68 protein-coding genes and 1 pseudogene (2 of these 69 cut by a window edge) are annotated in these 53,622 nt (G+C 39.6%); 14 read left to right on the top strand and 55 right to left on the bottom strand.

Annotated elements, in window-relative coordinates; genetic code table 11:
* Positions 1–931 carry the 3' portion of a helix-turn-helix transcriptional regulator gene (locus ACXAE4_RS11500; RefSeq protein ID WP_099331139.1) on the top strand. The gene continues 5 nt to the left of window position 1, outside the view, so 931 of the gene's 936 nt are visible here — the last part of the coding sequence; its start codon lies beyond the left edge, outside the window; its stop codon occupies positions 929–931.
* A 256-nt stretch (positions 932–1,187) separates the two neighbouring features.
* Here ACXAE4_RS11500 and ACXAE4_RS11495 read toward each other — a convergent pair whose 3' ends face one another.
* The gene (locus ACXAE4_RS11495; RefSeq protein ID WP_289578045.1) at positions 1,188–4,337 is read right to left on the bottom strand and encodes a bifunctional cytochrome P450/NADPH--P450 reductase; all 3,150 of its coding nucleotides are present in this window, start codon (positions 4,335–4,337) and stop codon (positions 1,188–1,190) included.
* A gap of 26 nt (positions 4,338–4,363) precedes the next feature.
* Positions 4,364–4,942 carry a TetR/AcrR family transcriptional regulator gene (locus ACXAE4_RS11490; RefSeq protein WP_028414486.1) on the bottom strand — a complete coding sequence of 193 codons (579 nt, stop codon included), beginning with the start codon at positions 4,940–4,942 and terminating at the stop codon, positions 4,364–4,366.
* A 303-nt stretch (positions 4,943–5,245) separates the two neighbouring features.
* Here ACXAE4_RS11490 and ACXAE4_RS11485 point away from each other — a divergent pair, with 303 nt between their 5' ends.
* A complete protein-coding gene (locus ACXAE4_RS11485) occupies positions 5,246–5,614 on the top strand; it encodes a nuclear transport factor 2 family protein (RefSeq protein ID WP_165636482.1) in 369 nt (122 codons plus the stop codon).
* Positions 5,615–5,683: 69 nt separating this feature from the next.
* Here the strand turns inward: ACXAE4_RS11485 and cotJC are convergent, their stop codons facing one another.
* The 3 genes from cotJC to ACXAE4_RS11470 are packed head-to-tail and all read right to left on the bottom strand — an operon-like array spanning position 5,684 to position 6,780.
* Positions 5,684–6,253, bottom strand: a complete 570-nt coding sequence (gene cotJC / locus ACXAE4_RS11480) for a spore coat protein CotJC (protein WP_025751043.1) — start codon at positions 6,251–6,253, stop codon at positions 5,684–5,686.
* Between the two features lie 21 nt (positions 6,254–6,274).
* The gene (locus ACXAE4_RS11475) at positions 6,275–6,535 is read right to left on the bottom strand and encodes a spore coat protein CotJB (RefSeq protein ID WP_025751042.1); all 261 of its coding nucleotides are present in this window, start codon (positions 6,533–6,535) and stop codon (positions 6,275–6,277) included.
* Positions 6,532–6,780, bottom strand: a complete 249-nt coding sequence (locus ACXAE4_RS11470; protein WP_033580510.1) for a spore coat associated protein CotJA — start codon at positions 6,778–6,780, stop codon at positions 6,532–6,534. Before ACXAE4_RS11470 ends, ACXAE4_RS11475 begins: the two co-directional genes overlap by 4 nt.
* A 203-nt stretch (positions 6,781–6,983) precedes the next feature.
* On the opposite strand from ACXAE4_RS11470, the gene ACXAE4_RS11465 reads away from it, so the two are divergent.
* Positions 6,984–7,346 carry a hypothetical protein gene (locus ACXAE4_RS11465; RefSeq protein ID WP_033580509.1) on the top strand — a complete coding sequence of 121 codons (363 nt, stop codon included), beginning with the start codon at positions 6,984–6,986 and terminating at the stop codon, positions 7,344–7,346.
* Between the two features lie 379 nt (positions 7,347–7,725).
* Here ACXAE4_RS11465 and ACXAE4_RS11460 read toward each other — a convergent pair whose 3' ends face one another.
* Together ACXAE4_RS11460 and ACXAE4_RS11455 are read right to left on the bottom strand one after the other, a co-directional pair.
* Complete coding sequence (locus ACXAE4_RS11460) at positions 7,726–8,355, bottom strand: LysE family translocator (protein ID WP_289578049.1); 630 nt, start codon at positions 8,353–8,355, stop codon at positions 7,726–7,728.
* Between the two features lie 27 nt (positions 8,356–8,382).
* Complete coding sequence (locus tag ACXAE4_RS11455) at positions 8,383–9,216, bottom strand: AraC family ligand binding domain-containing protein (protein WP_165636480.1); 834 nt, start codon at positions 9,214–9,216, stop codon at positions 8,383–8,385.
* Between the two features lie 202 nt (positions 9,217–9,418).
* Here ACXAE4_RS11455 and ACXAE4_RS11450 point away from each other — a divergent pair, with 202 nt between their 5' ends.
* The 6 genes from ACXAE4_RS11450 to ACXAE4_RS11425 all read left to right on the top strand — a co-directional run bounded on the left by ACXAE4_RS11450 (position 9,419) and on the right by ACXAE4_RS11425 (position 13,971).
* A complete protein-coding gene (locus ACXAE4_RS11450; RefSeq protein WP_047750474.1) occupies positions 9,419–10,240 on the top strand; it encodes a sensor histidine kinase in 822 nt (273 codons plus the stop codon).
* Positions 10,241–10,882, top strand: coding sequence for a response regulator (locus tag ACXAE4_RS11445; protein WP_033580507.1), 642 nt, complete (start codon positions 10,241–10,243; stop codon positions 10,880–10,882).
* 134 nt (positions 10,883–11,016) lie between these two features.
* On the top strand, positions 11,017–12,396 hold the full coding sequence (locus ACXAE4_RS11440) for a PepSY-associated TM helix domain-containing protein (RefSeq protein ID WP_099331141.1): 1,380 nt from the start codon (positions 11,017–11,019) through the stop codon (positions 12,394–12,396).
* A gap of 29 nt (positions 12,397–12,425) precedes the next feature.
* Positions 12,426–12,890 carry a FixH family protein gene (locus ACXAE4_RS11435; RefSeq protein WP_099000378.1) on the top strand — a complete coding sequence of 155 codons (465 nt, stop codon included), beginning with the start codon at positions 12,426–12,428 and terminating at the stop codon, positions 12,888–12,890.
* A 150-nt stretch (positions 12,891–13,040) separates the two neighbouring features.
* Complete coding sequence (locus ACXAE4_RS11430; protein WP_047750471.1) at positions 13,041–13,463, top strand: NucA/NucB deoxyribonuclease domain-containing protein; 423 nt, start codon at positions 13,041–13,043, stop codon at positions 13,461–13,463.
* A 163-nt stretch (positions 13,464–13,626) separates the two neighbouring features.
* On the top strand, positions 13,627–13,971 hold the full coding sequence (locus ACXAE4_RS11425) for a DUF1516 family protein (RefSeq protein ID WP_028414497.1): 345 nt from the start codon (positions 13,627–13,629) through the stop codon (positions 13,969–13,971).
* Between the two features lie 39 nt (positions 13,972–14,010).
* Here the strand turns inward: ACXAE4_RS11425 and ACXAE4_RS11420 are convergent, their stop codons facing one another.
* The 20 genes from ACXAE4_RS11420 to ACXAE4_RS11325 all read right to left on the bottom strand — a co-directional run bounded on the left by ACXAE4_RS11420 (position 14,011) and on the right by ACXAE4_RS11325 (position 32,784).
* Positions 14,011–14,604, bottom strand: coding sequence for a hypothetical protein (locus ACXAE4_RS11420; RefSeq protein WP_289578055.1), 594 nt, complete (start codon positions 14,602–14,604; stop codon positions 14,011–14,013).
* Positions 14,605–14,756: 152 nt separating this feature from the next.
* On the bottom strand, positions 14,757–15,413 hold the full coding sequence (locus tag ACXAE4_RS11415) for a TetR/AcrR family transcriptional regulator (RefSeq protein ID WP_289578056.1): 657 nt from the start codon (positions 15,411–15,413) through the stop codon (positions 14,757–14,759).
* A 23-nt stretch (positions 15,414–15,436) separates the two neighbouring features.
* Positions 15,437–16,714 (bottom strand): glycosyltransferase, encoded by a 1,278-nt coding sequence (locus tag ACXAE4_RS11410; RefSeq protein ID WP_289578057.1) that lies wholly within the window; start codon positions 16,712–16,714, stop codon positions 15,437–15,439.
* 332 nt (positions 16,715–17,046) lie between these two features.
* Positions 17,047–17,532, bottom strand: a complete 486-nt coding sequence (locus tag ACXAE4_RS11405; RefSeq protein WP_034265399.1) for a hypothetical protein — start codon at positions 17,530–17,532, stop codon at positions 17,047–17,049.
* Positions 17,533–17,610: 78 nt separating this feature from the next.
* Entirely contained in the window at positions 17,611–18,279 is a 669-nt protein-coding gene (gene fsa / locus ACXAE4_RS11400) for a fructose-6-phosphate aldolase (protein WP_013083988.1), read from the bottom strand.
* A 49-nt stretch (positions 18,280–18,328) separates the two neighbouring features.
* Positions 18,329–19,222 carry a phosphogluconate dehydrogenase (NAD(+)-dependent, decarboxylating) gene (gene gnd, locus ACXAE4_RS11395; protein WP_014459235.1) on the bottom strand — a complete coding sequence of 298 codons (894 nt, stop codon included), beginning with the start codon at positions 19,220–19,222 and terminating at the stop codon, positions 18,329–18,331.
* A gap of 30 nt (positions 19,223–19,252) precedes the next feature.
* Positions 19,253–21,247: a transketolase gene (gene tkt / locus ACXAE4_RS11390; RefSeq protein WP_289578058.1), complete on the bottom strand. Its 1,995-nt coding sequence runs from the start codon at positions 21,245–21,247 to the stop codon at positions 19,253–19,255.
* A 28-nt stretch (positions 21,248–21,275) separates the two neighbouring features.
* Positions 21,276–22,778 carry a glucose-6-phosphate dehydrogenase gene (gene zwf / locus ACXAE4_RS11385; protein WP_028414505.1) on the bottom strand — a complete coding sequence of 501 codons (1,503 nt, stop codon included), beginning with the start codon at positions 22,776–22,778 and terminating at the stop codon, positions 21,276–21,278.
* Between the two features lie 445 nt (positions 22,779–23,223).
* Positions 23,224–23,595 (bottom strand): hypothetical protein, encoded by a 372-nt coding sequence (locus ACXAE4_RS11380; RefSeq protein WP_034328210.1) that lies wholly within the window; start codon positions 23,593–23,595, stop codon positions 23,224–23,226.
* Between the two features lie 266 nt (positions 23,596–23,861).
* Entirely contained in the window at positions 23,862–24,716 is an 855-nt protein-coding gene (locus tag ACXAE4_RS11375) for a GAF domain-containing protein (protein WP_028414507.1), read from the bottom strand.
* A 306-nt stretch (positions 24,717–25,022) separates the two neighbouring features.
* A complete protein-coding gene (locus ACXAE4_RS11370; protein ID WP_165636476.1) occupies positions 25,023–25,589 on the bottom strand; it encodes a GNAT family N-acetyltransferase in 567 nt (188 codons plus the stop codon).
* Positions 25,590–25,822: 233 nt separating this feature from the next.
* Positions 25,823–26,212 (bottom strand): VOC family protein, encoded by a 390-nt coding sequence (locus tag ACXAE4_RS11365; RefSeq protein WP_028414509.1) that lies wholly within the window; start codon positions 26,210–26,212, stop codon positions 25,823–25,825.
* 5 nt (positions 26,213–26,217) lie between these two features.
* Complete coding sequence (locus ACXAE4_RS11360; RefSeq protein WP_289578059.1) at positions 26,218–26,778, bottom strand: shikimate kinase; 561 nt, start codon at positions 26,776–26,778, stop codon at positions 26,218–26,220.
* A gap of 11 nt (positions 26,779–26,789) precedes the next feature.
* Positions 26,790–27,242, bottom strand: coding sequence for a hypothetical protein (locus ACXAE4_RS11355; RefSeq protein ID WP_289578060.1), 453 nt, complete (start codon positions 27,240–27,242; stop codon positions 26,790–26,792).
* A 231-nt stretch (positions 27,243–27,473) separates the two neighbouring features.
* Positions 27,474–28,169, bottom strand: a complete 696-nt coding sequence (locus ACXAE4_RS11350; protein WP_289578062.1) for an ABC transporter ATP-binding protein — start codon at positions 28,167–28,169, stop codon at positions 27,474–27,476.
* Positions 28,169–29,254, bottom strand: coding sequence for an ABC transporter permease (locus ACXAE4_RS11345; protein WP_289578064.1), 1,086 nt, complete (start codon positions 29,252–29,254; stop codon positions 28,169–28,171). Before ACXAE4_RS11345 ends, ACXAE4_RS11350 begins: the two co-directional genes overlap by 1 nt.
* 72 nt (positions 29,255–29,326) lie before the next feature.
* Positions 29,327–30,709, bottom strand: a complete 1,383-nt coding sequence (locus tag ACXAE4_RS11340; protein ID WP_475236040.1) for a sensor histidine kinase — start codon at positions 30,707–30,709, stop codon at positions 29,327–29,329.
* The gene (locus tag ACXAE4_RS11335) at positions 30,706–31,380 is read right to left on the bottom strand and encodes a response regulator transcription factor (RefSeq protein WP_028414515.1); all 675 of its coding nucleotides are present in this window, start codon (positions 31,378–31,380) and stop codon (positions 30,706–30,708) included. The genes ACXAE4_RS11340 and ACXAE4_RS11335 overlap by 4 nt, the downstream gene beginning before the upstream one ends.
* 163 nt (positions 31,381–31,543) lie before the next feature.
* Entirely contained in the window at positions 31,544–32,425 is an 882-nt protein-coding gene (locus ACXAE4_RS11330; RefSeq protein WP_033580489.1) for a PhzF family phenazine biosynthesis protein, read from the bottom strand.
* A gap of 14 nt (positions 32,426–32,439) precedes the next feature.
* The gene (locus ACXAE4_RS11325; RefSeq protein WP_028414517.1) at positions 32,440–32,784 is read right to left on the bottom strand and encodes a YunG family protein; all 345 of its coding nucleotides are present in this window, start codon (positions 32,782–32,784) and stop codon (positions 32,440–32,442) included.
* A 190-nt stretch (positions 32,785–32,974) separates the two neighbouring features.
* Here ACXAE4_RS11325 and ACXAE4_RS11320 point away from each other — a divergent pair, with 190 nt between their 5' ends.
* A complete protein-coding gene (locus tag ACXAE4_RS11320) occupies positions 32,975–33,748 on the top strand; it encodes a DUF2628 domain-containing protein (RefSeq protein WP_289578065.1) in 774 nt (257 codons plus the stop codon).
* 58 nt (positions 33,749–33,806) lie between these two features.
* Here the strand turns inward: ACXAE4_RS11320 and ACXAE4_RS11315 are convergent, their stop codons facing one another.
* From ACXAE4_RS11315 to ACXAE4_RS11305, 3 genes are all read right to left on the bottom strand, one after another.
* On the bottom strand, positions 33,807–34,943 hold the full coding sequence (locus ACXAE4_RS11315; RefSeq protein WP_048019595.1) for a GAF domain-containing sensor histidine kinase: 1,137 nt from the start codon (positions 34,941–34,943) through the stop codon (positions 33,807–33,809).
* Positions 34,944–35,023: 80 nt separating this feature from the next.
* Positions 35,024–35,596, bottom strand: a complete 573-nt coding sequence (locus ACXAE4_RS11310) for a GNAT family N-acetyltransferase (RefSeq protein WP_028414520.1) — start codon at positions 35,594–35,596, stop codon at positions 35,024–35,026.
* A 347-nt stretch (positions 35,597–35,943) separates the two neighbouring features.
* Positions 35,944–36,219, bottom strand: a complete 276-nt coding sequence (locus ACXAE4_RS11305; protein WP_475236037.1) for a hypothetical protein — start codon at positions 36,217–36,219, stop codon at positions 35,944–35,946.
* A gap of 516 nt (positions 36,220–36,735) precedes the next feature.
* Here ACXAE4_RS11305 and yjcZ point away from each other — a divergent pair.
* Positions 36,736–36,885, top strand: a complete 150-nt coding sequence (yjcZ, locus tag ACXAE4_RS11300; protein WP_014459214.1) for a sporulation protein YjcZ — start codon at positions 36,736–36,738, stop codon at positions 36,883–36,885.
* Positions 36,886–37,183: 298 nt separating this feature from the next.
* Here the strand turns inward: yjcZ and ACXAE4_RS11295 are convergent, their stop codons facing one another.
* The 3 genes from ACXAE4_RS11295 to ACXAE4_RS11285 all read right to left on the bottom strand — a co-directional run bounded on the left by ACXAE4_RS11295 (position 37,184) and on the right by ACXAE4_RS11285 (position 39,334).
* The gene (locus ACXAE4_RS11295; protein ID WP_155009978.1) at positions 37,184–37,630 is read right to left on the bottom strand and encodes a GNAT family N-acetyltransferase; all 447 of its coding nucleotides are present in this window, start codon (positions 37,628–37,630) and stop codon (positions 37,184–37,186) included.
* Positions 37,631–37,650: 20 nt separating this feature from the next.
* Positions 37,651–38,034 (bottom strand): MerR family transcriptional regulator, encoded by a 384-nt coding sequence (locus tag ACXAE4_RS11290; protein ID WP_025751010.1) that lies wholly within the window; start codon positions 38,032–38,034, stop codon positions 37,651–37,653.
* A gap of 364 nt (positions 38,035–38,398) precedes the next feature.
* Positions 38,399–39,334, bottom strand: a complete 936-nt coding sequence (locus ACXAE4_RS11285) for an aldo/keto reductase (protein ID WP_155009977.1) — start codon at positions 39,332–39,334, stop codon at positions 38,399–38,401.
* Positions 39,335–39,603: 269 nt separating this feature from the next.
* Here ACXAE4_RS11285 and ACXAE4_RS11280 point away from each other — a divergent pair, with 269 nt between their 5' ends.
* Complete coding sequence (locus ACXAE4_RS11280) at positions 39,604–39,819, top strand: hypothetical protein (RefSeq protein ID WP_028414524.1); 216 nt, start codon at positions 39,604–39,606, stop codon at positions 39,817–39,819.
* A gap of 34 nt (positions 39,820–39,853) precedes the next feature.
* On the opposite strand, the pseudogene ACXAE4_RS11275 reads toward ACXAE4_RS11280, so the two are convergent.
* A pseudogene (locus ACXAE4_RS11275) lies at positions 39,854–40,773 on the bottom strand (DMT family transporter).
* 108 nt (positions 40,774–40,881) lie between these two features.
* Here ACXAE4_RS11275 and ACXAE4_RS11270 point away from each other — a divergent pair.
* Positions 40,882–41,781: an AraC family transcriptional regulator gene (locus ACXAE4_RS11270; RefSeq protein ID WP_028414526.1), complete on the top strand. Its 900-nt coding sequence runs from the start codon at positions 40,882–40,884 to the stop codon at positions 41,779–41,781.
* Between the two features lie 30 nt (positions 41,782–41,811).
* On the opposite strand, the gene gvpU is transcribed toward ACXAE4_RS11270, so the two are convergent.
* The 20 genes from gvpU to ACXAE4_RS11170 form a co-directional block, all read right to left on the bottom strand.
* A complete protein-coding gene (gene gvpU, locus ACXAE4_RS11265) occupies positions 41,812–42,228 on the bottom strand; it encodes a gas vesicle accessory protein GvpU (RefSeq protein WP_013057987.1) in 417 nt (138 codons plus the stop codon).
* Between the two features lie 23 nt (positions 42,229–42,251).
* Entirely contained in the window at positions 42,252–43,133 is an 882-nt protein-coding gene (gvpT, locus tag ACXAE4_RS11260; protein ID WP_033580321.1) for a YtxH domain-containing protein, read from the bottom strand.
* A 36-nt stretch (positions 43,134–43,169) separates the two neighbouring features.
* Positions 43,170–43,472 carry a gas vesicle protein gene (locus ACXAE4_RS11255; protein ID WP_028414528.1) on the bottom strand — a complete coding sequence of 101 codons (303 nt, stop codon included), beginning with the start codon at positions 43,470–43,472 and terminating at the stop codon, positions 43,170–43,172.
* A gap of 21 nt (positions 43,473–43,493) precedes the next feature.
* Entirely contained in the window at positions 43,494–43,778 is a 285-nt protein-coding gene (locus ACXAE4_RS11250) for a gas vesicle protein K (RefSeq protein ID WP_028414529.1), read from the bottom strand.
* On the bottom strand, positions 43,732–44,019 hold the full coding sequence (locus ACXAE4_RS11245; protein ID WP_033580320.1) for a gas vesicle protein: 288 nt from the start codon (positions 44,017–44,019) through the stop codon (positions 43,732–43,734). Before ACXAE4_RS11245 ends, ACXAE4_RS11250 begins: the two co-directional genes overlap by 47 nt.
* A 17-nt stretch (positions 44,020–44,036) precedes the next feature.
* Positions 44,037–44,846 carry a GvpL/GvpF family gas vesicle protein gene (locus ACXAE4_RS11240; protein WP_028414531.1) on the bottom strand — a complete coding sequence of 270 codons (810 nt, stop codon included), beginning with the start codon at positions 44,844–44,846 and terminating at the stop codon, positions 44,037–44,039.
* Complete coding sequence (locus ACXAE4_RS11235) at positions 44,847–45,113, bottom strand: gas vesicle protein GvpG (RefSeq protein ID WP_013084016.1); 267 nt, start codon at positions 45,111–45,113, stop codon at positions 44,847–44,849. It abuts the gene before it with no gap.
* Between the two features lies 1 nt (position 45,114).
* Positions 45,115–45,882 carry a GvpL/GvpF family gas vesicle protein gene (locus tag ACXAE4_RS11230; protein ID WP_028414532.1) on the bottom strand — a complete coding sequence of 256 codons (768 nt, stop codon included), beginning with the start codon at positions 45,880–45,882 and terminating at the stop codon, positions 45,115–45,117.
* 14 nt (positions 45,883–45,896) lie between these two features.
* Entirely contained in the window at positions 45,897–46,823 is a 927-nt protein-coding gene (gvpN, locus tag ACXAE4_RS11225) for a gas vesicle protein GvpN (RefSeq protein WP_099000389.1), read from the bottom strand.
* A gap of 28 nt (positions 46,824–46,851) precedes the next feature.
* A complete protein-coding gene (gene gvpO, locus ACXAE4_RS11220) occupies positions 46,852–47,118 on the bottom strand; it encodes a gas vesicle protein GvpO (RefSeq protein ID WP_028414534.1) in 267 nt (88 codons plus the stop codon).
* A gap of 74 nt (positions 47,119–47,192) precedes the next feature.
* On the bottom strand, positions 47,193–47,459 hold the full coding sequence (gene gvpA, locus ACXAE4_RS11215; RefSeq protein ID WP_013057997.1) for a gas vesicle structural protein GvpA: 267 nt from the start codon (positions 47,457–47,459) through the stop codon (positions 47,193–47,195).
* Positions 47,460–47,478: 19 nt separating this feature from the next.
* Entirely contained in the window at positions 47,479–47,952 is a 474-nt protein-coding gene (gvpQ, locus tag ACXAE4_RS11210; protein WP_033580316.1) for a gas vesicle protein GvpQ, read from the bottom strand.
* Positions 47,953–47,977: 25 nt separating this feature from the next.
* The gene (gene gvpT / locus ACXAE4_RS11205; RefSeq protein ID WP_048019585.1) at positions 47,978–48,463 is read right to left on the bottom strand and encodes a GvpT/GvpP family gas vesicle accessory protein; all 486 of its coding nucleotides are present in this window, start codon (positions 48,461–48,463) and stop codon (positions 47,978–47,980) included.
* Between the two features lie 60 nt (positions 48,464–48,523).
* Entirely contained in the window at positions 48,524–48,784 is a 261-nt protein-coding gene (gene gvpA, locus ACXAE4_RS11200) for a gas vesicle structural protein GvpA (protein WP_013058000.1), read from the bottom strand.
* Positions 48,785–49,234: 450 nt separating this feature from the next.
* Positions 49,235–49,720 (bottom strand): general stress protein, encoded by a 486-nt coding sequence (locus ACXAE4_RS11195; protein ID WP_047750451.1) that lies wholly within the window; start codon positions 49,718–49,720, stop codon positions 49,235–49,237.
* A 191-nt stretch (positions 49,721–49,911) separates the two neighbouring features.
* Positions 49,912–50,391: a DUF2798 domain-containing protein gene (locus ACXAE4_RS11190; RefSeq protein ID WP_155009976.1), complete on the bottom strand. Its 480-nt coding sequence runs from the start codon at positions 50,389–50,391 to the stop codon at positions 49,912–49,914.
* Positions 50,392–50,644: 253 nt separating this feature from the next.
* Complete coding sequence (gltP, locus tag ACXAE4_RS11185) at positions 50,645–51,889, bottom strand: glutamate-aspartate/proton symporter GltP (RefSeq protein WP_155009975.1); 1,245 nt, start codon at positions 51,887–51,889, stop codon at positions 50,645–50,647.
* A gap of 202 nt (positions 51,890–52,091) precedes the next feature.
* Entirely contained in the window at positions 52,092–52,430 is a 339-nt protein-coding gene (locus ACXAE4_RS11180; protein ID WP_289578070.1) for a zinc ribbon domain-containing protein YjdM, read from the bottom strand.
* Positions 52,431–52,520: 90 nt separating this feature from the next.
* On the bottom strand, positions 52,521–52,721 hold the full coding sequence (locus ACXAE4_RS11175; protein WP_289578072.1) for a hypothetical protein: 201 nt from the start codon (positions 52,719–52,721) through the stop codon (positions 52,521–52,523).
* Positions 52,722–52,753: 32 nt separating this feature from the next.
* Complete coding sequence (locus ACXAE4_RS11170; protein WP_221816829.1) at positions 52,754–52,936, bottom strand: hypothetical protein; 183 nt, start codon at positions 52,934–52,936, stop codon at positions 52,754–52,756.
* 225 nt (positions 52,937–53,161) lie between these two features.
* On the opposite strand from ACXAE4_RS11170, the gene ACXAE4_RS11165 reads away from it, so the two are divergent.
* Positions 53,162–53,500 carry a hypothetical protein gene (locus ACXAE4_RS11165; RefSeq protein WP_033580307.1) on the top strand — a complete coding sequence of 113 codons (339 nt, stop codon included), beginning with the start codon at positions 53,162–53,164 and terminating at the stop codon, positions 53,498–53,500.
* Between the two features lie 29 nt (positions 53,501–53,529).
* Here ACXAE4_RS11165 and ACXAE4_RS11160 read toward each other — a convergent pair whose 3' ends face one another.
* A protein-coding gene (locus ACXAE4_RS11160) for a CBO0543 family protein (protein ID WP_274862605.1) crosses the window boundary here: on the bottom strand, positions 53,530–53,622 show its 3' end. Its footprint extends 519 nt past the window's final position; 93 of the gene's 612 nt are visible here — the last part of the coding sequence; the start codon falls outside the window, past its right edge; the stop codon is at positions 53,530–53,532.

Genomic DNA, 53,622 nt, shown 5'->3' with positions numbered 1-53,622 from the left:
TAAATCTAGACGACTTGTAGATATGCTCATGTTTATTAACACAAAAAGAACGTTTACGGCAAAAGAACTAGCAGAGGAATTTGGGCTTTCCGTGCGGACCGTTCAGCGCTATTTACTGGACTTAAGCGAATTAGGACTGCCTCTTTACAGTGAAAAAGGACGGAGCGGTGGTTACAGAGTGTTAAAAAACCGTATTCTCCCTCCTATTTTGTTTACAGAAGAAGAAGCCATTTCGATCTTTTTTGCCTATCAAGCTCTGCAGTATTATCATAACCTTCCATTTGATGCAGAAATTCATGCAGCTCTTCAAAAATTTTATGTATATTTGTCTGAAGAAACGAAGAAAAAAGTAGATAAAATGAGTGCTCATATTGCATTTTGGAATCCTAAAAGAAATCTAAACACTCCTTATTTGAAAGCGCTGTTAGAAGCAAGCCTTGAAGGAAAATATATTGAATTTCTTTATGATTCAAGGACGGGTCAAACAAGGAAACAAGCCAAGCCTCTTGGCATTTATGCTCATAACGGTTTATGGTACTGCCCCGCTTATTCCTACGATAAGCAAAAAGTATTATTGTTTCGAGCAGATCGTATTCACTCATTAAAGATTTTAGAAAAAGACGAAAAGAAGTCTCTTACGTTAAAGGAATGGCTTGAAACAACTCCTGAAAACACACAGCCGATTTCGTTAAAAGTAACCTTGACGCACGAAGGCGTTCGTCAGTGTAAAGGCGTTCCGTGGCTTGAAAATCATGTGAAGGTGACGCGTGATGGCACTGGCTATATTGATACGATAACGGACGGAAATGAATTAAGCTACATGGCTTCTTTTTTCTATACGCTAGGTGCTCATGCCCTTATTGAAGAACCTCAGGAGCTAATTCAAAAGATCTGCTGTCACGCAGAAGAAACGCTAAGGCGGTATAAATAAGGTGGGGACAAAAGTAGTTTTCGAAGGAAGAAACGATGAATTGAGACTCTTGATAGAGAATTAAATTCGTTTGGGTTTTTTCATTGGTATGCTGAATGGAGGTTTCATGTATATGGCTACTTCTAGCGGTATCACAAGCAATCCATACGAGTTCATTTCTCAAGTTTGTTCGTCTTTAGATGATATGTGGGTTTAGTTATGTCTTCACCTCGCTATAAAAAATAACCTCCGCTAAATAGCGGAGGTTATTTTTTATTTACCCAGCCCACACGTCTTTTGCGTATCGGCCCTTTTCTTCTAGCTGCTGCAGCCATAAGCGAGCATCTGCTTCACTTACTTCATGAACATCAGCATAGCTTTTAATAAGCGTTGCTTCAACGTCAGGTGCCATTTGGCTTCCGTCTCCGCAAATATAGAAGTGCGCTCCTTGATCAAGAAGTTCAATCAATTTCGTGCCGTCTTGTTCCATAACGTGCTGAACGTATGTTTTCGGCTGATTTGGTACGCGTGAAAAAGCGGTATGAAGCGTAATGACATCTTCATTTTGTGCGTTTTCAAGCTCTTCTTGATACAGATAGTCTTCATGAGGTGAACGGCAGCCAAAGTATAAATGCGCTTCTCCAAGCGACTGTCCTTGTTCTTTTAACTGCTTGCGAGCCTGCACAAAGCCTCTAAACGGCGCGACGCCTGTTCCTGGTCCGACCATGATAATCGGTGTTTCAGGATCTTTTGGCAGCGTAAAGCCTGACTGCGGTGTGGAAACAAAGCACGTAATTGTATCTCCTTCTTGCAGCTCAGCAAGATAGTTCGACGCAATTCCTTTATATTCTCCATATCCGCTCCACGCCTCTCCTGAGACGACGCTAACCGTGATGCTTGCTTGTTTTTCATCGACACGAGGTGATGAAGAAATGGAGTAATAGCGCGGACGCATGCTTGGAAGAAGAGCGATAAATTCGCTGAATTCCATTTCACACGCCGGATATTTTTCAAGCAGTTCAAGCATTGTTAAGCGTTTTGCCAGCACCTTTTCTTTATACGCTTGCTTTTCAAGCAAGGCTTCAAGCTCCACTTTATGCGGCGGGCAGACCGTTTTAGCAGCCATTGCGCGAAGCTGTGTGCGCGTAACAGGATCTTGAATCTCCACATATTGCAGAAGCTCTTCTACTGATACGGTTTTACCGAGTGGCAAATGCGCTAATTTTTCTTCTTCAGCTTCCAAACGGATTTGCTGTGATGCATCTAGACCGAACCTTGTCGTTACACGATTTACTATTCCTTCATAGTTGCGAGGAATAATACCTAAATGATCTCCTTCTTGATAAGAAACTTCTTTTGGAAGCTCAATTTCAAGATGACGCGTGCTTCGTTCACTGCCTGGTTTTTGTAGTTCTTTGCTTGCTACAACGTTCGCCGAAAAAGCACCGTGCATTTTCGCAAGCGGCATGTCCGCAGCGCTGTCGACAAATTGAAGTGAAAGCGTAGATTTATTATCTTCACTGTTTTCTATGTCGAGGTTAAAGTAAGCTGCTACGTCACTCCACATATGTTCACGCCATTCTTCGTATGTGCCTTCAAAGTCGTCGCTTGCATCTGCTTCGCCGCGTTCAGCTATGTTTTCTGCCCCTTTAGCTGCAAGCGTTTCATCGATAAAAGCAGGCACCTTTTGATACGTAGTAGCCCAGTTTTTATCGCCGCATCCAAATACGGAGTAGCGAACGCCTTTGACTTCATCAGCAGACGCTTGGTCTAACCAGTCGACAAACTGCTTTGCGTTATCAGGCGGATGTCCGTTATAAGAAGCCGTTACAATTAAAACAGCTCCTTCACGCGGAAGATTTCCTGCATGGGAATCCAGCGTTGCAACCTGAGGTGCGAATCCTTTGCTCATCGCAATATCTGCTAAATCCCTCGCCGTTCCTTCAGCTGTTCCCATATTTGAACCGTATAACACAAGCAGCGGCGTATTATGAGCGTTCTCTACCTTTTTGCGTGCTTTTTTAGCAGGCTGTTCCGTGCTAGGTGAAGGAATGCCACCAAGCGGAATTTTTTTTGATTTTGCTTTTACAACAAAGCCTTCAGGTTTTAACGTTAAAGTTTCTTTAATATCCATCTCGTAGTTTGTATGATCTTCAAAATCAAAATGTTTTAGCATCATACCAAGTACAAGCGTTGCTTCATGAAGAGCGAACTGCTGACCGATACACGCACGCTGACCGTTTCCAAACGGTTTAAACGCATGTTGCGGAATCGCGCTTGGATTTTCAAAACGCTCTGGGCGGAACTCTTCCACATCGTCTCCCCAAATCGTTTTATCACGGTGAAGCTGAGGAATCAGAACCATCAGTTCATCACCTTTTTCTAACGGATATTCTCCTCCAAGCACCGTATCCTCTTTTGCATATAGAGAAAATGCAGGAGCTGTCGGCCATAAACGCAGCGCTTCGTTTAAGACCATGCCGACGTATTTAAGCTGTTTCACTTGTTTATAGCTTGGAACAGGATCTACTAAAACTCGTGCTGCTTCTGCTGCTGCTTTTTGTAATACATGTGGATTTTTCACTAAGAAATACAGCGCAAATGATAAAAGACCACTTGTTGTTTCGTGTCCCGCAATTAAGAACGTAATAATTTGATAGCGAATGTTCTCATCATCAAGCGGCTCACCTGTTTCTGGGTCTTTTCCGTTTAGCATATGCGTTAATAAATCATCGCTTTGTTCACCGCTTGCCTTGCGATCTGCGATAATTTTATCTACTAAATCGTTCATCACCTTAATATCTTCTTGAAACTGACGCTTATTTTCATCGTAGGCAGGATCATCTGGATTTGCTCGCTGCAGCTTGTTCATCGCTTCGTCCAGTGCACGGACCATGCTTGTAATAAACGGGTGCGGCTGATCGCGATAAAAGCTGTTAAAGCGGTAATTAAAGCCGCAAAGACCGATTGTATCAAGCGTTAAGCGCGTCATATCTTCCGGTACTTCAATATGCTCATCTGCATTTAGACGCTCCCACTTTTGAATAAGCTGCACGGCGATATCGACCATCATCGCGTGATAGCCTTTCATCGCTTGCTGACTGAAGCTTGGAAGTAAGATATTATGCGCTTTTTTCCAGTTTTTTTCGTGCGTCCAGCTTGTAAATAAACCGTCTCCTGCAAAATCACGCACAAATTTAAGCGCTTGACTTAAGTTTTTATCAAAGCGGGATTCATCGCATGCTTCTTTAATTAGACGCTGACTTGATAAGTAGCGCGTCACACGTCCAGGCGCTTCAAATTTAAAGATTTCCCCTAATTCATCTGCAATTTTCATCAGCGTTTGAATCGGTTTATCTGTGTTTAATAACGGTAAGTTTTTAAGCTCTCCAAATGTTTTTGGCTGAGGCATTTCTTTAATTGTCATGTTATCCCTCTTTCACTTGTTAAGTTTCATGATTGTCTGCTAAGTGCTGCCCACAGACTCTCTTCTACGCCGGCAAGAAGTTCATCAGTTAAAGATAAATAGTCATTTTCAATCATTTCATATACTTCCATAAAGCTTCCAAATAAAATAGCAATGAGCGCATTTTCAGGAAGGTTTCTAATAATGCCTTGCTTTTGTCCTTCTCTGAAGAACGTGCAAACAAATTCCACCAGCTTTTGATAGGCTAAGCGACTCTCTTCTGTTAAAAAAGCTCCTTGACTATGAGTTTTAATAAAGCCAAGCGCACGAGGATGATTTTTAGTGAATGTCACCATACCTTCAAAGATATGATGAAATCCATCTCGATATCCTTCTCTTTCGTTAGCCAGGCCGCTTTCAATACACTGTAAAAACTCGTTTACATGCTGCTGAAACAGTTCGTTTACAAGGCTTTCTTTATTTTTAAAGTAGCGATAAATTGTTCCTGCTCCTACTTTGGCATTTTCTGCAATCATTGGCATCGTGGTTGCATCAAATCCTCTTTCTGCAAACAGCAGAAGCGAAGCAGAAAAAATCGCTTTTTGTTTTGTTGGAGTAGATTCCACTTTATCACCTCTTTCCAAAAACGGAATGAACGTTCATTCCGCTACAATTACAAGTATAAAAAACTGCTTCTTAATAGTAAAAAGATAACTAGACAAGTGGAAAGAAAAGGTTCTTTCACTCTAATTTTATACCATTTAAAGGTAAATAATGGAGTCTTTCAGAATATTTTATGCTTACAGAAAATTAGTCCACTTATCCCCTTTATTAACATAATTTAACACAATCTATTAAATGAAGAAGTTTAAAGGAAAAGTAAGGTGGAAATAGAAAAGAGTTACACAAGGCGTAAAGGAGGATTAAAAATGAACCAAGCAAGAGTGATAGAATACGAAGAAATGCTTCGCTCAGCCATGCTTTCTAATAACGTAGAGTTATTAGAAGAATTACTTTCAGATGAGCTTATTTTTGTGAATCACTTTGGGCAATGGTTGTCAAAAGAGCAAGATATAAATGCTCATCGTTCAAAAAGTCTTGATATAGCGGGTATCGAAGTGTTGGAACAAGAAATTAAACTGTTTCAAGAACTTGCCGTTACCGTTACAAAAGTAGCGGTAAATGGGTCGCTGGCAACTGGTGAATCTATTGGAGGCGAATACTGCTATACGCGAATTTGGAAAGATGTTGAAGGAACATTAAAGGTTGTTTCTTGTCACTGCAGTTCTAGCGCATAATCAACGCTGCCATAATAAAAAACATCCCTCCTTTCATTTGCATTCGCAAAGAGGGATGTTTTTTGCTAGTTAAAAGATTTTCTTCCTGTCTCTGTCATCTTTTAAAATCTCCACGGCCTCACGGAAACGCTGTGAATGTACAATCTCTCTTTCTCGTAAAAATCGTAAGCTGTCGTTTAAATCAGGGTCATCTGATATATCAATTAACCATTGATATGTAGCTCTTGCTTTTTCTTCTGCTGCTATGTCTTCATAAAGATCTGCAATCGGATCTCCTTTTGCCTGTATATACGTAGCGGTAAACGGAACGCCAGCAGCATTATTGTAATAAAGTGCACTATCATGGTTTACATAGTGTTCTGTCAATCCAGCTGCCTTCAGCTGCTCCGGCGTTGCATCTTTTGTTAGCTTATAAATCATCGTCGCAATCATTTCAAGATGAGCAAACTCTTCTGTCCCGATATCGTTTAGCAGTCCAACAACTTTATCGGGAATGGTATAGCGCTGATTCAAATAACGAAGTGCAGCTGCAAGCTCTCCGTCCGCTCCCCCGTACTGTTCCATTAAATATTTGGCAAGCGTTGGATTACACGTACTTACTTTAACTGGATACTGCAATTTCTTTTCATACACCCACATATAGTTCCCGCCTTTATCTGCTTATATTTGCCATGGCCAAGGGCTTGTTCCCCAGCTCCACTTCCCGTCGGTATAGCTGTTTCCATACTGCTGGAGCGGCCCGTACTTTGTTTCAAAGTTTCTTTTTAACTGCATAGCCTGCTGCGCGTATTCGTTAAACTGCTGCATAGCCTGCTGGTCATTTGGATGGGTATCTAAATACAGCGTTAATTCTACAAGTGCAAAATCAATCGCCTGTATTTCTTCTAAATCCTGATAGTACTCCGGAGGTAGTTTTTTCATTCTTCATCCCTCTTCTTATCTTTGTATGGATTTTCATAGTAGTCCCAAAAAGCCGGCCACAGCGTTCCTTTTTTTAGCGCTTCTTTCGGTGAAAACTGCTGCAGATTCGCGGGCTGAAATCCCATGTATAACTGAGGCGGCGTAGAATAATATTTAACTCCTATCGGCCGGCACGGATCATAGATACTGTGGAAAGGTTGATAGGTCTTAACCGGTGTAAACATCTTTTTTGGATTGTTATCCATGAAAAGTCCTCCTCTAAAAACACACTCTGTTTTATCCTATTCAGTTTTTATCGAGTTCATGAAGGAATTCATTCCCGACTTAAGAACCAAACTTTTCTTCATAAAAAAGACCTATGTAAAAAAAGCTATAGTTGCCCAATCCCTTTAGGCAGCTTTCTCATACTTTATAAAATAGTGATTAAGAAAATAGAGGTGCTTAAAAAATGGACATTAATTACATGGATTTTTATTTTTACCCAGCACGATTTCCTGGACCTCAACTCCCGCCCGGTCCACCTAGACCACCAGGCGGTTTACCTACACCTGACCCGCAGCAAGCTCCAACTTCCCCTCCGCCGGCATTTATTCCAGCTCAGCAAACGGCAACTCCATTTGCTGTTGACCCAGGAGCCATTTCTCTTTGTCTATTCCGCAATACGTTCATATGGCTTAGAAACGGCTCTAGCTTCTGGTATTTCCCTATTTTTGTAGGACCGCGATCGGTTGCAGGATTTAGATGGAACGGACGTTTTTGGACCATTTTCGGTGTCGATACACGACAAATTGTTTCGTTTACGTGTTTTTAAACGTTAAGAAAAGAGATTGAGATATAGCTAAATCGATACAATTTAAAGACGATAAAATTGAATACATGAACTAGTATCGGTGGCTTGTTACACTGCTGTTGATTTCCGTGCATGGCTTCGCTTTCCGCGGGCGGCCGGTGAGCCTCCTCGTCGCTTGCGCTTCTACGGGGTCTCACCTGTTCCGCTTTTCCCGCAGGAATCTTCGCCTTGCCCTCCAATCAACAGCTAGAAATAACTGAATAAATATACGAAGGCTATGTTCACCATACTAATAAAAAATCCGAATGAGTTTGATTCTCCATCAAGAATCAAACTCATTCGGATCTTCCTTCAACTAACATATTTTTATCCCAGCCTCTTTTTTGCTTACTAGCTACTATTACACGATTGTTCTTATTCCAAAACCAATCAGCAGCACTCCGCTGCATCGTTGAAAGGCTTTTTGAAACACTGGTTTTTTAAGCCATTTTTTCACGTAATCTACTACATACACTAAGATTAAAAACCAACCTACCGCTATGAGTGTAAGAATAAAACCAAGCATAAGCAGCTGCTGATTCGTGTGAGCATCCAAGTTGATAAACTGTGGCATGAATGTAATATAAACCAATACCGTTTTAGGGTTAAGAAAATTACTAAGAGCTCCCTGTATGTATGATTCTTTATAGGCGTGATTAGATGAAGGCTTAACAGCTTTTTCTTCTTCTGAAATGTGCTCCAATGAGAGCGTATTTTTTGTAAGAAATACCCTGATACCTAAGTAAAATAAATACGCGGCACCTATATATTTAATGGTGTTGAACAGATACACCGACTGCGCGATAGTAACAGACAAGCCAAGCACAGCAATTAACGTCCAAAACGTGAGGCCTGTAGCCATGCCGAGTATGGTAAAACGTCCTGCTTTTGCTCCGTGATGAAGCGTATTTTTCATGATAAGAATCGTATCAGCACCAGGTATCATTGACATAACCAGCGCCATCAGCATATAAGCAGCTAAATGATCCACAGCTCTTCTCTCCTTTTTAAGCTATTACTAGCATTCTGTTTTCTTTTCACTTTCAAAGATTTTCATGTATTGTTTTGGCGTTAGCCCCACCTGACTTTTAAAAAATCGAGTCAAATGACTTTGATCACTGAATCCAGTTAAAAAGGAGACGTCAATCGGTTTTTGTCCCTGTTCTAGAAGCTTTTTAGCCTGATTGATTCGAACTGTTTCTAAGTAGCTGTATGGAGAGATTCCTTTTTGCTTTGTAAAAGAGCGCAGCAGCCGGTATTTGCTCCATCCAATTAGCTTACTTAATTCATCCAGCGTGATCTTGTTTGTATAGTTGTCTTCCAAATAGCTGCAGATTGTTTTGATTTCATCAGACGTGTCAGCAGCTGACGAAAAAAAGGAAAGGTTTGAATGATCGTGCATGAGCTCTTCTAGCAAACATAAAAATAACTCTTCTTTCTTAAACTCATGTTCACCATTTAAAATTTGTAAATGAAGCTCTTTTAAACTAGAGACAGCCTCACTTCTTTGTACCACATTGCTGTTAAAACGCGGAAGACTTTCACTTCCGTTAATGTCAAAAACAGCTTTTTTCATCGCGTCTGGTGTCACGTTAATACAGCGATAATCAAGCGTTTTGCCGTCTATTTGTTCACAGCTATGGACATCATACGGATTAAACAGCAGCAAATCGCCTGGATTAATGATGTATTCTTTGCCTTGGCAAATTAAATGACGCTGACCTTCTTCAATAAATCCAATCACATAATACTCGTGAAAATGAGCAGGAAACTTTTGCATAATTCCTTTAAAACGATAAGCTTCAATATGTAAATCAGCGTCAACGTGCGCTGTCCGAATTTCTTTTGCCATTAATAAATCACTCCTTGTCACATCTTAAGCTTTTTAACCATACCATTGACTCGAGAATTTTTCTTGTATGATATTGCAGATAAGATTTTCTTTATTAACTTTACCCACTCACCCCTAAGAGTGATTTCTCTTCTTTCCTCTAGTAATTTTCCGCTCAAATGATAAAATATAGACACATTTTATGGATGAAAGAAGGGATACTGTGAAATATAGACAAATTAAATGGCTGATTTTGCTTCTTCCAACTCTGACCATCGCACTTTGGGAGTATGTTCGCCATGCCTTTTTGCTTCCTTACATCTCAATGGACATGGGAAATGTTCTTTCTCCGCTGCTTGTCTTTTTTGTAACGCTTGTCTTTGTCCGCTATTTATTTTCTATTTTAGAAAAAATACAAGAGGAACTAAGGCAAGAAAAAGAAAAGAAAGCTGCGCTTATTGAGCGTGAAAAATTAGCTCGTGAACTGCATGACGGCATTGCGCAGTCGCTGTTTCTCCTATCTGTTAAAATGAACAAGTTCGGAAGAAAAAACAACTTAGAGCAGGATCCTGATTTTATCCGAATGAAGCAAACTCTGCAGCATGTTCATGACGATACGCGCCAAGCGATTACAAATTTAAAGCACTCTCCTTCAGACTCTTCAGAAAGCTGGACTGAAAGCATTCATCAATACGTCGATGATTTAACACATACTCATTTACTAGATGTCAATTTAGATTGGAGACTGTCAGAAACAACGCTTTCGAGAAAAGAAAAAAATGAGCTGTTTGCCTGTGTGAAAGAAGCTGCTATGAACGTCATTAAACATGCAAAAACAAATAAAATCTGGATTACAGCCGGTGAAACGGCAGGCGGATGGATTTGTGAAATTACAGATTTCGGTATAGGTTTCACCTCTGAATCTCTTAAGGCCGGTCTTGGTCTGCAAATTATGAAAGATCGTGCCAAAGATATGAACTGGGACTTTTCCATTCAACGAAAACAGAACCAGACCATTGTTAGTATTAAAAAGGAGGTTACGTAAATGCAGCCGTTTCGTATTTTGATTGTAGATGATCACGCTCATGCAAGAGAAGGCATTCGCGATATTTTAGAAGAATATGAAGATTTTATGATTGTTGGCGAAGGAACCAACGGGCAGGAAGCAATCGAACTAACCGAAAAATTAATGCCTGACATTGTGCTAATGGATATTAAAATGCCCGTGATGAATGGATTAGAAGCGACAAAACAAATTAAGCTTCAGTTTCCGTATGTTAAAATTGTGGTCATCACGGTTTCAGACGATATTACGGATTTGTTTGATGCGTTGAAAAAAGGAGCCCAGGGCTATTTGTTAAAAAACCTGCAGTCTGAAGTGTGGTACGACTATTTGCGTGCGTTCGCTTTAGATGAAGTTCCTATGTCAAAAGAAATTGCGTTTCAAATTTTAAAAGAGTTTCCGCAGGAAACATCGATTACAAAGCCAGACACTCCCCTGTCTGCACGGGAGCTTGAAGTGCTTCAATTAGTGGCTAAAGGACTGTCAAACCGCGATATCTCGGCGCAGTTATTTATTTCTGAACACACGGTAAAAAGCCATTTGAAAAATATTTTAAGCAAGCTTCATTTAGAAAACCGCGTGCAGCTGACAAGCTATGCGTTTCAAAATGGCTTAATGAACTAACAGCTTTTACGAGCTGTTTTTTTATCAGCACCTTTCTCTCATAAGTCCCAACAATCACTCTCAGGGGTGATGGCTAATTCTCCCTTTCCTTCTATAATAAAAGCACGTTAGTTAGTAAAAAGGAGGAAAAAACGATGCAGGAAAAGCGCGAAGAATCAGCGAGTACAACGAAAAAAAGCACGGCGCGTTCTCAAGGTCTATACAAAGCCATATGGCGCTGGCATTTTTATGCGGGTTTAATGTTTACTCCGTTTCTTCTTATATTAGCTGTTACGGGCGGGATGTATTTATTCAAGCCTCAAATTGAAGAAAAACTGTATCACGACTTCTATCATGTACAAGCTCAGTCACAGTCCGTATCCCCTTCAGCACAAGTACAGGCTGTAAAGGAAAAGTATCCAGACGCTGATGTGTTGACGTATAAGCCCAGTGATCTCTCTACTCGTTCGTCAGAAGTAGGAATTTCATTAAAAGACCATACATATACGATGTTTGTTAACCCTCACAATGGTCACATCATAGGAAAAGTAGATGATTCCAGTCGCTTGATGAATCAAATTGAAGAATTTCACGGAGAGCTGATGGCGGGAACAGCAGGTGATCGTATCGTAGAACTTGCGGCCTGCTGGGCAATTGTCTTAATTGTAACCGGCGCTTTTTTATGGTGGCCGCGCAAAAAAGACAAAATAAAAGGCGTGCTGATTCCTCGTTTTTCAAAAGGTAAAAACGTACTGATACGTGACCTTCATGCAGTACCGGCCTTTTGGATTTCAGCGGGGATGCTTTTTCTCGTACTAACAGGACTTCCGTGGTCAGGACTGTGGGGCAATGCGTTTCAGCAAGTCGCCACAAACGCAGGTGTTGGGTACCCTCCGTCTATTTGGGTAGGCAGTGCTCCTACTTCAACCGTGCAAACAAAAGATGTTGCGGACGTGCCTTGGGGAGCTGAAACGTTAGAAGTGCCAAGCTCAACAGCTTCGCAATATACAAAAGTATCGCTTGATGACATTGTCACGATTGCAAAAGAACAGCATATGCACGACGGCTACACCATTTCTATTCCGCAAGACGCTCAAGGTGTGTATACGCTCTCTGTTTTTTCACCAAGAGCTCAAGATGAAGCAACCATTCACCTTGATCAATATACCGGAGCTGTGTTAGCCGATTATCGGTACGACAACTATGGATTTATGGGCAAATTGATTGCGCTTGGTATTACGCTTCATAAAGGCACACAGTTTGGATTTATCAATCAGCTTATGGGCCTTATTATTTGTATCGGAATTGCTGGTATCGCTATCAGCGGATCCTTACTGTGGTGGAAGAGAAAACCAGCTAAAAACATGGGGGCTCCTAAAGTTCCTGAAGGAAGTGCAATGCGAATCGTGACGTGTATAATCGTCGTGTTTGGTATCCTCTTTCCTTTAGTCGGACTGTCCTTAGTTATCGTGTGGCTTTTAGATTTTTTTGTTATCAAACGAATTCCAGCATTGAAGCGATTTTTAAACGCATGATTGATGAAACGATGTGAGGTGCAGTAACAATGAATAAATGGAAAATGTCCGGACTAGTCATACTCAGTACGCTTGTGCTTTCCGCGTGCTCCGTAAACAGTGACGCAGACCAGCTCTACAAGCAGCAAAAGCCTCTGTCGGCGCATGTGATGCTTCCTGAAAATATAGAGCCACAGAGCACACAGGTGTTAGAAGTCCATGTGATGCAAGAAAATAAAACGGTGGATGACGCCAAAAGCGTTCAGTTTAACGTGTGGAAAAAAGATGCTCCCGGTAAAGTTGAAACAATAAAGGCACATTATGACGGCAGTATGTATAAAGCAAAAGCAGCCTTTAAAGAGGATGGTATTTACTATATTAAAACCGATATTAATGCTCGCGGTGAGCACATCCTTCCTACTCAGCAAGTCGCAGTAGGCAAATTATCAAAAGAAGAGTTACGTTCACTACAGCCAGCTGAAAACGAAACGCATCATCACCACTCTCATCATTAGACATAAGCTCACGTTCAGCAGCTGAACGTGAGCTTATGTTTGTCTTATGAATTCTAGCTAGTTCCATTATATGTTTTTATATGTTTTTACATTTTTTTCTTATTACTTTACAATAAGAGTGATAAACGTTTTATAAAGGAGTTTTACAGGTTGAAAAAAATTGTTTCTGGTATTTTAATTTTAGTAATAGCCGTTATTGTTATGATTGAAGGAAATCCGTTAGAGCAGAACTCTTCAACGAATCCCTCCTACGATGAAGTCATTACCTTCCCTGCTGATCGTTACCCTGAAACTGCAGCGCACATTCAACATGCAATCGATAAAGGAAAATCGGCTGTTTGTACAATCGATCGAGACGGTGCTGAAGAAAACCGCCGTGAGTCTTTAAAAGGCATTGCGACTAAAAGCGGCTATGACCGAGATGAGTTTCCGATGGCCTTTTGTGAAGAAGGCGGAAGCGGCGCAGATATTGAATATGTAAAGCCTTCAGACAACCGAGGCGCCGGGTCTTGGATTTCACATCAAGTAGATGAGTTTCCAGACGGTACGAAGGTTTTAATTGAAGTGAAGTAAAAAGAATGGTCATTGCGACCATTCTTTTTTTATGTTGAGAGCCTGTATAAGAAAAAGAATAAAAAAGGAAGAATTGTTCTTGCCTAAAGATACCCTTCACTTTTAAAATAAAAATGTATGTTATACATATATGCATCATCGTTTTATAGGAGGAATGAGTTTCTTGGACAATCTATGGCAGCAGTTACTTCCTGCCTCATGGCAATTAACTTTATTTATTTTCTTTTTTGTCTATATCTTGCGCTACAAACAAGAGAATAAATTCAGCATGCAGCTTCACGTGCTGCTTAAGTTTCTTTATGCCGTTATTTTAATTTTAAATGCGGTGTTGTTTTTAGTGGAAAGTCAGCGCGATTTTCTTTTTTATGCAACGCTTTTCATGAGTATCCTGACAATTATTTTGATGGAGTTCACGCTTTCTGCAAAAAAACAGAACGAGCTTGATTTTATTTCAGCCGTTTCTTGCTGTGTTCTTCCGATTTTTATTTCTTTACTTGAACTTAGTTAATGAACCAAAGGCCTCTGGTGATTCAGAGGCCTTTTTATGTTATTGATCTTTGTTGTTACGATCCATCATATCTTTTGGATCTTCTACAATATCTTCCGGATCACGGTTGTTGTCTTTTTCATCATCTTTATAGATGTTGTCATTTTTATCTACGCCAGGTACGTTATTGTTGTTATTCATATTGTCTAAACCCGTGTTGACAAACGCCACGTATACTTTGTCAATTTTACTATCTGCTTCTCTCACACGGTCCGCAATTTTTTGTTCGAAATCAGTTGAGACTTCATGGTAAGTATCGCCGTTGTACGTTACGTTGTTGACCTTGCCGTTATCATTGTTGTCCGCTGCGTCATTTCCAGCTAAATCTACCGTTACATAGGCGTTGTTATTATCGCGAAGCACATATGCATTATCAACTTCCTTCATATCTTCTACATTTTGCGCTGCTTCAACTGACTTGGTCGGCTGATCGGTGTTATCCATTGGGATATTGTTATCAACTCCATCGTTTGTAGAAGTGTTGCGTAAGTCATTTTGAGTATTGTCCATTGCGTTGTTGTCTTTATTTCCTCCGCACGCAGTTAGGCCTGAAAGGAAAAGAACCGAAGAAGCAATGATAAGTCCTTTTTTCATTTTTTCCATCTCCTTAAATATAGTTTGCAGTCGTATTATGCTTAATTTTTGCAAAACTATTCAAAAGAGACGGAGAAGTGAAAGCCTTTTTTCTAACTATGCTTAACGCCGCTAGCCATACGATAAGGAACATTTCAAGATTGCAGCTGTACTTATTCACCTAACAGCTTTCGGACAGCTACTGACAGCGTATTGATATGACGTTCTACGTTTGCCTCTTCTGCAACTTGTTTCTGTTCATCGACGTTGTAAACCGGCGCTGGATTTTGTGTAATTCCATTAATCGTTGTAGCCATAAAAGCTAGCAGGTCATCTGATGGTACAGCCGGAGAGAAATTCTTTACTTCTATTTGTTCCGTAATAAAGTCGTGAAGCTTTTTTTGAATATATTTAAGGTTTGATACTTCAACTAGCTGATCTTCAATTTTCATAAAACGCTGAGGATCTTTTGAATACAACGCTACTAGTTCAAAGTAAATTTCTCCTCCCGCTGTCATTGATTCCTGTATATGCTCTCCAATATACATAATGAAATCATGCAGCATTTCAAAGGAGTCTTTTTTTGTCTGAAGCAGGGCTTCAATTTTATCTTTTACTTTATGGCTGACACTTTCTTGATTAAGAAGTCCGACAAATACTTCATCAAGGTTTGAAAAATATTTGTATACGCCTCCTTGACTCATTCCAGATTCCAGAACGATATCTCGCATGGCTACATCATGCACCGGTTTGCTCTTGCATACTCTTTTGGCGGCTTCTAAAATCTCTTGCTTCTTTTTTTCAGCGTATCCTTCCCTTACTTTTGGCATTTTTTTCACGCTCTCTTACTTTTTTATTTATTCCTGAATCTCTCGAGTGTATTAATAATTACCTGAGCTGCTTTTTCGGCTCCTTTTTCAGCTCGAATTTGTTTTCCGATTTCTTGTGCTTTGGATTGAATTTCATTAACTTGCGTATAGGAAATAGCTGCGGATAATTTTTCAGCCGTCAATTCTTTTCTCGGAATGGCTTTTGCTCCAGCTCCAAGCTCGTGAATTTTTCTTCCCCAAGCGAATTGGTCATTTCCATAAGGAATAATAACACTTGGAACGCCAGCTCGAAGGCCTTCGGCTGTTGTTCCTGCTCCTCCGTGATGAACAACGGCAGACATTTTAGGAAACAGCCACTCATGAGGAATATCTTTTACAAAGAAAATGTCTTCTGCTATCCCCCTCGTGTGATTCATTCCACTTCCTCCTATATTGATGATACCTCGTTTCCCGGCAAGTTTTAAGGCTTTAATCACTAAAGCAGTCGTTTCGTCTGCGTTTTTTTTATCCCCAATACTTCCAAATCCAATATAAACCGGCGGTTCTCCATTCTTTAAAAATCTTTCCAGCCTCTCTTCCGGCTGATAGCTATGGTCACTGTCCATAAACCAATTTCCGTAGGAATGAACGTGTTCAGGCCAATCTTTAGATACGGAAAATACGGCGGGACTTGATGAAATAATAGTTGGGTTAGCTGCTGTACGCTGCTTTGGGTACGGACATAAAAAATCTTCAGGTCCTTCTCCATGCTGCTGAACCCAATATTTTTTTAAAGGACCACTTACTACTTTCCAAAATCCCCATTCAAAAATTCGATGCGTCAGCTTATTGTATATTTTTCCAAATCGTGGTCGATCATAAAAAATTAAAGCTGGATAGTCTTTTGTTGGTGTCATTGGAAAAGGGCTGGCTAAGATACTTGGTATATTCATCTCTTTAGCAGCAAAGTAACCAATTGCCGCACCTGGATGATATACAATTGCATCGGCTCCTTTGCATGCTTTGTGCAAATCTTCTTGTATATTAATCATCATACCCATCATCTTTTCATTTTTTAAGCTTGAAAAAAATTTGAGAGGATTGTCTGCATTAATTGCGTCGTCTGCTGCTCCGCTCTCTATAATTTTAGAAACATCACCTCGAAGCATGGCATATTCGAATCCATACGACTCTATGAAATTTTGATAAGCTTCTGAAGCCGCAATTCGTACACGGTATCCTTTGTTTTTCAACTCTAATCCTAAAGCCATAAAAGGCTGGGTGTCTCCTCGAGTTCCTGTTGTTAACATCGTAATAAGCATCATTTCAGCCTCCTTATATTAAAACGACAACTATGTCGTTTTAATATAATGTACCCTTCTCCGATTAATCCGTCAATAAAAACGACAATATTGTCGTTTTTATTGCTATCCTTTCTTTTTCTAAGGCTCTTTTCGTAAAGTTACATAGTTGAATTTGCTTGTCTTAAGTCCAAAAACGTAACATAGATGTCTTTAATCATTGAGAAAGCGCCTCCTGAAAGAGTATTCTAAAGATAACCCCCTCTTTATAAAGAATGAAAAAAAGATGCTTCGGGTTTTAAACGAAGCATCTTTTACCTATTAGAGCTATGAATAGTTACCTATTTTTCAAGTTAAACTGCTCGTGAAGCAGCTAATTTCTCGATTGGGGCTTGTTCAATGTCTGCTGCTGAAATATGCAGCAACTTTTCTAAAATAGCCGTTATGCCCTCATTTGTTTCATTACTTTTTTTGCAGTCATTAATATGCTGGTTTAATTGCTTTTTATAAGCCTCGGTATGAATGAGCCACTGACTTAAAAGCGCTTTTGTTGCCGTTCTTTCGTCTTCGCTTTTAGCTCCAAATAAACTTTCCATATCAGGTTCTTGAATAATTAGCTTACTAAAATCTTCGCTTACTGCAAGCCAAAAATAGTTTTTTTCGTATTCGTAATATCTGTGTTCTTTTAATAAAAAGTACCCGATTTCAAATTCAATGCGATAGAGCGGCTGGTTAACTTTCGGCGCATGAAGGCTTTTAAAGTTAATATGCTCTGCATCGTCTACATAAACTTCTGAACCGTATTGGGTTTTAATAATTTTAGCGTCTACTGTATTCATGATGTTTACCTCTTTAGGGATATTATGAGAGAACGCGTGCATTCTTTTTCTAGAATGCGCACGTTCTTTATCTTTTACTTAGTTTTGAACAGCGTTTTTCCAATCAGCCGCAAACTTTTCAATTCCTTGTTCGGTTAAAGGATGTTTAACAAGCTGCTCAATTACTGAATACGGAATAGTTGCAATATGAGCGCCGGCAAGGGCTACGCGTGTAACGTGGTCCGGATGTCTTACAGAAGCCGCAATGATTTGAGAATCGATATTTTGAATGCGGAACAACTCGGCAATTTTAGCCACAAGCTGTACGCCGTCTTCTGAAATATCATCAAGGCGACCAAGGAATGGAGATACATACGTTGCACCTGCACGGGCTGCTAAAAGAGCTTGGTTTACAGTGAAAATAAGCGTTACGTTTGTTTTTACACCTTTTTTAGCAAGGTAGCGAGTCGCTTCTAGTCCAGCGAGTGTCATCGGAAGCTTAATCGTAATGTTTTGATCTCCGCCGTTAATTTTGATTAATTCTTCTGCTTGCGCAATCATGTCTTCTGCTGTTTCGGCATCCGGCGTCACTTCTGCTGAAACGGATTCTACTTCTGGAACGGTTTTTAAAATTTCTTCAATACGATCTTCAAACTTTACGCCTTCTTTGGCAACAAGAGAAGGGTTCGTTGTAACACCAGATAAAACGCCCAATTTGTATGCTTTTTTAATATCGTCAAGGTTTGCAGTATCAATAAAAAATTTCATTTTTTCATTCCTCCATTAGTTTTTTTTACTATACCCACTATTTCACTTGTTATTTCTTTTCCACAGCATGACCGCCAAACTCGTTTCGAAGCGCGGAAACTACCTTTCCTGTAAAGGTATCATCTTCAAGCGAGCGATAGCGCATCAGTAAAGACATCGCAATAACCGGCGTAGCTGTTTGAAGGTCTAGAGCCGTTTCGACCGTCCACTTCCCTTCACCAGAAGAGTTCATAACTCCTTTGATGTCATCTAGCTTAGCATCTTTAGAGAATGCATTTTCCGTTAATTCCATGAGCCATGAACGAATAACTGACCCGTTATTCCATACTCTCGCCACTTTTTCGTAATCATAGTCGAACTGGCTTTTTTCAAGAACTTCAAATCCTTCTCCGATTGCTGCCATCATGCCGTATTCAATGCCGTTATGAACCATTTTTAAAAAGTGGCCGCTCCCTGCCTCTCCAGCATATAGATATCCGTTTTCTACTGCTGTATCGCGGAAGATAGGTTCAACAATTTCCCACGCTTCACGATCTCCGCCAATCATATAGCAAGCTCCGTTACGAGCGCCTTCCATTCCGCCAGATGTTCCAACGTCCATAAAGCGAATTTTGTTTTCTTTTAACTCGTTATAGCGTCGAATAGACTCTTTGTAATGAGAGTTTCCGGCTTCAATTACGATATCTCCTTCAGCTAAAAGAGGAGATATTTCACTAATAACAGAATCAACAACCGTATGAGGAACCATCAGCCATACGACTCTTGGTGTTTCTAATGACTGAACAAGCTCCTGTAAGCTTGATACTCCTGACGCACCGTACCCTTTCATTTGTTCCACTGCGTTTGAATTTACGTCAAATGCTACAACGTCATGACGCTGATCCAGTAAGTTTTGTCCTAAGTTAATCCCCATTTTCCCTAAACCAACTAATCCTACTTTCATGTGAACAGCTCCTTCTATTTGTCTAATTGTTTAAGCCTTTAGCAATTCTTTTGCTTGTGCCACTACGTTTTCTTCTGTAAATCCAAACAGCTTCATCACATCAGCTCCGGTTCCTGAAGCACCGAATGTGTCAATAGCTAACACTTTTCCTTTTTGTCCTACAAAACGTTCCCAGCCAAGTGAAATTCCCATTTCTAGAGAGATTCGTTTTGAAACAGATTCAGGCAAGATGCGCTCTTGATACTCTTTTGACTGTTTGCCAAACAGCTCCCAGCTAGGCATTGCTACAACTCGAACAGATGTACCTTCACGCTCTAGCTGAGCTTTTGCACTGACAGCTAGTGCTACTTCAGAACCTGTAGCGATGAAAATCATCTCCGGGTTATCGTCTGTTTCAGTTAATACGTAAGCACCTTTAGCTAGGTCATTGATATTTTGTTTTGTTTCTTCAAACACAGGCAAGTTTTGACGGCTAAGCACTAGGGCTACAGGACCTTCCGCTTGCTGAAGCGCATAAGCCCAAGCGCTTGCTGTTTCGTTTGCATCAGACGGACGGATTACGGTAAGCTCTGGAATTGCACGAAGAGAAGCAAGGTGTTCAACCGGCTCATGAGTTGGTCCATCTTCTCCTACTGCTATGGAATCATGAGTAAACACATACGTGACCGGCAGCTTTTGCAGTGCAGCTAAACGAATCGCTGGACGCAAGTAATCATTAAAAACAAAGAATGTGCTGACAAACGGCTTCACACCGCCGTGAAGGGCCATTCCATTACCGGCCGCTCCCATTGCATGTTCACGTACGCCGAAATAAATATTTCGATTACCGAAATATCCGGGTGCGTAAGGGCCTTCTTCTTTAATGTCCGTCATCGTGGAATGTGATAAATCAGCACTGCCTCCAAAAATAGATGGCACAGATTTAGTGAAATAATTAATCGCTTCTCCGCTTGCAACACGCGTCGAAATCGCTTTTTCCGATGAGAATGTTAAAATATCATTCACTTCAATTAACGCTTCGCCCGTGATGGCACGTTCTAATTCATCTGCCAGCATAGGGTATTCTTTTTGGTAAGAAGCAAACAGTTCGTTCCACTCTGCTTCTGCTTTCATCCCTTTTTCTTCTAGCTTTTCAAAATGAGCTTTTACTTCTTCTGGAACATAGAAGTTTTCTTCAGCGTCCCAGCCGTAGGCTTGTTTTGTTGCTTTTGCTTCTTCTTCTCCAAGCGGATTGCCGTGTGCTTTATTTGTTCCCGCTACTTTTGGACTTCCGTAGCCAATAATTGTTCTCACTTCAATGAGCGTTGGCTGTTCCGTGTTCTGTTTCGCTTTTTCGATGGCGCTTGTGATTTCATCCACGTCATTTCCATCTTCTACACGTAAATATTGCCAGTTTGCAGATTCCGCTCTTTTTTGGATATTTTCGCTAAATGAAAGATTTAATTCCCCGTCTAACGAAATATCGTTGGAGTCATATAAAGCAATAAGTTTACCAAGCTTCATATGGCCAGCCATTGACATCGCTTCATAAGAAATGCCTTCCATTAAGTCACCATCGCCTACTAACGTATACGTATAGTGATCAATAACAGAGAAATTTGGTTTATTAAATTTTGCCGCTAAATGAGCTTCTGCCATTGCCATTCCGACTGCATTTGCAATTCCTTGACCTAAAGGACCTGTTGTTGCTTCTACGCCGTCCGTATGGCCAAATTCAGGATGACCCGGTGTTTTACTATTTAGCTTGCGGAAGCCTTTTAAATCTTCTACTGATACATTGTATCCGCTTAGATGCAGCATGCTATACAGCAAGCTTGAGCCATGACCGGCTGATAAGATAAAACGATCTCGGTTAAACCAGCTTGAATTTGCCGGATTATGCTGTAAGTGATTCGCCCACAGCGCATAGGTCATCGGAGCCGCTCCCATCGGAAGTCCCGGGTGTCCTGAATTAGCTGCGTTCACCGCGTCAATTGACAGGGTGCGAATCGTATTAACTGCGAGTGTATCTATGTTGGTACTCATGTGTCATCCTTCTTTCGCTTTGTTTGTATTAAACTGGCTGCACTTCGCGTGATTGACTTGCTGTTTCTTCATCCAACCACCATTTAAAGCCGTCTTTTTCTACCAGTGCATGTGATGCATCAGGGCCGTATGAACCAGCAGCATATTTGTGAAGCGGCACTGTATTTTCCTGAAATGCTTCAAGAAGCGGCTGAACCCATTCCCAAGCTAGCTCTACTTCTTTCCAATGAGCAAAAAATGTAGAATCTCCGGCGCATGCATCTGCAATAAGGCGTTCATATGCTTCCGGTGCTCCTTCTTGCTGACCTGAAAAATTAATTTGTACAGGCTCAATATGACCATGATTAAATGGATTTTTGCTGTTTAACTGCAGCGTAATATTTTCGTGCGGGTTAATTTCAATGATCAACAGATTTGGAGATGTTGTTTCTCCTTTGTCTAAGTACAACTCTTTTAGCGAGTCTTTGAATTCAATAACAATTCGCGTCGCTTTTTCCGCCATTCTTTTCCCTGTACGAATGTAGAAAGGAACGCCGTTCCAAAGCGAATTATCGATATATAGTCTGGCTGCTAAAAACGTGTCCGTCTGAGAAGATGGTGATACACCGGGCTCATTTATGTAGCTCGGCACTGAAGCCCCGTTTATTTTTCCAGCCTCATATTGACCGCGAACAACGTCTAGATCCATATCTTCTTTTACAAGCGGACGAAGCGCTTTTAACACATTTATTTTTTCGTTTCGAATATCATCAGCGCTAATGCGGGCCGGTAAGTGCATAGCCGTCATCATCAGCATTTGCAGCATATGATTTTGAACCATATCTCGAATGGCTCCTGAATGGTCATAATAGCTTGCTCTTTCCTCTACGCCGACCGTTTCACTTGCTGTAATTTGTATATTCGCAATATGTTCGTTATTCCATAATGATTGAAGAATAGGATTAGCGAATTCCAGCGCTTCTAAATTTTGTACCATCGACTTGCCAAGATAGTGGTCAATGCGGTAAATCTCTTCTTCTTTAAACGCTTTGCTTAAGTTTTCGTTTAATTGACGAGCTGACTGTAGATCATGGCCAAACGGTTTTTCAATAATTAACCGTTTCCAACCTTTTGTAGCACCTAAGCCACTGTCTTTAATATGCTCGGCAATCGTACCAAAAAATTCTGGTGCAACGGATAGATAAAACATTCGGTTGCTTGGAATGTTTCGTTCCTCTTCGCGTGCTTCTACTAGATTTAACAACTTTTTATAATCTTCAGCATTCGTTGCATCCAATGGGCTGTAGCGAAAAGCTGAAAGAAAATGCTGCATAAGAGATGAATCTTTTTCGACGCGACGTGAAAAAGTATGAATAGACTCTTTTACTTTTTCCTGAAAGTCAGCGTCGGACATCTCCCTTCTGCCTAGTCCTACAACAGAAATTGATTTAGGGATTTTCCCGTCTACAAATAAATTATAGAGTGCAGGATAAATTTTGCGTTTCGCTAAATCACCTGTTGAACCGAATAAAACAAAAGTCATCGCTTCCATATCTCTTCCTCCTGTTAGGAAAAATATAATCTTTAAAAAGTAACTTTTCTTTCATTCGTTACTTTATGTAACCTATCTTATTCCTGAAATATTTTTTCGTCAAGATATAAAACTCATAAAAAATCATTTCAATTTTCTTTTGTTCTTTAAACCCTATAGCCGCTTATCTTAGATAATTTATGGAAAAATAATGAAAATACTTTTTAGTTGAATTTAGAAAATAAATCTGCTTTAATGGATTTGATAGAATTGTATGAAAGTAAAAGCATACATAATGTTTGCATATGTACCAAGGGAAAATATCAAAAGGTGAAAGTAATATGGAAGCTCAGCTAATCAAGATGCCTGAAGATCTATCTGTTTTTCACATAGAAAAATCGTAGCTCAATCCAAAAGAGTCACCGGAAGTTGACCTCTTTTTTTGAGCTACACTCACACTTTAACTTTAATGCGTCACTGCGACAAGAAGCATAAGCATCATATAGAGGTTAAAAACAGCAAGTAAAACAAGAACGATATAGACTAGTTTTTTACCTATCTTACCTAAAAAGTAGACGTTGACTAACATAAAATACACGCCTGCTGCGCACAAAACGAACGTAAGAAACTCTTTACACTCGTTCAATGTCATTTGAAAATCTTGATTATAGTAAATTCGGAGATCTTTACTAATAGCGAACGGCACGGTCCACCACCTGATCAAAATTCCAATAAACATAAGTATCCCTATTGTGTTTAAAGTGGACTGAAGTGTTCTCCGCTGTTTCTTTCTCATATCCACATCCGTTTGTGCGGACCTTTTAAAGTTTGTTCGCATGTATTTCCCCCCCATGATGTTTTTGCATACAGCAAAAAGGGTCATCAGCCATACACAGGTCTCTCCCCGGCTATTTCTTACACCACCAAAAGGTGCGTAATGATCATCACGCAAGGCTTCAATGAAGCTACATTCTTTATCTATATTCACTTTATGCTGCATTTGATGCTTTCACAGCTTCTGAGCATACCAGCTTGTTTTTCGTTTCGTATTGAATTATATACATACACAAAAATAAGCCCTGGCTGATAGAGCCAAGGCTTGGTTCATGTTTTGATTAAGTTATACCCCACACATTGAAGAGCTTGTTGAATATTTTTCACGACTTTTAACTGTAAGTTTCTCAAATCATGATTTTTAGTTTGCTCTTTCGCAAATGTGGGGGTTACACCTGTTATAACTGCTTGAGCACCCATGAGCTGAAGTGCTGTAATCATTTTCAAGAAGAAATTCGGAAACTCTTTTTCTCTCAGAAGCAGCTTCGATAAATCAATGATAAAGTAATCTATTTCATTATGAGCTGCATCGTGAAGCACATCTGTCATAATCTGATCCGCACGCTCTTTATCAATAATACCTTGAAGAGAAAGAATCGAAACCCCCTCTGTAATCGGAATAATTGGGACGCTTAAAAATCCCATCTGATATCGTGTTTCATCCAGATCGATCATATGGGATAAGATACCTGCCATTGATTGTAAAAAAGCAATATCTTCTCCTGAAAATTCTTTTTCTTCCTTGTCCATTACACAGAGTGTTCCAAATACATTTCCTTTTAAATCTTTTAATGTAACACCTAAAAAACCTTTTACCTGCAATTGATCCGTTACTTCTAGCTGTCTTGTAACGGCATCCTTCATCAGATTTGCCGTATGCATAACGTCTCCGTCATTCATAATAATTAAGCGGCAGTATGTACCTCCGTATTCAACGCTGTATCCTTCAGGAATAATCTCTTCCTTCTCGTTATATGAGCTGAGGACCGTCATCGCTGTTTCTCCTCTTCTAGTTACGTACGTTGTGCTGACATTCAGCTGTTTGGTAATAACCTCAAATAATTTTTGCGAAACAGACCGCAGTGAATAAAAATGAGGAACTTTATTTTCTCCATCAACGTTCATTTAGTTACCTCCATCGCAACTATCATTCTCTCTGCCATAAGTGCATTCTTTCATAAAGATACGCACAGCTTGGCTATAACTTTTTTGTAGTATGAGAGAGGACAGCTATATTGCCTATTTTCTATCTTATACATACCAGATTTCACATATGACATGATTTCACATAAGAAAAACTCCTTCCGTTCATGAAGGAAGAAGTTTTAAATTATATAAAAATTTCACACGTCCCCATTTTCCCTCTATTCCCCATATTAGGATATATCAAACTAAACTGTCTAGTTCAATGACAACATAGCACAAAGGGTATTAGAGCTCCTGCTTCATCTTTTTGTTCCATTCTCTTCGCAGAATTCCCATTTTGACGCTATCAAAATATTCACCGTTTACGATACGTGCTTCTCTGATTCTTGCTTCTTCTTTCATACCTATTTTTGCCGCTGTTTTGATCATTCTGATATTGCCTGACCACGTAGACATGCCGAGTCTATGCAAAGGTGTAAACTCAAATAAAAAGTCGATCCACATTCCATAAGCTTCTGATCCATATCCTCCGCTCCAATAGTCTGAATCGTAAATGATAATTCCAGTTTCCATCCAGTTTGTACGTTTGTCCACCCAGTAACAGTTCACCGTTCCTACAGCTATTTCATCAATAATAACCGCAAGCATTCGGGGAACTGATGGATAAATCTCATACTCTTCTTCCCATGAATTCATATACTTTTCTTTCGTCAGCTTTCGATCTGGTATGTACGGAGCATTCCATTTTTTCGCTTCTTGTTTTTTCTCTTCGTATTTCCAGTAATAGAGCGTATTAACATCTTCCTGTGTCGCTTCTCTTAATAACACTTTTTCTCCTATTAATTTTATCATGAGAGGCATTACTCCTTGATTTATGAAATGGCTTATTAAATTTTAGAAACTTAAAGCGACTCTTAATACACGTTTATACAATCATAGCGTTAAATAATGAAGAAAAGGAGTAAATTTATAAAGAATAGTATTGCTACTGCCAATCAGCAGATGAAAATGAAAAGTAACTTATCCTGCTTTGCCTGTAAAACACCGAGACAATATATATGCTCCCGGTGTTTTTTGTTTTTGCTCTATTTATTATTCGCGTTTTCCATAACTGCAAAATAGTTACCTTCACTGTCTGAAAAATTAAAGACTTTTCCTGAAGGCATCGATACAATTTCTCCCACCGTTACGCCTTTAGCAGTTAAATCTCTATATAATTCATCCACATTCTCCGTAAAAAACAGAAGCGAAGGTGTCCCGACATTTAATTCCGGCTGCATTTTTGCTATTAGCTGTTTGTTATGAAGGATAATGGTTGTTTCAGCACCCGCTACCGGCGCTAGCTCAATCCACTTCATGCCTTGTTCATTATTTTGTTCGGACATAACCTGAAATCCCATTTTTTCTGTCCAAAACTTTACCGCTTGATCTTGATCGTTTACATACACCATAATTTGACCGATTTTTTTAATCATTGCTTTCACTCCTTCGATATAGATGAAATAATTTCTTTTGCTACTGTATCTGCCGACTTTTCCTTTGTGTAAATTGTTTGCTTTGCCAGCAGCTCATTTGACGGATGCGTTACAAAATGTTTGTTAAGCTTAAAAACATCTTCATCATCCGTTATTTGCTGCAGTCTTTGATGTAATAGTTGTATGGACTCTTCTTTATCAGCACTGGGAAGCAATAAAAATAGAGACTGATAAGGTTTTAATATCTTTTCTACTTGCTGAAACAGTCCCATGTCTTCGTAGACCGAGTGACCGGCGCCAAAATCAATGACCGCATGCTTGTAATCTTCTAATATTCTTTTAACGGCATAGGCTTCAAACGGCTTCCAATAGGCGTACATACCCTGAAACCCTTGTTTTTCTCGAATGTCCTGCTGTGTTTCTTTGCTGAAACCCATTTCCTCGTAGTAAGAAAATCGTACTTCGTCCATTGAGCACTGAGGAATACTTAGTTTTTGCGCTACTTTTTCACCAACCGTCGTTTTACCCGCGCATATAGGTCCAATGAGAATAATAGGGGGTTGCATAGGCTCTCTCCTTATTTCACTTCCAATACAAACGCGTACGATGCATCTCCATTAGATACATTTTTTTGACTTTCATCCATCCACCACACTGAATATGAGTAGTAGTACGTGCCTGCTTCAGAAGGTGCTTTCAGCTTATTTTTCTTCAGTGGTATTTCCATTTCATGGCTGTTTTGTATTTGTGCCATATGCTTTTCGTTGGGCTGCCGTTTATACTCGATAACAAGCGATAGCGATTCATTTGTTTTTACTTTAATAGGCTTTTCGTTTTTTAATAATTCCAAAGGGCCTGCTTTATCCACACACGTGTTTTTCCAGCAGTAAGTGCCAACTTTTGTTTCATAAAGATGGTTGCTTGCTTCGAGATACGCTTTTGGCGGGAATTCTTCAAGAAATCCACTGCTTGAACATCCTGTAAAGCTTGCTATGATAAGTCCACCTGCAGCTGTCTTCCATTTCTTCATCATTTCATCACCTTTTTACTATTTCTTCATTGTTCTGTTATCTCCTGTTTCTTACTTTCTAAATAGCATTGCTTTATTTTCAATACACGCTTTTTAATAAAATGGAATATGAATACCTAACTGATTTACTAATAAAGGAGTGAACGTATGAAGGCGCCAAACCGAGACGACAAATATGCACATGATGAAGAACGCAAAAAAGTGCTGCTCTTGTCAAGAGCAGCACTTTTTTTAAACTTGCACGCTAGTTGATTCTGCTAATTTCCCATCTTCCATCCACACAACGCGGTCACATAAATCCAACATTCTTTGGTCATGGGTAACCATTACAGTCGCTTTTCCCCTTAGCTTTACTTCATCTGCGAGCATTTGCACGACCGCTCTTCCTCGCTCTGAATCCAAGCTTGCCGTAGGCTCGTCTGCAAAGATAATTTCAGGGTTATTCATCCACGCTCTTGCAATCGCTACCCGCTGACGTTCTCCTCCGGATAGACTTTCAGGATAGTGATGCTTTCGATGGGCAAGCCCGAGCTTTTCAAGCAAATCATCCGCTCTTTTTTTTGCTTCTTGATTTCGATTTCCTTCTAGTTCCGTGACAAGAAGAAGCTGATCGCGAACCGTTAAATACGGGATTAAATTAGCTGATTGAAAGATAAAGCCGATTTTCTTGAGACGAATGCTGTTCATTTGTGATGGAGACATTTTATTAATCTCGTCTCCGTCAATAATCACGCGTCCACTAGACGGTGAAAGCAGCGCCCCTGCAATGGATAAAAACGTACTTTTCCCAGAACCAGAAGGCCCGACTATAGCCACAAGCTCTCCAGCTTTCACACGCAGCGATAGGTCATTTAACACGACTACAGCGTTTTCTCCGTCTCCAAACGACTTGCTAACATTCTCTAAAACTAATTTTTCTTCACTCATTAAACAGCCCTCCCAATCGCTTCAACCGCATCTACTTTTGCTACGCGATACAGCGATAATAATGAACTCAGTACAGAAACAGCTACAAACAGCGCTGAACACCCTGCGATTAGCGATAAATCCAAGTGAAATGGCATTGAATCAGGCAATATAGCAGCTACTCCGTATGTCAATCCAATACTAATAGCGAGACTGCATAAAGTTAACACAACCACTTGAGATAAAATCGTTCGCGCTAAATAGCTTGTTTTTGCTCCTATCGCTTTTAACACGCCAAACTGATTCATTTTTTGAAGCGTCATCACATAGAAGAAAACGGCTAAGACAAAAGCTCCAATGATAAACAGAAACGCGACCATCATTAAAAGTGAGCCCTGTTCTTCTTGATAACCCGGAATTCCTTTTAACGCTTCATCCTTACTGATTACATCGATTTCAGCTTCTTTTTTTTGAAGAGTCTGTGCTTGCTGGCTGTTCATATTCAATACGACTGCATTAAAAGCACCTGTGCTTTCAATTGTCTTCCACTCTGTAAGATTGATATGAATAACAGGCGCGTGACTAAACGACTGATTTTTTGTAAAACCAACAATTGTAAAGCTTTTTCCTGAAGCCGTATCTTTTATCGTATCACCTAGCTTTACTCCTTCTTCTTTTAGCGAAGAGTCCGCCACGGCTTCATGTTTCGCATCGTCCGTAATCATCTTCCCTTCCGTTATGTTCGGAGCTAAAAAGCCGCTTGTGCTTATGGCAAAAAACGAGGCGTCTATTTTTTTCGCTTTTCCTTCATTTATAACGGCTGTCATCATCACACCAAGCGGCTCAGCTTTTTTCTTTCCGCTTAGTTGTTGAATATCTTCTGTTTTGTTTGTTGATAAAACAGAGCGCGTCAGGCGCTGATCCGCTTCTTTTTGAAGCGCAACGTAATTTCCTTTCATTTCTTGAACAGCTGAAGCATTGTCAGAGGAAAGCCCTTTTGCTAAGCCTGATACAAAAAGTACAAGCCATACAATTAACACCATAATCACGCCAATGAGTAAGTAGCGCAGCTTCGCATGTTTTAATTCACGTAAAGCCAAAAACATCTTTCTTTCATCTCCTTTTTTCATTCTATTTAAAGTATAAAAACAGAAAATGAATGGAAGATGAACGGCTCATTACATTTTCGGAAGATAGACGTGAAAAGTGCTGCCTTTTCCTTTTTCGCTTTCAAAGTGAATGGAACCTCCGTGCATGTCGACAATTTGCTTCACAATCGCTAAACCAAGACCGCTGCTTCCTTCCGTCCGGCTTCTTGCTTTATCTTCCTTATAAAAACGATTAAAAATATGCGGGAGGCTTTCTTTTGACATACCGATTCCCGTATCTTGAAACTCCACGTGGCAATACGTATCTTCCATACCAACGCGAAGAGACAGCGTTCCTCCTTCTTCCGTGAACTTTACGCTGTTAGTAATCAAATTTGTCCACACTTGATGAAGCAGTTTTTGATCGCCTGAAATCATCGTTGAAGGAAGATCCATTTCAATGGCCAATTCTTTTTCACGCCAGCTCCACTCCGTCATGAACAGCACTTGCTTGATTTGAGTTGCAACGTCAAACGTGCTTTTTTCGATATGCTCACTTTCTTTATCAAGTGAAGCAAGCGTAAGCAGCTGTTTGCTGAGGGACGACATGCGCCGGCTTTCTTCTTCAATAATAGACAGATACTCATTTCTTTGTTCATCTGAAAGGTCAGCAGAACGGAGCGTTTTCGAAAACCCTTGAATGGACGCCAGCGGAGACTGAATTTCATGTGACACGTTCGATACAAATTCCTGGCGCATCTCTTCAAGCTGCTCTAAACTTTTAGCCATTTCGGAAAAATGTGAAGCAAGCGCGCCGATTTCGTCTCGGCGCTTTACGTACAGCTCAACGTTGTATTTTCCTTTCGCCACTTGCTTTGTTGCTTCCGTTAGCTTGACGATTGGTTTTACTAAATAACGCGTGCTAATAAGTACAAACAAAATGCTTAATACAATCATCAGCAGTAAAATGACCGAGAAAAAAATGCGCATTTCCCCGAACTGCAGCTGAATATCAGGGCGAATAAACAGCGCTTGCTGCTTGTTACCCTCTCCTTTTAACGGCACGCCGATGGTATTAGCTAACACATTATCAAAAAACCCCGTCACAAACACCTGTGAAGGAAAGTTTGCAATTCCGTGATACATTTTGCCTTCTAACACTTGTTTGACAGCACTCTTTTCTAAGCGCTGGTTTCTAAACTCTCGTCCGTAAAACGTCTCATGTCCAGTGCTGTCCACTACATATATTTGATAGCCAAGTTTACTAATATGCTGTAAATAAGACTGTTGATCTACGCCTCTATTGCTTTCGTAAAAGCTCGCAATGTCTTTTGCCATACGCGTAAGCTTTTGATCGTTATAAGGTTTTAAGCTGTACTGATAATAAACGTTCGCCACAATAAACGCGAGGAGACTGCTAAATACCATCACAGCAATCGTTGTCAGGACAATCCGCAAATAGAGCGTCTTCATTTTGCCGTCACCTCAAGCTTATAGCCGACGCCTCGAACCGTCGTAATGACAAAATCATCGGTATGTTCAAACCGCTCGCGCAGCCTTTTTACGTGTACATCAATTGTGCGGTTATCTCCGTTAAAATCCGCTCCCCATATCAGATGAATTAATTCTTCTCTTGTGAAAATTCTTCCTGGATAGCTCGCGAGCTGAGCTAATAATTCAAATTCTTTCATTGGAAGAATGAACAGTCGTCCGCTGCAGTGCACTTCATAGCTTTTTCGGTCAATAGAGGTGCTGTTCAGTACGATCATCTTTTCATTTACCACTTCGTATCGGCGAAGCAGTGCTTTGATTCGGAAAATCAATTCTTTTGGTTCAAACGGCTTTGTCACATAGTCATCCGTTCCCGCTAAAAAGCCTTTTTCTTTGTCTTCGAGCTGATCTTTTGCTGTTAATAAAATAATGGGAAAATCATAGTAGCTGCGTATTTCTTCGCAAACTTCATATCCATCTTTATGAGGCATCATAATATCGACAACCGCTAAATGAATGTGCTGCTTAGCAAGCAGACCCGAAGCTTCTTCCCCGTCTTTTGCTTCATGCACCATATAGCCTTCAAGCTGCAAATAGTGACGAACCAATTGCCGCATATGCTCATCGTCATCCGCCAGTAAAATGTGAATCATTTCTTCTGCCACTCCTTTTATCAACCATTCAAAATGGCGGCCTTTTGGCCGCCATCATTTATTCTTTCAGTATCTATCTGTTTACTAGTGTAACCAAACGTAGTAGTCCTATTGCGTTTTTATTAGGATAAGGACTTATTGTGAACAGCAGATGAACAGCTTGTTACAAAATCCATTCACCGCGCGCAATCATCTCTACTTTTCCGCCTACTTTAATGTGAAAAGCCTCTCCATCATAACTAGCTTTTACATACAGCAGTGAAGGTCTTCCTATTTCGTATCCTTGTTCTACACATATGTCAATAGCTTGCTGATTAAAATAACCGTATTTGACTAAATATGCTGCTAAACAGCCGTTGGCGCTGCCGGTTGCCGCATCTTCTGGAACGCCGTAATAATCAGCAAAATCTCGCACATTTACGTGATGATCTTGGTGATAGGTTTCCGGCGAAAAGACCATAATTGCTTTTGCTTCTGTGTTTTCTATCAGCTTGAAATATTTTTCTTTGTCTACATTTATCTCTTTAGCAGCTTCTAATGATGTTAAAGGGACAAGAATGACCGGCAGACCCGTGGATACTTCTTGAACGGGAAAACGCATATCGATATAAGTTTCATCAAGGTTTAACACGTCCGCCACCTGCTTTTTATCTAACACTTTCCCAAACGTCGGCTGACCTTGTGTCATCCACAGTACATCTTTTTGTTCATCGTATGTAACAGGCGTAGGACCTGCTTTATAATGAAGAGTAAGCTCCTCTGTATCTTTTTCTTCTAGTTCTTCTCGAATAACATAAGCGGTACCGAGCGTCGGATGGCCTGCAAATGGCACTTCTTCATTAGGTGTAAAAATCCGCACGTCATATTCTCCTTTTTGCGGAGAAGCCGACGTAATAAACGTCGTTTCAGAGAAATTAATTTCTTTAGCCATTTGCTGCATCTCTTTGTCTGAAAGGCTTCCGGCGTCTTTAAAAACGGCGAGCTGATTTCCTGTATATTTTCTCTGTGCAAATACATCAACAATGGAATACTGAATAGTTTTCATTCCTGTGTTCCTTTCTAACGCAAATTTTTATGTACAAAATGGGTCATTACTTTTTTCTTTAAAGCCTCATATTGCTCCTCATTCGTATCCATAAACGCTTCTTCCCTACTGGATAAAATATCTGCGTAATGGAGAGGCTCACGAAATTGTTCTTGTGTAAAATCATAGCGCTGTTCGTTGAGCTGATTATAGAAATGCCAGCCTTCTTTACACGGAGTTTTTAAAATATCTCCTCCTTTGATATCTTGAACGACAAGCGCGGTCACTCCGCACTGTCCTTTGGCAGGATTGTCAGCCGTCCACTTCGTGCTCGAATGAATTGACCACGATTGATGCAGGGCTTTCTTTAAACGATTCACGTTGGGGCAGCTCCTTTTTCTTCAAATCTACCATATTCTTCTTTTTTATGAAAGTTCCCATTAAAAAATACACAGCGCAAATATTCTTACTTTAAAAATAATTTAAGGAAGAATAGAAAAATACTAGAAATAATGTATAATAATAGAGTCATTTTAGATGATAGATTATAACCAATGAAAGGTGTTTTAAATGGAAGAACAAGCAGTAAATGAACTCCTGTCTTTTGAAGAAGAGCATAAAGTAGTTCGAACAAATACGTCGTATTATGATTTGAAATGGGGAAAAACAGCCAATCCAGCTAAAAACAACACGTGGAACTGGGCAGCCTTTTTTCTGACAAGCGCTTGGTTTGCATACCGAAAAATGTATAAGCACTTTTTTATTTTAACGCTTATTGAAGTAGTTTGGTTTTCCCTTTTGTGCTTTGTAGACATACCAGAGTGGTCCGATGCAATTGTATTCGGCGGTGCTTCACTTATTACAGGGCTATGTGCCAACCGCTGGTACTATAAGCACGTTAAAAACGTGTTAGCTCGAGCCGAAGCTCAGCCGGAGCAGCGGAAAGAAGCTTATTTGCAAATAAAAGGCGGCACTCACATCGGAATTGCTATTGGTTTAAGTATCTTAGCGCTTATGATTACGTTTGGAGTCGGAGCGGGATTATCATATTTACCAACAAAAACAAATATTAAAGATGTGGTTCGCTACGGCGACGAAGCAATTACGCTTGAAACGTACAACGATCATCCAAAATGGACCTATATTAAAAAAGAAGGCCGTCATCACGTTGTACAATTTACCGGCTACGATTATACAGAAAAAGAGCATGTGCGCATTGTGTTTAACGTTTATTTGGATAAACAAATTTACGAATGGGACAAAATTTACATCAACGGCAAAAAGTTAAACAAAAAAGATGCGGAAGACTATGAATACTGGATTGAAGACAGTTCAGCATATTAAAAAAGTCAGCCAAAAAAGAAAGGATGAGTGCGTACTCTCCTTTCTTTTTTGTTTTATCTTAAAGCGTCAAAGGCAGCTTCACCGTCACTACTGTCCCGTTCTCATCACTTTCAATCGCAAGCGTACCGTTATGCTCGTTGATGATCGTTTTACAAATAGAAAGCCCTAACCCCATGCCTGTTCCATCTTTTGTTGAGAAAAACGGATTTCCTACTTTATTAATAATGGATAGCGGAATCCCAGAACCGGTATCTTGAATGTCAATAAGAGCCCAATCTTCCCATTCTTTGATAATAAGATTTACTTCCCCGTGTTTCTTTTTCTCCATTGCTTCAATGGCATTTTTCAAAAGATTCATAAACACTTGTCTCATTTGAGCAGGATCGATTGATACAAGTGGAATGGCTCCTTCTATTCTTACGTTCATTTCGACATTATACAGCGCAGCTTCACTTTTCAAGAAAGCAACGGTATCATGAATAACTTCTACAATCGATACGATTTCTTTTTTAGGCGCTGTTGGCTGCGTGACAAGCAAAAAGTTGTTAATAAGTTCATTCATACGATCCAGTTCATCAAGAACAATTTTTTGAAAAGGCTCTGCCTGCTCATTTTCATTAAATAAAAATTGAATAAAGCCGCGCACCGACTGCATCGGGTTTCGAATCTCATGCGCTAACCCTGCTGCTAGCTGCCCTACGAGTGCCAGCTTATCAAGCTGCAGAATTTTCTCTTCAATTTTCGGCAAAACAGCCGCTTGATTTTTATAAATAATATGAGACAAAATACCAGCCAGCCGGTTTAACCCTTGAATTTCACTTTCGCTAAACGGATAAGGATCCGGATCGACCGCACATAAGGTACCAAACATTCTCCCATCTTCTAGCACAATAGGTGTTCCTAAATAAGAACCTACCCGGGCACCATCAATGATGGCTAAATTAGACGTTCTAACATCGCGTTTTGTATTGGGAATAACAAGGGGTTCATCACACGTGACTAAGTTGCATACCGCAAGCTCTAACGGCAGCGTCAGTCCATCCTCTACAAGGCTTCCCCCTTCTTTATTAAAGGCTTTCATAACTGAAAATTGTTCGTCGAAAATCCCTACAAACAGCGTCCTGCTTCCGACTACTTCGCTGGCCATCTGCAATACATCCCAAACGGCTTTTTCATTGATGTTCCTCTCTTCCATTACCTTAGTCACCTACTATTTAAATATAGACTGTTCTATTCTCTTATTCTCATTATAAATTTTAAATGTACAAACGTATATCAAAATTTTAAGAACTCGTTTATTTCTTCTATTTTGTCATTAGGGTTAAGGATAGCTAAGACTTGATGATCTTCCCATATGCCATTAATATTTACATTTTTTCTAGCGATTCCTTCTCTATGAAACCCAGCTTTTTCGAGTACGCGCTGAGAAGGCACATTACGTGGCATGACGCCGGCTTCAATGCGGTGAAGATGCAGCTCTTCAAACGCATAGTCAACAAGTGCTTTTATGGCTTCTGTTGCGTACCCTTTCCCATTATGATGGTGATCTAAAAAATAGCCGATAACTGCGCTTTGTAAAGATCCCCGCATCACTTGAAAAAGACTAATGGTGCCAATTAATTTATTATTCTCTTTTTGAAAAAGACCAAAATAGTATTCTTGATCGTTTTTCCTATTCTCTTCGTGACGCTGAATTTTTTCTACTTGGCTCTCTAATGTATAAAAAGAATGCTCTCGACTCATAGAAAACTGCTTAAAAAAGTCTCGATTGTCCTTTTGCAATCGGAGGCTGTCGTGCGCATCGCTGGCAGTCAACGGGCGCAAATAAATAGTGTGGCTTTCAATCATGTTATGTCTCTCCCTCTTTTACTTCTCACAGAAAGTTGTGTAAAAAGAATGCTTCGTTAATATCTTCCATTTTCTCACATAGTAAGCGTTTCTTACTGTAATGTAAAGAACCAAAAGCACGATTCTAACATCTTTTCTTTATCTCTTCCTGCCACTATTTTTTATTTCTTCACTATGTAAAATCAAAAACCACCTGGAAAAATGACCAGGTGGTTTTATATATGAGATGGGGTGTACGTTCTGATTCACTGTGGATGGATATAATGCCTTACGTTTCCAAACAGACTTCCTTATAGAAAAGAATGATATAAAAAATACTTCTTCTGAGATTTTTCTTTTATTTATATTTAACAGCCGCAGCCAAAGCCATAACCGCCGTATCCGTAACCGCCATAGCCATATGGTGATAGCAGTGAGCCTGCTACTAGCCCACCTGCTAATCCTCCTAAAAATGGACCTCCAAAGCCATAGCCGAATGGTCTGCCAAAGCCAAAGCCAAACGGGCGTCCAAAACCAAACGGTCTGCCAAAGCCAAAGGGCCTGCCAATAAACCTTTCATCTGCGTGTTGAAGTTGATGATCTTGAGAATACATAGTGGGTAAAAAATGCATTTCTGAATCCATAAGAGAAACCTCCGTTTTTTTGTTTTTTGCTTTCACCCAAGAATATGCATTTACCTATTCGCTGTCTTGGGCAAATATCTTAGTTATGCTGAAAATAAGGGAAAAGAATTACGAAAAAAAGCAAATGACTAAGTTTATATGAAAATGAGCTTGATTTCTCTTTAGTACCTAATACATACAAAAGAAGCGGATCCTGACTTAGAAGGGTATACGGAAAGTACTAACATGTTTACTTCATAGTAAAAAACAAGAAGCCGAAGAAAAAATTCTTCGGCTTCTACTTCATTATGTACGCAGGCTAAGGAGGAAGTGGTATTAGCCTGCTTCGTTATAACATGGGGGCTCATATATGAGATCTTGGGATGATTCATCCTATGTAGAAAGTGAAAAAAAGTACCGTGTCCATCTTATTTTCTTATCTTTTTTTATTTTCATTGAAATCATTGGATATTTTTGGAGCACTTTTGCATTTCAGGCATATGTTAAAAATGTACTCAGAACTTGGAGGTGAACTATATGGGCTTCTATGGTGGCTGTGGTTATGGCGGTTACGGTTACGGCGGTGGCGGCTGCGGATTTGGCAGTGGCTTTGCTTTAATCATCGTATTATTCATTTTATTAATCATCATCGGCTGTGCTTGCTGGGGAGGATTTGGCGGTTGCTAATCATTAGAAATAATGATGAACAGCTTCATTTTCACTAATTTTTTTACCAAAAGCTAGCTTTCCACTTTATTATGAAAAAGCAGTGTCCACATAATGGGCACTGTTTTTAGGTGTGCTCACAATGAGACTCACCACTGAGAAAAAAACACGGGCTTTTTAATCTACCGTTCCTTGTTTACGCCTTCTCATTACCTTATTTTTCTTGTTCATACTTCCCTTTCTTCTACATATTAATAGGTAAAAAGAGTAATTAAAAAGAGAGCCACTCTGCAGCTCTCTTCCCGCTTTATGTAAAAAATTATACAAACGATTTTTTCAAGACGACCCGCTGATCATTTACAGTATAGCCGTTTCTTTCATAAAAAGCCTGTGAAGCTCCTCCAGTCGCCGTTAAGAGATACAAGCTGTTGATATCGTGTCTTTGAAGTTCGTTCTCAAACCGGCTTAAGATAGCTGAACCATATCCTTTTCCTTGCACGCTTGCACTGACGCAAAGCTCGGCCACGTAAAAGGTCATACCGCTGTATGATTTTTTCGCGTGACCTGCAATCATTCCAATCAACTCTCCTTGGTCATAAAATAAATAGCCTATAAATTTAGGCGTGTTCAGTAGATTAGTCAGCCTTTCTTTAGCTGATTCTTCCGTCCATGGTTCATTCCAAGGCTTTTTTGTAAATACATCTAGATACAAGTCAATGCACTGCTGTATATTCTCTGCAGTGAGAGGTACTACTTTTTCGATCATTTTTACGCTTCCTTTTTTGTTTAGTTTGAAGGCTTGTTAACAATTCGCTCGTACATTTCCGGCAGGTGCTTAATTTTATAATCAATCGTCTCAAGCTTGTGATGGATTTCTTCGATTTCTTTTTGCACCGCTTTTTTATGGTCCATCAGCATTTGCAGACTTTTATCAAGCACGGCATTTTCAAGCGTACAGTTTTCAATAAGCGTTCGAATATCCTTGATTTGCATACCCGTGCTTTTTAAACAGCAAATTAAATCAATCCATTCAATATCTTGTTCTTTAAAAATACGATTTCCTGACGCTGTACGATCTAAAAATGGAAAAAGCCCTTCTTTATCATAATAGCGAATGGTATAAATTGTCACGTTCAATTTCTTCGCAACTTGTGAAATGGTATACGTCATACTGCTTCCTCCTACATCTTAACCTTCTCAGAAAAACATCATGATTTTGCCTTGACCTCTAGTTATCTCGAGGATTTATTCTTTTAGAGTCTTCTTCATTGCGCTTTTTATGCTGCAGACTTTTTGTACAAGCAGCAACATACATTCAACTCAGAAAGGATGATACGATGAATACTGCTCACATGATGCTTACCATTGTAATCGGCGGTTTTATTGCCTTTTTATTAGGTTTTGGCGTCACAAAAATAATTGAGCTGCTGCTAACTCTTTTTCTAGCTTAAACAGTAGTTCTTATCGTAAAACGCAGGTAACTCCGTTCTATGTTCGAACGGAGTTACCTGTTTTATTTTAGAGACTAAAGCGGTTAAGGCACCATGTTGCCAGCGGCTTTATAAATATCGTACCATTCTTGGCGTGTTAACTTGATTTCTGAACCTTTGCTTGCATCTTTCATACGTTGAATATTTGTCGTACCAAGTACTACTTGAATATTTGCAGGATGCGTTGTAATCCACGCAACGGCAATCGCTGTATTCGTCACGCTATATTTACTTGCGATGCGATCAATTACTTCGTTTAGCTTTCCAAATTTCTCTTTATCACCTAGGAAAGGACCTTCAAAAAATCCGTTTTGGAACGGCGACCATGCTTGAAGCGTGATATCGTTCAAACGGCAATATTCAAGCACGCTGCTGTCGCGGTTAACAGCTTGATCAATTCCCATGTTTAACGAAATACCAGAATCAATGATTGGCGTATGTGCGATGCTGAACTGCACTTGGTTTACGACAAGCTTTTGGTTAATATATTTTTCAAGCAGCTGAATTTGCGCTGGGTTGTGATTCGATACACCAAAGTGACGTACCTTTCCGCTGCTTTGCAGTTCGTTAAATGCTTCTGCTACTTCTTCAGGGTCCATTAGTGGATCTGGACGATGCAGTAATAAAAGATCTAAGTAATCTGTTTTTAAACGCTCTAAGCTGCCGTTAACAGAGTCTATGATATGCTTCTTTGAAAAGTCATAGTAATTTTTCGCTGCGTTAATGCCGCATTTGCTTTGAATCACCATTTTTTCACGAAGACTTGGGTTCATTTGTATAGCGTTTGCAAAATATTCTTCGCATTGCCCTACATAATCAGGACCGTAAATATCAGCATGATCAAAAAAGTTAATTTCTTCTTCCATCGCTGTGCGGATTAGCTTCTCTGCTTCTTGTAAAGAAAGCTCTGTTAAACGCATGTTTCCCATAATTAAATTTGATACGTGTAAGTCAGTATTAGCAATTGTATGATACTTCATGTAAAGCCCCTCCTTGAAATGATACTACTACAAGATAAACCATAGAGTTAACTCTAGGTCAAGCAGAAAGAATAAAAGATTTTGCAAGCAGCGGCGGTAAAACACCCTATCTTTTTTGGTAAAAAGATGAAATACTAGGTTGTGGTGTGATAAAAGTCACTGCCGCTTTGCATTTGATTTAGTAGTATATGTTACGTTCTTTTCTTCCTTTTTATCAAAGCTTATTTCATAGCAATACATTAATTTATCAGGCAAAGGAGTTTATCACCATGGAGAAAACGAAAACAAAACAATTTGAAATACATTATTCCGTTCTAAAAGATGAAGCCAAAATCAAAGGAACTTTTGTAGTAGAAGCTGCTAAAAACCGAGATGACGCATCAAGACTTGCTAAATTAAATGTCTCTACAAAAGAAAGAGTGTTTATTCAATATGTAAAGATTTTAAAAGTCAAACGAGTTTCTACAGATTCGGCGGCAAAGTGACATTGGTTTGCTTCTTCTTTTAGCAAGCCCCCATTTATGCTGAAAGTGTCGTCTCAGAAGATACTTGTTTCGTTCGTGTGAGTAATAGAACTAATCCAATAATACAAGCTGTGCCCATCCATTGATAAAAACCAAAAGGCTCTTTCAGCCAAACAACGGTTGTGATAACAGCGGCTAAAGGCTCTAAACTTCCAAGCAAACTCGTTTCTTTAGGTAAAAGACTTTGCAGACTTTCTACATAAAACCAAAAAGCAAGCATCGTGCCAAAAATAATGACAAATAAAATATATCCCCAGGTTATTGGTGATAAGCTTGACGCTTCCCAAGGAGGATGAATAAAGCTCATTACGCTTCCCCCAATTACCATTGACCAGCCAACGATGACAAGCGAACTGTACTTTTTGATCAGCGGAACTGCATACAGCGTATAAAAAGCAGCCGCTACGCCTGACAGCACTCCCCAAACAACGGCAGATACAGGAACAGACAGCTGAGAAATAGAGCCGTTTGTTAATAAAAAAAGCAGCCCCCCAGTGCCAGCAGAACAGTGATGACGTCTTGTCGCGTAAATATAGACTGCTTGCGCAAAAGCAAATAAATGATAATCATCACTGGTGATAAATACTGCAGCAGCGTAGCTACTGCTGCATTTCCATGCTTAATAGAAGCCATATACGTATACTGAACGGCGAGCATACCAGCTATGGCAAAAACGACGAGCTGAAAAGCTGACTTTCGGTTCTTCCATACTCCAAGTACGTGAGAATGATTCCTTTTTATACATGAAATCATTAGCAGCAAAAAACCCGCAGTGAGCAGCCGTACTGAAACAAGCCAGTCTACACTGATTTCAAATTCTTGAAAAAGCTTTTGAGCAACCGTTCCTCCCATCCCCCAACATATAGCTCCCGTTGTTACAAAAAAGAAACCTTTTTTTCTGCTGAGATCGTTCATCTTTCATCCCTCACTTTTATTATAAGAATAGTGTTATAATAAATGAAAAACGGGGCAGAAAATACGCATATTGCATTAAAAAATATAAATATATTGAGGTGGCCATGTATGCCAGCAGCGCATTTTAAAATTGATGAAAACTTAAAAGAGCTAACGACCCATCGCACCGTTGAGCTGCCAGTGGCATGTTATCAAACAACAATCAGTGATCACATAAACGGCTACATCCCTCTTCACTGGCATGATGAGCTTCAATTTGTATTGGTTATAAAAGGTCATGCGTCTTTTCAAATAAATGAAAAAACAGTGACTGTAAAACAAGGCTACGGACTGTTTATTAACAGCGAATGTCTTCATATGGCTGAAGACATAAACAAATCTGGCTGCGTGTACATTTGCTTAAATGTTTCTCCTCATTTTCTTGTGCCGCAAGAACTTTTCACAAATTACGTTTATCCCTACATTCATGCAACGAATCTATCACATTTATTCATCAGTCCAAAGCAAGCCTGGGGGAATAACGTGTTAGATTCTATACATAAGATATACACATGGATCCATAAGCAGCCGCTCCACTATGAAATAGAGATTGCCTCTGAACTCAGCATACTTTGGAAAAATGTAATTCTTAACGGGTTGCAGCTAAAATACAACGAAAAAGAAATGATCAAAAATCAGCGGATGAAGCAAATGCTGAATTGGATTCATTTGCACTTTGCTGAAAAGATTACGCTCGATGATATTGCCAAAGCGGGACAATTAAGCCGTTCTGAATGCTGTCGATATTTCAAGAAAATGTTAAAAAAATCGCCTTTGACCTATGTATTAAACTATCGAATTCAGCAAAGCTTAGTTATGCTGCAGCAAGCAGAAGCAAATGTGACGGACGTCGCCTATCAAGTAGGATTTAATAGTACAAGCTATTTTATTAATCAGTTTCGAAAAGAAATGAAGATGACTCCGCTCATGTATCGAAAAAAGAAGCTGCATATCTCATCACATCACTAAAAAACGGCGGGGCACTCACCCCGCCGTTTTTTATGAACTCTTTTTACTCGTTGATTTTGCATCAGAAATCTTCCCTAAGAAGAATCCGTCTACTTCTGCTATTTTTCCTCTCCAAAAGATCTTTCCTTTTGAAGGAGTAGACTTACTGTCTCCACAGTAGATCTTTGTATTTTTCAAATGAATAAAATGGGCTTCTGCTTCTCCGTTTGATTCGCTCGCTTCGCTTGCTAAAGAGAATTGTTCGCTTAGCGCCTGAGCCACTTCACTGCCTTCTTCAAACGTTTCGCTTAAGTAATCAAAGTATTCTTTTGCTGAAATCATGGTACCGGAAATCACAGCGCCGTTTACATTTAATGAAATATCAAGTGAAAAGCCGTGTTTATTAGAAGCTTTCACAAAGTATTCAAGCGTATTGTCTTTAGTTGAAAAAGAAGGGCCTGTACTCATGTATTTCTTTCCTCCTTTACGTCTTAGGCTGTTGTATCGTCTTCACTAGAAAGAGATGTTGCGTCATCATCTTCTTCATCCGTGTTTTTCTTTGCTTTTGTATTTTTTGATTTTTTAGCTGTTGACTTTTTTGGTTTCGCTTCCTTTTTTTCTTCTTCACTTTCCTCTTCTTCGTCTTCTTCTTCTGTTTTTACTTTTTTATTTTTTTTGTTTGAACGAGAATCTTCCTCTTCTTCCTCGCTGTCTTCGTCACTTTCACTTTCTTCTTCCTCTTCTTGCTCCTCTTCTTTTTTGTTCTTTTTACGAGGCTTAGATGTTTCTTCTTCGTTTTCATCGTCCTGCTCGTTTTCTTCGTTCTCATCGTTCTCTTCTTCGTCAGAATCTGTATCTTCCGCTTCTTCATTTTGATTTTTATTGAGGCTAAGCTCAACAAGCATGTTCATTTTTTCTTCAAGCTGTGATAAACGGTCTTGAAGCGTTTGATTTTCTTCTTTTAACTCATCGTACTCTTGAACGTTATCGTCTTCTGTTTCGCTACTAGAAGAATTTACGTTTTCTTCATCATCTTTTGATTTATCTTTATCTTTTTTAAACAAGCTTCCCGCAGATGTTTTCAGGCTGGCCACGCTGCTTTTTGATTTTTCTTTTACCTTTGTTCCTAAATCAGATGCTTTGCTTTTTAATTCGTCTGTATCGATGCGGTCAAGAAGGCTTTTTCGATTTTCAGGAGTCGATACATATCCAATCGTTGCACCGATGATACCTCCTGCTACCGCTCGTTTGATTGGCCCGCTGCTTGTTGTTTTGCTTGCTTTTGAATCGTTCTTTTCTTTTGAACCGTTTTCCGTATTTTTGTTTTCCTTGTTTTCTGCCTGTGTGTTATCTAATTTTGTTTCAGTTGCCATTGTAAATCCCTCCATTTTTTAAGTAGCGTACAGTTTTTAACGTTCTGTTTCTATTTTTTCTTCAAGCGTTTTTAACCGCTCATGCAGCATTTTATTTTCTTCTTCGAGCGCTTTACTATTGGCTCCTTTTGAACTGAGATAGGGATCATTTTCCCACCAGTCCATGCCGATTTCTTTTGCTTTATCAACCGAAGCCACAATCAAGCGGATCTTTATCGTTAATAGCTCGACATCTGCAATTCCTACGGTGATGTCCCCCGCTATGACGACTCCTTTATCCAAAATCTTTTCGAGCACATCTACAATCGTACTTGACTGCATATTATGTTCGACTGCCATACTGTTCCTCCCACTGACCGCTTAAAGCAGGCTGCCTAGCGGTCCAAGATCAATATTTAAATCTTCTGCGTCCAGACCGAACACCTCTTTCAACTCGTCCATTTTTTCTTCTAAGTTCATTAGTGCAATTCCTAAGTTTTCAATTTGTTCGTCCGTCAACGTTCCACCCTCCACCCGCCTCATGGCATGACGTTCAACGATTTGCCTCAATAGCTCAATAACTGTCATCACAAGCTGCGCTAAGCCTTGTTCAGCTTTATCAGGATCCAAGTGGATTCGTCCATTTGCTTGGCTGACCGGTTGCATCCAGTAATTCCTCCTTTTGTTTATCAAATTGTTCAGAAGTGATGGGTTTGCGATTTCCTTCTTTTGCTTGCACCAGCGTTTCAACCGAAGAAATAAGCACCCGCAAATCCAAATACACTAAATCGACGCCGGCTATGGAAATGATTAAGTCTCCTTTAATGGCGACTCCTTTATCTAAAATGACATCTAAAATATCAATAAGAGCAATATCTTTATTCTCCATAGATTGTTTAAGAGACATAATGTTAATTCCTCACTTTACGCAAAGCTCGAGAAATGATAGGGCGGCCATGGTCCCGTCACTTCAAATTTCCAGCCTTTATTTTCAAGCTTTTGCTGAAGCTCTTCTATTTCGTTTACAAACTTAGTGATCTGCAGAGACGGAAGAAGAAACACGCTGTTCCACGCCATTTGTTCAGCCGCGCCCGTTACGTCCTTGCTCCAATTCTTTTTAACAGAGTCATAAAGCGACAGTTCTTTGAGCTTGTCATGTATCTCTTCACACACTTTGTTTTTGTGAAGTTCTAATTCTCTTTCAATCAGCTGATCTATTTTTTTCTTTTCAAAAAACTGTCTTCCTGGTGATAAGTGACTAATTTCTTCTTTTTTCGCTTTCACGCTTTCATTCGTTTCGCTGATTCCTTTTTTAAGCTCTTTATCATCACAGTAAATCTTCACGTTCCACTCTTCATTTCCTTGAAGCAGCGTCAGTGAATTCTCTAGCTTTTCTTTGTTAAGCTCAATAGCTGCTTGCAGACTTTCTTTACTTTTATAAATGGTGCAAAATTTTAATGGAATGATCGTAAATTCTTCGTACAAAGCGGCTACCGTTTCGTGATGATGAAATGCTTTTTCCTGCAGCCAGCTCATATCCTGCTCCATTTTTTCTTTAATCACTTCTTCTGAATAGGCGTCAGCATCCAGCTTAGAAACGACAGCCGTCACCTGATCAATCGTTATTGGGTACAGTGAATGTTCTCCGTCAAACCCTTTATAAGATGGAAACGGCTCTCTGGCTGCTGCTTCTTTTGTTGGAATTAAACCGTATAAATACAGTAATTCTCCCATCTAGGATTCCTCATTTCTTTTTTTTGTCAGCTCTTCCCATTGTTCAATTTCTCTGCGTTTCGCGATTTCGTACCTCATTAACAATTCATCTTCTTTTTCTTGAAACGCTTCTTCCGGAATTTCACCAAGCTCAAACATCATTTGAAGCTGAATGAGTTTTTGCTGAATCGTCGGAAGGTCATATAGCTGTTTATCAGCTTCTTCCTGTACTTTTTCGCCGATTTTCACTACAAGGTTAATAGGTGCGGTTACTAATTTGTGAAGCACGTTATTTCTCTTCTACTTTTAGGCGAATGTTCACAAAATTATAAGCAGGCCAAGGACCGCTGTAATGAAAATCGGCTTTGTCTTTCCAGTTTTCATGCGCTTCATTCACTTTTTCATCAAACTTCGCTTCATCTTCTCGGTTAATTAAGAAAGAAGCGTTTAAAAGCATTGTTTCGCCCGTTGGCTCATTTGCTTTTGCTGCTTCCGCTGCCTCTTCAAGCGGAGAAAACACATCTGTCTTGACTTCTTTTTGCAGGGAAGTAAACATCTTTTGAGCCATTCCTCCAAGCTGAATACGCTCATAATAACCGGCTGCTTCTGATTTTCCTTTTACGGAGGCTGATACTTTTTCAAGTTCAGGATTTTCGTTTACTTTTTTCTCGAGCCATTCTTTTTTTCCAATTACTTTTAAACCAACTTCAATTTTTCCTTTGATGGCTGGAAACAGCTTTTCAAACTGCGGATAAAGGTTTTCTAAAAGAACTTTTACGTCTTCTTTTGATTTGAATACATTCCCAAAGCTGATTGGAATAACCGTATCATTTTTGTCCATAATCGCTGCTACTGCGTGTTGATGCATTAATAGATTTTGGCGATTAGGATGATAAATTTTCATCGGCACTTCAGCTGCTACCATCGCCGCGTCTTTGTAGCGAATCAAAAACGTTTCAGCTTTTGTTCCTTCTACTTCTACCGATCCAAAATCTTCGTCTTTATCCGTTTGAATGGCGCTAAAAATATAAATGCCCGTTTCGTTTGTTTCACTCATGTTTTCAAGCTCCTTTACTTTTCTTCAGTGTCTATATTCTTACACTCTTCTAAAATGATTTTTTCGGCTTTGCTTTTTGCATTTTTCTCGTCTAAACATTTGGTAAGCGGATGATGCAGAATATCCATACATAACGTTTGAAAATCTTCATCATCTCCGTCGATATCAATGTCTTGCTGCGTAGCAAGGGTAGCGATCATAAGCGAAGCCCGCAGGCTAAGTCCGCTGCTGTTTTCGTCTCCAGAGCGGTTTCGCACGTTTGCTACGAGCGTTACAATTGTGCGCGCTTCGTCTTCTTCTACGTCCGTTTTCTCCGTTAAAATCGCTGTCTCTCTGTCGATGTCTTTATAATCAATAAACATAGTAATTAACCTGTCAAGAAGCGCATCTTGCGTATCATACACGCCAGCATACTCAGCTGGGTTGCTTGTGAAGATGACGCGGAAATCGGGGTGCACGCGTACAAAAGGATCGGTCATTTTCACTCCATACAGCGGCAGCACGCCTTCTTCTAATATTGATAGAAAGATATTATTCGTCGTAGGCTTAGACCGAGTAAATTCGTCGTAAATCAGCGTATAGCCGTTTTTTACGGCTTCAAGCAACCGTCCATCCTGCCAGTTTTCACTTACTTGTTCATCTTTTTTATAAACAGAACGAACATACTGGTCGATTACTTTTTTGCTCGTATAGCCCGTAAAATCGCCAATTAAATCTTTGTTGTTGAGCTCGTGATTCCCGTGCATCAGCATTACAGGACGCTTTCTCTTTTTAGCAAGCGCTCGTGCTAAAGAGGTTTTGCCTCCGCCGGCAGGGCCTGTAAAATGAATGGAATAGCCGGATTTTAAATAGCTCAGCGCTCTTGAAAGAACCTCTTTTGTCTCGTCATCTTGTATAAAAGCGCCACTGCCTTTTTTCCTTTTGTCTGTTAAGACGGTCATTTTTACGTTCCTCCTGCCATCTTATCGTTTATGCTTCAATGCCAATGGCGCTTCTATATCTGACGTCGAGTCGTTTGAATGAAATGACTTCTTTTTCTTTATTTAAAAAGCACTCGTATGTTCCAAGCATTTCATCTTTGGCGTATTTTTTCATATATTCTCGTTCTTCAATGACTTCAACAATAACTCTCCAGCCTTCATCTTCAGTAGCTTCCACCGAGGTAATTTTATGAGGAGGAGCTACGTTTTCAGCAAAAAAGTCGTTCACGGCTTGCATAATTTTTTTAATTTCCATCTTTAGTAGCCTCCAATAGTTAGATCTAAAAGCTGGAACCACCCTCAAAAAGGAAGGTTCCATACCACTTCATATTAAATACTAAAACGCGGCTGTCCTTCACTTGAATTTGAACGTTCAGGAAGGCCGTTTTCTTCTACGTCGTCACGAAGAAGCCCTACTGCTTCTGCATAGCGTAACCATGTATCAACACTGGCAATAACCACTCGCGCTTCAATTGTTAAAATTTCAATCCCTACAACAGACACTCTTGCAAACGCATCAATAACAATTCCTTTATCTAAAATACGGTCAATTACTTCTGCTAAACTTGAACTATTAGTACTTTTTTGAATAGACATATCCCATTTCTCCTTTCGCTTATGATCCCATTGTTTTTAAATCTGTAGATGATTTAATATCATTGGAACTTTTAATCTTAGTAGAGCTTTTAATATCCGTTGCTTTTTTAATCTGATTTACGCCTTTTATTTTCCGCTTGTTTTTTGACTTATCTTTATCGTCTGAAGAAGAAACTTTTTCTTGAAAGTCTTCTCCAGCTTCTTTCACATCGCTAAGCTTATCTTTTACTGATAATAAGACGTCTTGAAGCTTTTCTTTTGCGTCTTCTCCTTTGCCGTGTACCTTTTGGGCATTTTTTTCTTTCGTTTCCTGCAGTTTTTCTGACGCTTCATCCGCTTTTTCCTGCAGTTTCCCTTCGGTTTTTTCGACAAACTTTTCTTTCGCTTTTTCTTTAACCTTTTCTTCTACCTTTTCCTTAACAGGTTCAGGCGTGTGCTCCACTATTTTTTTTCCTGCTTTTAAGGCTGCTTTCTCCACATCTTTTTTATCCATGAAATTCCCCTTCAGGACGGATATCTTACTTCTTCGCGTCCATGAGTTTGTTTAGCATCTCTTCAATGCGCTGCAGCTGATCGTTCATATTTTTATTTTCTTCTTTTAACTCTTCGTACTGAGACGTTTCCATTTCTGCGCTTGCGCTGACTTCTTCCTGCGAATCTCCCTGTTCATTTGATGTTTCTTCTTTTTTCTTTTTAGGTGCCAGCAGCTTGCTTAAATTGTCTTTTTCAAGATAGCCTGTAGCCGTCTGTCTTAACGCTCCCATCGCTTGCTGCGTTAAAATATCCTGTGCGTTTCTTCTTAACTCTTGTCCTGTCGCACGTACAATTTCTGATTGTCCTAAGCGACTGAGTACTTTTTTACTCGTTTGCGGACTTGAAAGAAGTCCAATTCCCGCTCCTACTACGCCTCCTAAAATGGCAAGATTCAAAGAGTTTTGCGTTTTTTCTTCCTGCTGCTGATTTTCTTGTTTTTCACTTTGTACATTCTTATCAGTTGTTGACATGTTTCATCCTCTTTTCTCTTATTATTATTTATTTAATGAATTTTCTTACGATTAAAAGACTTAAAAACTAAGCCCTGCTCCTCGCTCCTCTGTTCGGCCAGGCAGCCCTTCTTCCTCTACTTTGTCGGTTAATAACCCGACCGCTTCTGCGTAGCGAAGCCACGTATCGACACTTGCAATAACGACTCGTGCTTCAATCGTTAAAATTTCAATTCCTACGAGTGATACTCGAGCAAAAGCATCGATGACAATTCCTTTGTCTAGAATTCGATCAATCACTTCTGCTAAACTTGAACTATCTGTACTCTTTTGAATACTCATTTTTTAGCAGCTCCTTTCGAGATTTAACTAAATGAATGATGCTACTAAACAACCTGCTTAACTTTTTTTAGTAAACATACTTTTGAAATATACTTTTTAGCCCTCTTTCAAACATGAATAATTTGCTAAAAATTAATTCTTGAAAAATAATTAGAAAATTATTCTACTTCGTATAATAGTTTACAGTTAATTCATGGATGTATTTTGCGCGTAAATCCCGTTGTTAAAGCTTTTATCGAAACTCAAATTCCAAAATAAAACAATAAATACATTATTGTTACAATAATATTACATTATAATTTAAGGCATATTATCTTTCAGGTTACCCTCAAATACTTTGATATTTTTAACTATTATGGAATATTATTGTGCATGTAGTTCTCTTAAATAAAACCAGCGCATAAAAAAAGCTGCCGCACTGCGACAGCTTTCTCCTATACATAATAAGTTCTATAAAATCATTCCGGTTAAAGGCGCTTTCGGGTTTCCATCATGATCTGAGTCTTCTTTGTCTACTAAAACAAGCAGGCTGCCTTCTTTGACTGAATCATTATAGTGCTCGGCCTGCTGTTTTGGAATTCCCATACCGACTAAAATACCAGACAGACCTCCTACACTCGCACCAGCTGCTGCACCTGTTAATGTAGCTACAATCGGACCAGCCGCTACAATTGGGCCTATTCCCGGAATTGCAAGAGCTCCGGCACCTGCTAATATTCCGGTCAAGCTCCCTAACGTACCTCCGGTAAGCGCTCCAGTTGCTGCCCCTTCTGCTTTTGTATTCGTTTCTTTCTGAACTTTTTTGGTCTTTTTATGTTTACCGATGATAGATATTTCTTCTGATGCGTATCCTTCTTTTTTTAAATTCTCTACAGCATGAATTGCTTCTTGTTCCGTTTCATATACCCCCACAACATTCTTTGCTTTTGCTTCCATACTATCTCCTCCTCATTAATGTTGTGTGTACCCGGGAGCATGGCTTTGAAACGTTTTAGAGAGTAAGAGGTCTTCTCTATTCTTAAATAAATGGCCCTACATCACTTTTCATTTAGTGACTTTCTTCTCTTCTTACCGAGCAGCTTTGCACAACAAAACCCTAAGAAAATAGGCGTTCTTAGGGTTTTGACTTAAGCCGTTGCCGGATTCTTTTTCACAAATTTCATAAACAATCCGCGAACTAAAGGTCCCATAATGAGAAGCTGAAGCGGATAGGCTACGATAAAGTTTTTCATAACGATAAATGCATAGCTTAAAAGAATCGGCTCTCCGTCTAAACCTTTCGTAAGTGACATCGTAATTAATCCATATACAGACATGGAAAGAACCATTCCGATAACCATGCACGTTGACAAAATCAACACGACTTTTAACTGTTTAGACTTATCAAACGGCAGTGAAAATGCTACTTTTTTTGCTACGGGACCTACTAAGAAAGTTTCGACAGCCATGGCAACTACAAATGTGATAACCAAGTTTAAAATACCTTCTGCAAGTGTGATATGCCCGATGACATCATTTATGAACATGTTATACATCGTCATCACAAGCACCATCCCTCCGCACATCATCATTCCAAAATACATACTTTCTTTTTTAGTTGTTGGCACATTCCTCATCCTTTTCATCTTTTTTACTTGGCTTAGTATAGCTTTTTATCTTCCTTCTTCGTAAGTGAACATTTTGTGAACATTCATCTAAAAAAAAGCCCTGTGACCAAAAAACAGTCACAGGGCTTTTTTTAGACTTAAGCGGCGCGTCCTCTTTTTTTGAGTAGGGCTGAGTATGACAAATTACTCTAGTCTACATCGTTAATGATTTAAGAAAAAACCCCCGCTCTATGAGCTAAAGCGGGGGTTGGTTTTATAGAGATTCCGTGTGAGTTGCAGGCGGAATTGGCGTTTGGGTTCGAAATACTTTTTCCCATTTCGAGACGACGATACAGGCAATGGCGTGGCCTGGAACGTTAACTCCTGTTCTTGCCATATCCATGATGCGGTCCACTCCTGCAATGATTGCGACTCCTTCAGCCGGCAGACCTACTGCGTTGGCTGTAGCTAAAAGAACAACAAGTGAACCTGACGGGACAGCCGCAATTCCTTTACTTGTCATTACGAGTATAAGCATCATAAATAATTGCTGAGTTAAGGGCATGTCAATATTAAAAGCCTGTGCTAAAAAGACGCATGAAACGGATAAATACAAAGTAGATCCATCACAGTTTAACGACAGGCCGGACGGAATAACGAACGACACCACTCGTTTAGGACATCCGTACTTTTCCATACGCTCCATCAGCTGTGGCAGCACCGTTTCTGTACTTGTTGTTGAAAACGCAATAAGAAACAAGTCCCAAATCATTTTGAAGACTTCAAAATAGTTGAATTTGAACAAAAACCCAACAAGCGGAAATAAAACAAATAAAATAATAAAAAGGCCTAAAAAGACGGTTCCAATTAGCTTCAGCATCGGAAGCAGAAGTAAAATGCCGTATTGCCCCACAGATGCAGCCATTAGCGCTAGTACACCAAGAGGCGCTGTGACCATCACAATTTGCGTTAATTTAAACATAATTTTAGCGGTTGATTCAAAAAATTTCATTGCAGGTTCGGATGCTTTCCCAACTCCTGAGGCGGCAACACCGAATAAAATAGCAAAGAAAATCACGGCCAGCAAATCATTTTTTGCCATCACATCTACGATATTCGTTGGAATGATGTTTAAAATCATTTGTTTAAAGTCCACGACCTTGTCGGTATACTGAGACAATTCACCGATATCTTTTTTAACAAGATGAGAAAGATCGAGGCCTACTCCGGGCTTTAGCAAATTCACTAACAGCAGGCCAATCCCTAATACGATGGTAGTAATAATTTCAAACCAAATAATCGTCTTCAACCCTAGACTCCCCATTTGTTTCATACTGCCGCTTCCCGCAGCACCTATGACGATGGTTGAAAAGACAATGGGCACTACAATCATTTTAATGAGCCGGATAAACCCGTCTCCTACCGGTCTTAAAGCCATCCCGAAGTCCGGAAAAAAGTGCCCGATAACAGCTCCAATTACTAATGCAATTAAAATTTGAAACGCTAAAAACTTTTTCACATTTCTCCCTCCCCTTTGCCTTAATGAAATGGTCATCCATTCCATTAATATCCAAACCTTCAGACACTTTAAGTAAGTTCGGGACATTTAGCTAGATTCCTTCTAAAATAGACAAAATGGTCTATATATTTCACCTTGTTCCTTAAAATACATAAAAAAAAGCCAGAATCAAAGTCTTCTTCATCCTGGCTTTTTTTAATTGTTATGCTTTTTTCACAAACTGAGATTTTAAGCTCATGGCTCCAAATCCGTCAATTTTGCAGTCGATGTTATGATCGCCTTCTACTAAACGAATGCTTTTTACTTTCGTTCCGATTTTTACAACCAATGAGCTTCCTTTTACTTTTAAGTCTTTGATGACAGTAACTGAATCTCCGTCTTTTAAAGCATTACCGTTTGCATCTTTTACAGTAAGCTGTTCTTCCGTGCTTTCTGCTTTTTCATCTTGTCCCCATTCATGTGCACACTCCGGGCAGACAAACAGGCTTCCATCTTCATATGTATACTGTGATTGACAGTTTGGGCAATTAGGTACATTCATTTTCTTTTCCTCCAGCAGCAGCCCGTAACCAATGGTACGATCACGAGATTACGTTTTTTATCTGTTTTATACTGTCACATTTTTATACGTTTAACAAGCTTTTCTATTTTCTCTATGCTGATGTTTTCTTTTCCAAATAAGTGAGCCGATAAACAGAACAAAACCCGTTCCAAAGACAAGAAGCTGATCTAAATAAAAGTCCCCTGTTTTTACATACCGTATAATAAATAATCCTCCAAACATGAGCATCAGCATACATGAAAACCGAATGAGGTATGAATTGATTTCCATTTTTCATTCCTCCTTTTTGTAAAACTTTTTTGTTACGAAAAAAACGCGTACCATATGCCGAATGTAACGCCGTATAACGGTAAAATAACGGCTAGTTTTTGCTTCCACCCTTTAAAAAAGGAAGAATTACGAGGTGCAAACCAAAGCTCTAACGTACCGTATACCAGCAGTGCTCCCGCTGCTAGTATCGCAATCACAGTCTCTCCCAAGCCCATAAACACTCCTCACTTTCATTCTACGCACTTGAAGCTAAGCGCAGCGTATATAGTAAATCTCATCATTACAAAAAACCTTATAATCGTGATGCATGCGGATTTTGAGCACTTTTTAACAATACATTTATTACCATTATATCATAATAAAAGCATTTTTGAGACTTTTTACACATGTAAATTATTGTATAATTAAAAGTAGACACAGAGAAAAAAGGGGAGGATTTTTTGAAAAGAACTCAGCTTGTGTTTGTTATTACCCTGCTTATTGAAGGGGGATTAACCTATGCGTGCTCATCATTTTTGTCTATCCGCTTTATTGAGCTTATGTTTTTTAGCGGACTTTTGTTTTCAGTTTTAACTTTTTGGTTTTCAAGCAGCGGAAGCAACAGCGCTCATTCTCACTATAACACTCACTCCATGAGGTTAATGTCCGGAGCCAATGTCGAACATAATCCGTTTCGTTTGCGCTGGACGGCTTATTTTCTTGCTTCTTTAAGCTTTACGGGAGTCGGCCTGATTTTTTTCATTCTTTTGCTGACGGACGTTATTCCTCCAGTAAGCTAAAAAACCTGCTCTTCACAGAGAGCAGGCACTTACGAGAACAGCTTGAGAAGCAGGCATTTTCGCCTTACTTTATTCGCAACAGCTTGAGTCACATGATCTTTTAAAGGCCGAGTCAATATTCG

It is taken from the genome of Priestia sp. ABM2_011 (assembly GCF_056158845.1).
The sequence above is the reverse complement of the archived record's forward strand: the minus strand, read 5'-3'. Positions and strand labels throughout refer to the sequence as shown.

What these genes read in the sequence shown, in the direction of transcription:
- ACXAE4_RS11495 (WP_289578045.1), bottom strand. Translation starts at nt 4,337, where the DNA reads ATGACAATTAAAGAAATGCCTCAGCCAAAAACATTTGGAGAGCTTAAA.
- ACXAE4_RS11485 (WP_165636482.1), top strand. Translation starts at nt 5,246, where the DNA reads ATGAACCAAGCAAGAGTGATAGAATACGAAGAAATGCTTCGCTCAGCC.
- cotJC (WP_025751043.1), bottom strand. Translation starts at nt 6,253, where the DNA reads ATGTGGGTGTATGAAAAGAAATTGCAGTATCCAGTTAAAGTAAGTACG.
- ACXAE4_RS11475 (WP_025751042.1), bottom strand. Translation starts at nt 6,535, where the DNA reads ATGAAAAAACTACCTCCGGAGTACTATCAGGATTTAGAAGAAATACAG.
- ACXAE4_RS11470 (WP_033580510.1), bottom strand. Translation starts at nt 6,780, where the DNA reads ATGGATAACAATCCAAAAAAGATGTTTACACCGGTTAAGACCTATCAA.
- ACXAE4_RS11465 (WP_033580509.1), top strand. Translation starts at nt 6,984, where the DNA reads ATGGACATTAATTACATGGATTTTTATTTTTACCCAGCACGATTTCCT.
- ACXAE4_RS11455 (WP_165636480.1), bottom strand. Translation starts at nt 9,216, where the DNA reads ATGGCAAAAGAAATTCGGACAGCGCACGTTGACGCTGATTTACATATT.
- ACXAE4_RS11445 (WP_033580507.1), top strand. Translation starts at nt 10,241, where the DNA reads ATGCAGCCGTTTCGTATTTTGATTGTAGATGATCACGCTCATGCAAGA.
- ACXAE4_RS11440 (WP_099331141.1), top strand. Translation starts at nt 11,017, where the DNA reads ATGCAGGAAAAGCGCGAAGAATCAGCGAGTACAACGAAAAAAAGCACG.
- ACXAE4_RS11435 (WP_099000378.1), top strand. Translation starts at nt 12,426, where the DNA reads ATGAATAAATGGAAAATGTCCGGACTAGTCATACTCAGTACGCTTGTG.
- ACXAE4_RS11420 (WP_289578055.1), bottom strand. Translation starts at nt 14,604, where the DNA reads ATGAAAAAAGGACTTATCATTGCTTCTTCGGTTCTTTTCCTTTCAGGC.
- ACXAE4_RS11415 (WP_289578056.1), bottom strand. Translation starts at nt 15,413, where the DNA reads ATGCCAAAAGTAAGGGAAGGATACGCTGAAAAAAAGAAGCAAGAGATT.
- ACXAE4_RS11410 (WP_289578057.1), bottom strand. Translation starts at nt 16,714, where the DNA reads ATGCTTATTACGATGTTAACAACAGGAACTCGAGGAGACACCCAGCCT.
- ACXAE4_RS11405 (WP_034265399.1), bottom strand. Translation starts at nt 17,532, where the DNA reads ATGAATACAGTAGACGCTAAAATTATTAAAACCCAATACGGTTCAGAA.
- fsa (WP_013083988.1), bottom strand. Translation starts at nt 18,279, where the DNA reads ATGAAATTTTTTATTGATACTGCAAACCTTGACGATATTAAAAAAGCA.
- gnd (WP_014459235.1), bottom strand. Translation starts at nt 19,222, where the DNA reads ATGAAAGTAGGATTAGTTGGTTTAGGGAAAATGGGGATTAACTTAGGA.
- tkt (WP_289578058.1), bottom strand. Translation starts at nt 21,247, where the DNA reads ATGAGTACCAACATAGATACACTCGCAGTTAATACGATTCGCACCCTG.
- zwf (WP_028414505.1), bottom strand. Translation starts at nt 22,778, where the DNA reads ATGGAAGCGATGACTTTTGTTTTATTCGGTTCAACAGGTGATTTAGCG.
- ACXAE4_RS11380 (WP_034328210.1), bottom strand. Translation starts at nt 23,595, where the DNA reads ATGCGAACAAACTTTAAAAGGTCCGCACAAACGGATGTGGATATGAGA.
- ACXAE4_RS11375 (WP_028414507.1), bottom strand. Translation starts at nt 24,716, where the DNA reads ATGAACGTTGATGGAGAAAATAAAGTTCCTCATTTTTATTCACTGCGG.
- ACXAE4_RS11370 (WP_165636476.1), bottom strand. Translation starts at nt 25,589, where the DNA reads ATGATAAAATTAATAGGAGAAAAAGTGTTATTAAGAGAAGCGACACAG.
- ACXAE4_RS11365 (WP_028414509.1), bottom strand. Translation starts at nt 26,212, where the DNA reads ATGATTAAAAAAATCGGTCAAATTATGGTGTATGTAAACGATCAAGAT.
- ACXAE4_RS11360 (WP_289578059.1), bottom strand. Translation starts at nt 26,778, where the DNA reads ATGCAACCCCCTATTATTCTCATTGGACCTATATGCGCGGGTAAAACG.
- ACXAE4_RS11355 (WP_289578060.1), bottom strand. Translation starts at nt 27,242, where the DNA reads ATGAAGAAATGGAAGACAGCTGCAGGTGGACTTATCATAGCAAGCTTT.
- ACXAE4_RS11350 (WP_289578062.1), bottom strand. Translation starts at nt 28,169, where the DNA reads ATGAGTGAAGAAAAATTAGTTTTAGAGAATGTTAGCAAGTCGTTTGGA.
- ACXAE4_RS11345 (WP_289578064.1), bottom strand. Translation starts at nt 29,254, where the DNA reads ATGTTTTTGGCTTTACGTGAATTAAAACATGCGAAGCTGCGCTACTTA.
- ACXAE4_RS11340 (WP_475236040.1), bottom strand. Translation starts at nt 30,709, where the DNA reads ATGAAGACGCTCTATTTGCGGATTGTCCTGACAACGATTGCTGTGATG.
- ACXAE4_RS11335 (WP_028414515.1), bottom strand. Translation starts at nt 31,380, where the DNA reads ATGATTCACATTTTACTGGCGGATGACGATGAGCATATGCGGCAATTG.
- ACXAE4_RS11330 (WP_033580489.1), bottom strand. Translation starts at nt 32,425, where the DNA reads ATGAAAACTATTCAGTATTCCATTGTTGATGTATTTGCACAGAGAAAA.
- ACXAE4_RS11320 (WP_289578065.1), top strand. Translation starts at nt 32,975, where the DNA reads ATGGAAGAACAAGCAGTAAATGAACTCCTGTCTTTTGAAGAAGAGCAT.
- ACXAE4_RS11315 (WP_048019595.1), bottom strand. Translation starts at nt 34,943, where the DNA reads ATGGAAGAGAGGAACATCAATGAAAAAGCCGTTTGGGATGTATTGCAG.
- ACXAE4_RS11310 (WP_028414520.1), bottom strand. Translation starts at nt 35,596, where the DNA reads ATGATTGAAAGCCACACTATTTATTTGCGCCCGTTGACTGCCAGCGAT.
- ACXAE4_RS11305 (WP_475236037.1), bottom strand. Translation starts at nt 36,219, where the DNA reads ATGGATTCAGAAATGCATTTTTTACCCACTATGTATTCTCAAGATCAT.
- yjcZ (WP_014459214.1), top strand. Translation starts at nt 36,736, where the DNA reads ATGGGCTTCTATGGTGGCTGTGGTTATGGCGGTTACGGTTACGGCGGT.
- ACXAE4_RS11295 (WP_155009978.1), bottom strand. Translation starts at nt 37,630, where the DNA reads ATGATCGAAAAAGTAGTACCTCTCACTGCAGAGAATATACAGCAGTGC.
- ACXAE4_RS11290 (WP_025751010.1), bottom strand. Translation starts at nt 38,034, where the DNA reads ATGACGTATACCATTTCACAAGTTGCGAAGAAATTGAACGTGACAATT.
- ACXAE4_RS11285 (WP_155009977.1), bottom strand. Translation starts at nt 39,334, where the DNA reads ATGAAGTATCATACAATTGCTAATACTGACTTACACGTATCAAATTTA.
- ACXAE4_RS11280 (WP_028414524.1), top strand. Translation starts at nt 39,604, where the DNA reads ATGGAGAAAACGAAAACAAAACAATTTGAAATACATTATTCCGTTCTA.
- ACXAE4_RS11270 (WP_028414526.1), top strand. Translation starts at nt 40,882, where the DNA reads ATGCCAGCAGCGCATTTTAAAATTGATGAAAACTTAAAAGAGCTAACG.
- gvpU (WP_013057987.1), bottom strand. Translation starts at nt 42,228, where the DNA reads ATGAGTACAGGCCCTTCTTTTTCAACTAAAGACAATACGCTTGAATAC.
- gvpT (WP_033580321.1), bottom strand. Translation starts at nt 43,133, where the DNA reads ATGGCAACTGAAACAAAATTAGATAACACACAGGCAGAAAACAAGGAA.
- ACXAE4_RS11255 (WP_028414528.1), bottom strand. Translation starts at nt 43,472, where the DNA reads ATGGCAGTCGAACATAATATGCAGTCAAGTACGATTGTAGATGTGCTC.
- ACXAE4_RS11250 (WP_028414529.1), bottom strand. Translation starts at nt 43,778, where the DNA reads ATGCAACCGGTCAGCCAAGCAAATGGACGAATCCACTTGGATCCTGAT.
- ACXAE4_RS11245 (WP_033580320.1), bottom strand. Translation starts at nt 44,019, where the DNA reads ATGTCTCTTAAACAATCTATGGAGAATAAAGATATTGCTCTTATTGAT.
- ACXAE4_RS11240 (WP_028414531.1), bottom strand. Translation starts at nt 44,846, where the DNA reads ATGGGAGAATTACTGTATTTATACGGTTTAATTCCAACAAAAGAAGCA.
- ACXAE4_RS11230 (WP_028414532.1), bottom strand. Translation starts at nt 45,882, where the DNA reads ATGAGTGAAACAAACGAAACGGGCATTTATATTTTTAGCGCCATTCAA.
- gvpN (WP_099000389.1), bottom strand. Translation starts at nt 46,823, where the DNA reads ATGACCGTCTTAACAGACAAAAGGAAAAAAGGCAGTGGCGCTTTTATA.
- gvpO (WP_028414534.1), bottom strand. Translation starts at nt 47,118, where the DNA reads ATGGAAATTAAAAAAATTATGCAAGCCGTGAACGACTTTTTTGCTGAA.
- gvpA (WP_013057997.1), bottom strand. Translation starts at nt 47,459, where the DNA reads ATGTCTATTCAAAAAAGTACTAATAGTTCAAGTTTAGCAGAAGTAATT.
- gvpQ (WP_033580316.1), bottom strand. Translation starts at nt 47,952, where the DNA reads ATGGATAAAAAAGATGTGGAGAAAGCAGCCTTAAAAGCAGGAAAAAAA.
- gvpT (WP_048019585.1), bottom strand. Translation starts at nt 48,463, where the DNA reads ATGTCAACAACTGATAAGAATGTACAAAGTGAAAAACAAGAAAATCAG.
- gvpA (WP_013058000.1), bottom strand. Translation starts at nt 48,784, where the DNA reads ATGAGTATTCAAAAGAGTACAGATAGTTCAAGTTTAGCAGAAGTGATT.
- ACXAE4_RS11195 (WP_047750451.1), bottom strand. Translation starts at nt 49,720, where the DNA reads ATGGAAGCAAAAGCAAAGAATGTTGTGGGGGTATATGAAACGGAACAA.
- ACXAE4_RS11180 (WP_289578070.1), bottom strand. Translation starts at nt 52,430, where the DNA reads ATGAATGTACCTAATTGCCCAAACTGTCAATCACAGTATACATATGAA.
- ACXAE4_RS11175 (WP_289578072.1), bottom strand. Translation starts at nt 52,721, where the DNA reads ATGGAAATCAATTCATACCTCATTCGGTTTTCATGTATGCTGATGCTC.
- ACXAE4_RS11170 (WP_221816829.1), bottom strand. Translation starts at nt 52,936, where the DNA reads ATGGGCTTGGGAGAGACTGTGATTGCGATACTAGCAGCGGGAGCACTG.